Source organism: Pseudomonas sp. B20, from assembly GCF_020515755.1.
Taxonomy (GTDB): Bacteria; Pseudomonadota; Gammaproteobacteria; order Pseudomonadales; family Pseudomonadaceae; genus Aquipseudomonas; species Aquipseudomonas syringae.
The window spans coordinates 1-57,671 of the sequence record NZ_JAHPJG010000024.1 but is presented as its reverse complement, the minus strand read 5'-3'; the positions used below and the strand labels follow the sequence as shown (position 1 = coordinate 57,671).

Sequence of the window (57,671 nt, the reverse complement as noted above, 5' to 3'; positions counted from 1 at the left end):
CCCTGGCGCAACTGGGGCGACGGATTGCCGGTGGGCGAGGGCACTACAGCCTGATCGGCACGCCAGAGCAGGTTGCCGATGAGTTGCAACGCTGGTTCGAGCAAGGCGCGGCGGATGGCTTCAATGTGCTGGTGCCGCACCTGCCGGGCGGTCTCGAAGATGTCGCGCAGCTGCTGGTGCCGGAGCTGCAGCGGCGCGGGCTGTTTCGCACCGAGTATGAAGGCACGACCTTGCGCGAAAACCTGGGCTTGCAACGGCCTGCTTACAGATTTTGATCGTTGCCGCATGCAAGTCCTGATGAGCGCAGCAAGCGGGCTTCGGCCAGAATCAAAGACAGATTTGTGTACGGCTGTGATTTTCGGACATAGACCACTGAATTAAAGGATTACCCATGAAACCATTCACGTTTATCGCCGCCATTCTGGCCTTTAGCGGCCTGTTCGGTACAGCTGCTGCCGACGAGCCCGACACCCTTCGTATCGGCTATCAGAAGGGTTCTGATCACGCTGGTGCTGGCCAAGGAACACGGCTTGCTGGAAAAGCGTTTTCCCCAGAAGAAAATCAAATGGGTTGAGTTTCCGGCCGGGCCGCAGATGCTGGAGGCGCTGAACATTGGCAGTCTGGACATTGCCTCCACCGGCGACATTCCGCCGATTTTCGCCCAGGTCGCAGGTGCCGACCTGGTCTACATCGGTGCCGAGCCACCCAAGCCGCAGGTGGAAACCCTGTTGGTGCGCAACGAAAGCCCGGTGCACAGCGTCGCAGAATTGAAAGGCCGCAAGGTCGCTCTGCAGAAAGGCTCCAGCTCGCATAACGTGGTGCTGCGTTTGCTCAACAAAGCAGGCCTGACCTTCAAGGATATTCAGCCAATCTACCTGACCCCTGCCGATGCCCGCGCGGCCTTTGAAAACGGCAGTGTCGATGCCTGGGCGATCTGGGACCCTTACTACTCCATCGCCATGAGCGAAGGCCACACTCGTCTGCTGGCCAACGGCGAGGGGCTTGGATTGTCCGGGCCGTTCTATACCGCACGGCGAGCGTTTGCCGAGGAAAATGCAGCGCTCGTGCAGCAGGTGCTCGACGAACTGACGGTGGCCGACGGGCTGTCGCGCTCGCAGCGTGCCGAGAGTATTCAGATACTGGCGCGCAGCATGGGCTTGTCCGAAGCGGTCATGACTCAGTATCTTGACCATCGGCCTGTATCACCCAGCCTGCCGATCACGCCGGAGATCGTACGCGCGCAGCAGGCGACCGCTGATCTGTTTTACGACAACCACTTGATACCCAAGCGGGTCGACATTCAGCAGGTTGTCTGGCAAAAGCCATGATTCCGGCGTTGCGAACAGGCGTCGCCTGTTCGCAAACGCAATCAAGACGCCTCGAATATCCCCCAGACAAGAGAGGATTCAATGACCTACATCGCTGCCGAAAATCGTTACGAAGACATGCCTTATCGCCGTACCGGCCGCAGCGGGCTGGTGCTTCCGGCGCTGTCTTTGGGCTTGTGGCACAACTTCGGTGACAGCACGCCGATCGACACCCAGCGCGCCATGCTGCGCACGGCGTTCGATCTGGGCATCAATCATTTCGACCTGGCCAACAACTATGGCCCGCCGTACGGCAGCGCCGAGATCAACTTCGGCCGTCTGCTGCGCGAAGACTTCAAGCACTACCGTGATGAATTGATCATCTCCAGCAAGGCTGGCTGGGACATGTGGCCAGGGCCGTACGGGCAGGGCGGTGGTTCACGTAAATACGTGCTCGCCAGCCTCGACCAGAGCCTGCAACGCATGGGCCTCGATTACGTCGACATCTTCTATTCCCACCGTTTCGACCCGGACACTCCGCTGGAGGAAACCGCCAGCGCCCTGGCCACCGCGGTTCAGCAGGGCAAGGCGCTGTATATCGGGATCTCGTCGTACTCCGGGGCCAAGACCCGCGAAATAGCCGCGTTGCTCAAAGAGTGGAAAGTGCCGTTGCTGATTCACCAGCCGGCCTACAACCTGCTTAACCGCTGGGTCGAGAAAGACTTGCTCGACGCTACCGAAGAGCTGGGCGCTGGCGTGATCGCGTTTACTGCGTTGGCCCAAGGGCTGCTGTCGGACAAATATCTGAACGGCGTGCCCAAGGATGCGCGGGTCAATCGTCCGGGGGGCGGCTCGCTGCAGGCTTCGCACCTGTCCGAGCAGAACATCGCCCACGTGCGTGCGCTCAACGAAATCGCCCAGCGTCGCGGTCAGAGCCTGGCACAAATGGCCCTGGCCTGGACGTTGCGCGATCCGCGCGTGACCTCAGCGTTGATCGGTGCGAGCCGTCCCGAGCAGATCATCGAAAACGTCGGCGCGCTGAAGAACCTCGCGTTCAGCAGTGAAGAACTGACCGAGATCGACAGCTTTGCGGTGGAAGGCGGGATCAACCTGTGGGAAAAGCCGTCGCTGGCTGAGTAAGCACAGCCGTTTCCGGGTAATAACTCAGACCTTGCGTGGGCCGCCATCGGACGTTGAAAAATGCGTCTGGCGGCTCACTCGCCTGCGCGGGCAGCAACGCCGGGTTGTTCAGTGGCTTCCACTGGATAACAAAGAAGGAGGTCTGGCTCATGATTTTTTCCTTCTGCCCTCGGCAATGATCAGCGGATCGGCTGAGTATTGCCAAGGAATCTCGTCCAGTGTCCAGAGATGAAACGCTGCGGGCGGGGCAAAATCCGGGTCTGGCGGCGCTTTGGTGTGATACTCGCAATAGTGCGTCTGAAAGTCGATGGCGGCTTGCACGAGCAGTGGTTCACTGAAGCGCCTGCCCCAGAACGCCGCCGTAACGGGTAATTGCTTTGGGACGCCGTTCGCGCCATGGCCGATGGGCAGTGTCAGCATTGGCCAGGCCAGCGCGTTGGGCATATCGAAGTACATGCGCTGTACCGGTAGTGTCTTCACCAGTGCGCCTGCCCGCTCGCCGACGTGAGCACCGAGCGGCAGCACCATCATGAAGTCAATCTGATAGTCATTCAGGGCCTTTTCAAAATGCCCCTGCTGTAGACGGCGTCTGTTCTCTGCTTCGAGTCTGATCCCCACTGGAATCAGTGAGGCAACCTGATCGAATAACTCCGGGTATCTTCGTAGCAAATAGTCTCTGTCGTCTTGATTCTCCAACACGTCTGCAAAGTCACGTACGGCCGACCAGTGCCGGGTTTCCAGTTGGTTGGCGTAACTGGTCACGGCTTGGGCGTTGACTCTCATCAGAATGCTGCCATCACTGTCCAGCACGTCATGAATGGGTTCTGGCGAGGAGTAAGGAATGTTTTCAAGAATTTCAGCATCCAGCCAAGGAAAGTCGATGACCCGTGCACCCAGCGTCTCAAGCTGATCCTTGAACCTGATAAACGCTGCGCTGTAGTCCTCGTCGTAAGACTGCGCAGGGGGTTGACCGGACGACGACATCCAGTCCGTCTGCGGAATGCCTATGGTCAGCCCTTGCAGAGGAAGAGAACCGGGGGTCGGTGTAATGGAAAGCTGCTCGCCTACCGATGGGGCCGACAGGCTTTGCGGGTCGTTTTCTCCATCAGGACCGGCGATTATGGACAGTATCAGCGACGCATCGCGGATCGAACGGGCCATGGGGCCGACCACATCCCAGCCGCTTCGCAGGGGCATTACGCCGGCGCCAGACACCAATCCCAGCGATGGTTTTATTGCGCTGGCGCCATTCGCAGCCGCAGGAATGATAATCGAGCCGGCCGTCTCTTCGCCCAGCGCTGCGGCGCACAGCCGTGCAATCGGGGCGACCCCCGAGCCCTGACTGGACCCGCCCGGCGTACGTGTCGGGTCCCACGCGTTCCCGGCAAACTGGCCGACCGTGTGGGTCGAGAGTTCGGAGCAGATGGTATGACCGATAATAAGAGCGCCCTGATCCCTCAGCCGGGCTACGCATGTCGCATCACGCAATGCCAGGTTGCCGGAAAAGGCCTGAGTGCCGTTTTTGCTTTCAAGGCCCTGAATGGCGAAAGAGTCTTTTATACCGAAGGGAATTCCGCACAACGGAGGCGCCGGGCCGCGTTGATCGTCTGGAGTCGTCAGCCATTGATCGGCGAGTCTTGCCTGCTCCAACAGTGTCGAGAAATCTTCCAGCCGCACAAAAGCGTTGTATTTACCGTTATCGCCGTAGGTTTCTTGCGGGCCGTTGAACCGGGTGATGCGGCTCCAGTATTCGACTAGCACCTGTTCGGCGGTCAGTCTTTGCGGGTTGCCTTCGCGCAGCAGTGCGGCGAGTTCGACGATGTCGTAGTCAACAATCCGCTCGCGTCGTTCAATGCCTGCACCACGCGGCAGTGCCGCAAGCAAACGTAAATTGTTGGCGTGCTGTCGGGCATCAGGTTCGCCGAGTAATGCACTTTCCATATTGATCAGCTCCTTATGACTCCTTGAGTGGAGTCAAAAGAAGCTAATCATTAACGGGCGTTGCGGGTAACTGTCAGAAATGGCAGTGAACGTCTTGAGGACGGCTCAGCCTTCGTCAGCCTCGTCGTCATCCCCGCCATCGATCTTCATGCCCAGTTCCTTGATCTTGCGGGTCAGGGTATTGCGGCCCCAGCCCAGCAGCACGGCGGCATCGCGGCGGCGGCCGGCGGTGTGCTTGAGGGCGGTTTCGATCATGATCCGCTCGAAGGTCGGCACGGCGCTGTCCAGCAGGCTGGACTGACCGCGAGACAAGGCCTGATCGGCCCACTGGCGCAGCGCCTGTTCCCAGTTGGTGACCGGCGCGGCGTCCTGCGGCAGGCTCAGCAGTTCCGGCGGCAGGTCGCTGATGTGCACTTCACGACCCGACGCCATGACCGTGATCCAGCGGCAGGTGTTTTCCAGCTGACGCACGTTGCCAGGCCACGGCAGATGCTTGAGGTACTCTTCGGTCTCTGCCTTGAGCAACTTGGGCTCGACCGCCAGTTCCTGAGCCGCGCGGCTGAGGAAGTGCTTGGCCAGGGTCGGGATATCTTCGCGACGGTCTGACATGCGCGGAATGTGGATGCGGATCACGTTCAGGCGGTGAAACAAGTCCTCGCGGAACTTGCCGGCCTGTACCAGGGTTTCCAGATTCTGGTGGGTGGCAGCAATGATGCGCACATCGACCTTGACCGGCGTGTGACCGCCGACCCGGTAGAATTCGCCATCCGCCAGGACACGCAACAGACGGGTCTGGGTGTCGGCGGGCATGTCACCGATTTCATCGAGAAACAGCGTGCCGCCGTCGGCCTGTTCGAAGCGCCCACGACGCAGGTTGGCCGCGCCGGTGAAGGCGCCTTTCTCATGCCCGAACAGCTCGGACTCCATCAGGTCCTTGGGGATCGCCGCCATGTTCAGCGCAATGAATGGCGAGGCCGAACGCGGGCTGTGGCGATGCAGTGCGTGAGCGACCAGTTCCTTACCGGTACCCGACTCACCGTTGATCAACACCGTGATGTTGGAGTGACTCAGACGGCCGATGGCGCGAAACACTTCCTGCATCGCTGGCGCTTCGCCAATGATTTCAGGGGTGCGGGTCAGCGTCGGTGCAACGTCCAGGCCCTGTTGCTCCTGAGCGTGCTGATTGGCGCGCTTGACCAGCGACACGGCTTCATCGACGTCGAACGGCTTTGGCAGGTACTCGAACGCGCCGCCCTGATAGGACGCCACGGCGCTGTCCAGGTCCGAGTGGGCGGTCATGATGATCACCGGCAGACGCGGATGCTGCTCGCGAATCCGCGCCAGCAGGTCCAGACCGCTGGCACCCGGCATGCGGATGTCGGAAATGATCACGTCCGGTTGCTGACGGGCCAGACGGCTCATCACCCCGTCGGCGCTGTCGAAGCTTTGCGTGGTCATGCCTTCCTGTTGCAAGGCTTTTTCCAATACCCAGCGGATAGAACGATCGTCGTCTACGATCCAGACAGTTTCACTACGGCTCATGTCGAAGCTGCTCCTTGTTCCAGCGGCAGGAAGATCGAGAACGTGGTGTGGCCGGGATGGCTGTCACACTCGATCAGACCCTGGTGCTGGCTGATGATGTTCTGGGTAATGGCAAGACCTAATCCCGTACCGTCCGGGCGGCCACTGACCATGGGGTAGAAAATGGTTTCCTGAAGCTCGGCCGGAATACCGGGGCCGTTGTCGATGATTTCGATCTTGCTCACCAGTCGATGGCGAACGTGGCCGATGGTGAACTGGCGCATGGCGCGGGTACGCAGGGTGATCCGGCCAAGGCGCAATTCGTTCTGGCCGCTGATGGCCTGCATGGCATTGCGCACGATATTGAGCACGGCCTGGATCATTTGCTCGCGGTCGATCAACACGTCGGGGATGCTTGGGTCGTAGTCGCGCACCAAGGTGATGCAGCCCTGGCTTTCGGCCTCAACCAGGCTGCACACGCGCTCGAGCACTTCGTGCACGTTGGTCATCGCCAGCGATGGCAGCTTGTTGGAGCCGAGCATGCGGTCGACCAGATTACGCAGGCGGTCGGCCTCTTCGATGATGACGTTGGTGTAGTCCTTGAGGCTTTCTTCAGGCAGCTCGCGGGCCAGCAGTTGTGCGGCCCCGCGAATGCCGCCCAGCGGATTCTTGATTTCGTGAGCCAGGCCACGCACCAGCATCTTGGTGGTTTCCTGCTTGGACAGCTGGGCCTCTTCCTTGGTGATGCGCAACAGCCGGTCACGCGGGTGTACTTCAAGCAACAGCAGGGTATCGCCCTTGCTGAGGATAGGCGTCACCGCATAGTCGACAGTCAGGGTCTGACCGGTCAGTGCGGTGAGCATCGCTTCGCGTTTGGTAAAAGGATGAGCCTGTTCGACAGCCTGACGCAGCGAACTCAATGCTTCGGCCGACTCGGTGAACAGCTCGCTGATGAATTGCCCATGGCTGCGCTGCCCGCTGATGGCCAGCAGCATTTCCGCCGCCGGGTTCATGTACTCAAGTCGCAGGTCAGCGTTGAGCAGAATGGTGGCAGTGGTCAGGTTATCCAGTAACAGTCTGTGCAGCGCATCGCTGATAGTCATGAATCGTGTTGACCTCTTTTGGCACATTGCAGTCGCGCAATGCGGGTGCTGGTTGGTCTGCACCAGCAGGAGCAAGGCCACCAATACGGTGCTATGTCAGTGAAGTTGCAAAAAACAAACCAAGGCTCCGAAAAGAAGCGCTTTATCTGCAAAATCGGGCCGTTTTTGTAAAGAGTGCCCGCATACGGCGCTACCCGGCCAGGCTTCCTGAACCAGATTGGGCTGTATTGTTGCGCAGGCAGACATTGAGCGCACCAAAAAGGTGCTGACGATTTGGCGAGGTCAGAAGAAGGGCAGGATGCTGCTTTTTGGTTCGGGCTTGTCCTTGAGCGGACACTCCGGCCGCACACCGTAGTCATCATCCTTGCAGGGATGAGTCACGCGCTTTTGCGCCAGGGAAATGCGCTGTACGTGAAACGGCTGGTTCGGGGTTTTTTCCAGAACACGGCCGAGCTCGTCGAAAATCTCTACCGACAGTTGATGCGTGCCGCGATCCACGTTGCTCAACGGGAACACCGGGCTGCGGCCGGCCTGGCCGACGGCAACGTTATCCAGCATCAGCCGGTAGCTGTGCCCCGCTTGTAACACCGGTTCGCTGGTGACGGTAACGATCAGGTCGCCACTGGGATTGACCAGGGTAGCGTCCGGTTCGGGCACCAGGATTCTCAGCAACTGGTAATGAAACATCGGTTGTACTGCAGGTTTGGCAGGGTGGGCTTTCAAGGTGCGGGTCGGCGGTGTGCCGGTCATGTTGTTGCTGGGCGCGATGTCGACGCGGGTGGCGTTCTTGCGCGGCTGGTCGGTAAACACCCGATTACCCTGCGCGTCGATATAGGTGTAGACGTCGGCCACTGCGGGCAGCGTCAAGAGCAGCAACAGGCAGGTCAGCAGACCGCGCATCGTGTATCTGCTCATGGCTTGCCGAAGTGTACGCGCTGTACGGTCAGGGTGATGGTTTCGCTCTGTTGAATGATCCGCTCGCCGTCTTTCACGACCACCGCGAAACTGTGTTCACCGCGATCTACGTTGACCACCTGAAAGCGCGGCAGGTTGGAGGGTTGCCCGTACAGGTTGCCGTCCAGCAGCAGTTGCAGGCTGTGAGTCGGCTGCAGGCGTGGCTGGATCTTCACGCCGATGATGAACGTGCCATTGTTGGCGCGTAACGCTTCGTCGGTGGGCAGGTCGGTGAGTTCCAGTACGTCATAGGCCGTTTGTGGCTGCGATTGTGGCGCGACAGGGGCTGGTTGCGGCTCGCGGTTGAGGGCTGGCCTGGAAGGCGTCTGCGTTTCGATGCTGTTGAGGGGGGGAAGCTCGACCACTTCGGTCTTGGTCCCGTTGGGCGGCTGGTTGCTGAACGCGGTATTACCGTTCGCATCGGTGTACTTATAGATCTGCGCCAGCGCGGGCAGGCTGATCAACAGCAGCAGGCAAATCAGACTTTGACGCATGAGACTCTCGACAGCAGGGCAAGATTGGCCGTCAGCATAGAACACATCGTCCTATGCTGCGCTATCTGCCTGATGTGTCAGAGTTTCGCAGGGCAAAGGTCGGCTGTGGCCAGTACCAGCGCCTGATCGTGAATCGGGTCGGTCTGATAACGCTTCAGCGCCGCATCCAGTTGCATCTGGCAGGTTTCCGCCTTGCGCAGTGGCTGGAAGTCCGCGTAGGCCTGGAGCAACTGGGTCTGCAGGCGATCCAGTTTCGGACGGATGTCATCGACCAGGCTGAGCCTGACCGTGTCGGGCGCCTTGCCTGCCGCATGCCATTGGGCGAGCAGGGCGTTCTGCACCTGTTTATTGGCTTCGATCTGGGCGCGGAACAGGCGTTGAACGTCATCGGGGTTGAGCTTGAACTCGGCAGCACGGGCCTGGGCGGCGCTGATCACTTGCAGCTCGCGCGGCGGGTCCTCGACGGCCTTGCCGCTGTCCCACTTGCTCAGGGCAACCTGATCGGCGATGGTCAGGCGCTCGCTGATCGCTTGCAGCAGAGGTTCAAGTGCAGAAGGCTTCTGCTCGGCAGTGAAGGCGAAGCAGGTAGACATGAACGTCATTGTCAGCAGGGAAGTGGCCAGAATAAGGCGCATGGCAGTTCCATCTCAGTTCGGTTGGGAGATGCAGATTTAACTCCAGGCGACCGGGCAGAGCCAGCGTTGCGGGGTGAACAAATGTTCACGCGGTAAAATCCGGGCAAAAAAAAAGACCTCCCGAAGGAGGTCTCCTGTTACGCCAACAATGCTGGCGTGGCTGGATCAGCAGCTGTAGTACAGCTCGTATTCCAGTGGGTGTACGAAGGTGCGAACCTTGATTTCTTCTTCGCTTTTCAGCTCGATGTAGGCATCGATGAAGTCGTCGCTGAAGACGCCGCCCTTGGTCAGGAACGCGCGGCCCTTGTCCAGTTCTTCCAGGGCTTCTTTCAGGCTGCCGCAAACTTGCGGGATCTCTTTGGCCTCTTCAGGCGGCAGGTCATACAGGTTTTTGTCAGCTGCGTCGCCAGGGTGGATCTTGTTCTGGATGCCGTCCAGGCCAGCCATCAACAGAGCAGCGAATGCCAGGTACGGGTTGGCTGCCGGATCCGGGAAGCGTGCTTCGATACGACGGCCGCGTGGGCTGTTGACGTAAGGAATACGGATCGATGCGGAGCGGTTACGCGCCGAGTAGGCCAGCATGACCGGAGCTTCGAAACCCGGGACCAGACGCTTGTAGGAGTTGGTCGACGGGTTGGTGAAGCCGTTCAGAGCCTTGCCGTGCTTGATGATGCCGCCGATGAAGTACAGGGCGGTATCGGACAGACCGGCATAGCCTTCGCCTGCGAAGGTGTTCTTGCCATCCTTGGAGATGGACATGTGTACGTGCATACCCGAGCCGTTGTCACCGTACAGTGGCTTGGGCATGAAAGTAGCGGTACGGCCGTAAGCGTCGGCAACGTTGTGTACGCAGTACTTGAGGGTCTGAACTTCGTCAGCCTTCTTGACCAGCGTGTTGAATTTCACGCCGATTTCGTTCTGGCCGGCAGTCGCCACTTCGTGGTGGTGAACTTCAACGGTCTGGCCCATTTCTTCCAGAGCGTTGCACATGGCGGTACGGATTTCGTGGTCGTGGTCGACCGGTGGCAGCGGGAAGTAACCCCCTTTGACGCCCGGACGGTGGCCTTTGTTGCCGCCATCGACGTCGCCGTCGGTCATCCAGGAAGCCTGTTCGGAGAAGATCTTGAACATGGAGCCGGAGATGTCGGACTTGAACTTCACTTCGTCGAAGATGAAGAACTCTGGCTCCGGACCTACGAATACGGTGTCGCCGATACCGGTCGACTTCAGGTATTCCTCGGCGCGGTGGGCAATGGCGCGCGGGTCGCGGTCGTAGCCTTGCATGGTCGAAGGTTCGATCACGTCGCACACCAGAACCAGGGTCGGCTCTTCGGTGAACGGGTCGAGCAGGGCGGTTTCGTCATCCGGCAGAAGAATCATGTCGGACGCTTCGATGCCTTTCCAGCCGGCGATGGAGGAACCGTCGAACATTTTGCCGACTTCGAAGAAATCGTCTTCCAGTGCATCGCGCGCAGGCATGGTGACGTGCTGCTGCTTGCCCTTGGTGTCTGTGAAGCGCAGATCAATCCATTTAACGTCATGATCTTTGATGAGTTGAACCGACTTCGACATGGTGTCCTCCGGGTGGCTAGAGACCGACTTGATAGAGTTATGGTCCCTTGAATTTGGGTGATGCCGGCGCAGATACTCTGCCAAGGCAACCTGCCTCACAAGGGAGCAATTTGCATGCCAGTGCCCCGTGTTGGGTTTTTTGCCTCAAACGCAGGTTTTCAGGGGGCGAAAACGCACCGCGCGGGAAAAACACGCACCTTTATGGCGCTGCAATTTGGTGCGCCGACTCTTTTTGGTGCGTCGTTGATTGCGTGTACGATAACTGGTTAAACCTTGAGCAATTTCCGCTATAATCCGCGCCCCCCTTTTTTGGTCGGCACCTCACGCTCCGTTTCCATGAAACTAATCGTTAAAGTTTTCCCAGAAATCACCATTAAAAGCCCGCCGGTGCGCAAGAAGTTCATCCGGCAACTGGGCAAGAACATTCGTACCGTGCTCCGTGAACTGGACGCGGACATTGTCGTGGGTGGCGTATGGGACAACCTTGAGGTCGAAACCCGGCTGACCGACGCCAAAGTGCTGCAGGGCATCAGGGAACGGCTGAGCTGCATGCCGGGCATCGCCAACTTTCTGCAGGTCGCCGAGTACCCGCTGGGCGATCTGGACGACGTGGTTGCCAAGTGCAAACTGCACTACGCCGACCTGTTGCCTGGCAAGATGTTTTCAGTGCGTTGCAAACGCGCCGGTCGACACGACTTCAGCTCCATGGACGTCGAGAAATACGTCGGCAGCAAGCTGCGCATGCAGTGCGGCGCGGCCGGAATCGAGCTGAAAAAGCCCGATCTGGTCGTGCGCATGGAAATTCGCGACCAACGGTTGTTTGTGGTTCATGACCAGCATCAGGGCATGGGTGGTTACCCACTGGGTGCGCTGGAGCAGACCCTGGTATTGATGTCCGGCGGGTTCGATTCGACCGTTGCGGCCTACCAGATCATGCGCCGCGGGCTGATGGCGCACTTCTGCTTCTTCAATCTGGGCGGACGAGCCCATGAACTGGGCGTGATGGAAGTCGCGCACTTCATCTGGAAGAAGTACGGCAGTTCACAGCGCGTGCTGTTCGTCAGCGTACCGTTCGAGGAAGTTCTCGGAGAAATTCTGCAGAAAGTCGATAACAGTCATATGGGTGTAGTTTTGAAGCGTATGATGTTACGCGCTGCATCCGCCGTGGCTGATCGTCTTGAAATCGATGTGCTGGTCACCGGCGAAGCGATTTCACAGGTTGCCAGCCAGACGCTGCCCAACCTGTCGCTGATTGACGCGGCGACCGACAAGCTGGTCCTGCGGCCGCTGGTTGCCACCCATAAGCAGGACATCGTGGACCTGGCGACTGAAATCGGCACCGCTGATTTTGCCCGGCACATGCCAGAGTATTGCGGGGTGATTTCGGTCAACCCGAAGACCAACGCCAAGCGAAATCGCGTTGAGTACGAAGAAAAACAGTTCGACATGGCGATTCTCGAGCAGGCGCTCGAACGCGCGAAGCTGGTTTCGATCGATCGGGTCATCGACGATCTGAGCCGCAATGTCGATATAGAAGAAGTCAGCCAGGCGCTGGCCGGTCAGGTGATCCTCGACATCCGTCACCCGGATGCCCAGGAAGACCAGCCGCTGCAAGTCCCTGGCGTGGAGATACAGACGTTGCCGTTCTACGCATTGAACAGCCGTTTCAAGGCACTGGATGACACGCGCCAGTACCTGCTGTATTGCGACAAAGGCGTCATGAGTCGCCTGCATGCCCACCATTTGCTCAGTGAGGGACATGCCAATGTGCGCGTATATCGACCGAGCTAAGTGCCCGGGGCTGTTTGCCTGTGGCTTGCTTCACCGGCCCCCCGACACCTGTCGTCATGCCGTTACGGCTTTTGCCGACTCAAAATAGTAATCGCTGTCCTTAACCAGTCAGCAGACCGAATCCTCTGATCGAGATACACAAGTGATCGAAAATCTACGTAACATCGCCATCATTGCTCACGTTGACCATGGTAAGACCACCCTGGTAGACAAACTCCTGCGTCAATCCGGCACTCTGGAGCGCGGCGAGCTCAACGATGAGCGCGTGATGGACTCCAACGACCAGGAAAAAGAGCGCGGTATTACCATTCTCGCGAAGAACACCGCGATCAACTGGAATGGCTACCACATCAACATCGTGGACACCCCGGGCCACGCCGACTTCGGTGGTGAAGTAGAGCGCGTGATGTCGATGGTCGACTCCGTACTGCTGCTGGTCGATGCCCAGGACGGCCCTATGCCGCAAACCCGTTTCGTGACCAAGAAGGCTTTCGAAGCCGGCCTGCGTCCAATCGTGGTCATCAACAAGGTTGACCGTCCAGGCGCGCGTCCGGACTGGGTTCTGGACCAGATCTTCGACCTGTTCGACAACCTGGGTGCTACCGAAGAGCAGCTGGACTTCAAAGTCGTCTACGCCTCGGCCCTGAACGGCATTGCCGGTCTGGAACACACCGATATGGCTGAAGACATGACCCCGCTGTACCAGGCGATTGTCGATCACGTCCCTGCGCCAAAGGTTGACCGTGACGGTCCGTTCCAGATGCAGATTTCCGCACTGGACTACAACAGCTTCCTGGGCGTCATCGGTGTTGGCCGTATCGCTCGTGGTCGCGTCAAGCCGAACACTCCGGTGGTTGCCATCGACGTCAACGGCAAGAAGCGTAACGGCCGTATCCTGAAACTGATGGGTCACCACGGTCTGCACCGCATCGACGTTGAAGAGGCAGCTGCCGGCGACATCGTCTGCATCAGCGGCTTCGACCAGCTGTTCATCTCCGACACTCTGTGCGACCCACTGAACGTCGAAGCGATGAAGCCGCTGACCGTCGACGAACCTACCGTTTCGATGACCTTCCAGGTTAACGATTCGCCGTTCTGCGGTAAGGAAGGCAAGTTCGTCACCAGCCGTAACATCAAGGAACGTCTGGACAAGGAACTGCTGTACAACGTTGCCCTGCGCGTTGAAGAAGGCGACACCGCCGACAAGTTCAAGGTCTCCGGCCGTGGTGAGCTGCACCTCTCGGTACTGATCGAAACCATGCGTCGCGAAGGCTTCGAAATGGGTGTTGGTCGTCCTGAAGTGATCATCCGCATGGTTGACGGCGTCAAGCACGAACCGTACGAAAACGTGACCATCGACCTGCCTGAAGAAGCGCAGGGCGCGATCATGGAGCAAATGGGTAACCGTAAAGGCGACCTGACCAACATGGTTCCGGATGGCAAGGGCCGTGTGCGCCTCGAGTACAACATCCCGGCACGTGGCCTGATCGGTTTCCGTAACGAGTTCCTGACCCTGACTTCCGGCGCAGGCATCCTGACCAGCATCTTCGACCGTTACGACGTGATGAAGTCTGGCGACATGTCCGGCCGTCAGAACGGCGTTCTGGTTTCGGTTGCTACCGGCAAGGCGCTGACCTACTCCCTGGAAACACTGCAAGCCCGTGGCAAGCTGTTCCTGGGTCATGGCGAAGACGTGTACGAAGGTCAGATCGTCGGTATCAACAGCCGCGACAACGACCTGGGTGTAAACCCAACCAAAGGCAAGAAGCTCGACAACATGCGTGCTTCCGGTAAAGACGAAACCATCGCTCTGGTTCCGCCAATCCGTTTCACTCTGGAACAAGCGCTGGAATTCGTACAAGAAGACGAACTCTGCGAAGTGACTCCAAAGTCGATCCGCCTGCGTAAGAAAATCCTTGGCGAAAGCGAGCGTACTCGTGCTGCCAAGAAGTCGGGCAACTGATTAATCAGTTAGTCGGCTAGACACAAAAAAACCCGGTCGCGAGACCGGGTTTTTTTATGCCCGCTATTTGCCTCTGGTATCAGCCAGCCTTGAGGCAACCTACTTCGAACGGCCGCCCACTGGCGCCAGCAGCAACTCGATACGCTGCTTGCGAATCCCGTCGGCAGCCGCTTCGGCCAAGGCCGCGTCGGTGATGATGGTGTCGAACTGCTCGAGCCCGGCGACCTTGTACATGCCGAAGGTGCCGTATTTGGAGCTGGTGGCGATCAGCACGGTTTGCGAGGCGGATTGCATGGCGGCCTGCTTGACCTCGACCTTCAGCGCTGACGGTGTGGTGGTGCCGCGTTGCAGGTCCCACGAGCTGGTGGACATGAAGGCCACATCGGTCGCCAGCTGACGCAAGGTTGCCGCTGCCAGGCCGCCGACGCTGGAGCGGTTCGGATGATCGAGCAGCCCACCGGTGTGAATCACATCCACATGCGCAGCATCGGCCAGCGCGTTGACCACGCCGAAATCATTGGTGACCACGGTCATGCCCGACAGCGCGATGATGTGCGGGACGATTTCGAGTGTGCTGGTGCCTGCGTCCAGATAGATCGTCATGTCCGGGTGCAACAACCCCGCTGCGAGCCGCGCCATGCCCTGCTTGTGCGGCAACTCTACCACCGCCTTGGACTGGTGGCTGGGTTCGCTGTGGACCTGGCTGGCGATACGCACGCCTCCGGTGACCGAGTAGGCACGACCTTCCTGCTCCAGCAGGGCGATGTCGCGGCGGATGGTCATGTGCGAGCAATCGAACATCTCCATCAACTGATGCACGCTGAGCACCTGATGCTTGCGTAACTGACGCAGCATCAGCTCCCGGCGCTGATCAGGGATCATAGGTGTACCGCCGGAAATGGCGATCTCCTCTTCAGTGGACATTCGTACTCCTGTACATCAATGAGCCGCCTCAGGCAGCAGACGGTCCGCGCATCTTAGCCAATCGCTTCGGCAATGGAAGCGGTTGCAGGCTTTTTTGCGCGGTTCGGCTCATCTTTACCGCCGTCGCACGTCAACTCATCCAGTTGCCACCGTCGACGTTATAGGTCTGGGCGACCACGTACTCGCTGTCCGCTGAAGCCAGGAAAATGGCCATGCCGGTCAAATCGTCCGCCGTGCCCATGCGCCCGAAAGGCACTTGTTCGCCCACCAGCTTTTTCTTCTCGCCCAGCGGCCGGTTTTCGTGGCGGGCGAACAACGCATCGACGCCGTCCCAGTGTTCGCCATCGACCACACCCGGCGCGATGGCGTTGACATTGATGCCGTGCCTGATGAGGTCCAGCCCGGCCGATTGGGTCAGGCTGATCACCGCAGCCTTGGTCGCGCAATACACCGCCACCAGCGCCTCGCCCCGGCGCCCGGCCTGGCTGGCCATGTTGATGATCTTGCCGCCGTGTCCCTGGTCGATCATTTGCCTGGCTGCTGCCTGCAAGGTGAACAGCGTGCCGCCGACATTGATCGAAAACAGCCGCTCGTAGCTGTCGCGGGTGATGTCGACGATCGGCGCCAGGTCGAACAGCGCGGCGTTGTTGATCAGGATATCCAGCTTGCCGACCTGGGCGACTACTGCGGCGATGGCCTGGTTGATGGACGACTGATCCGTGACGTCCATCCGCACCGCATACGCGTTGGGTCCCAGTTCGGTCGCTGTGGCCTGTGCGCGTTGCAGGTCGATATCGGCAATCGCCACACGAGCGCCTTCGTGAATGTACGCCTGCGCAAACGCCCGGCCGATGCCTCGCGCCGATCCGGTGATCAGCGCGCTTTTACCTTCAAGTCGTTTCATGGGTTCATCGTCCGTTCAATACAGTTGAGGGCTGGCGCTCTACTTCGGGTAGCCGGCACGTTTCATCTCGCGCTCGGTCACCGCCTGCGCGGCTGTGAGCGCCTGTTCAGTGGTGGTTTGCCCGGTCACCGCAGCAGAGAACAGCTTGCCGACCGAGGTGCCGATGGCCTGAAACTCGGGAATGGTCACGTACTGGATACCAACGTAGGGCACGGGTTTGGCCGACGGGTGCGCGGGGTCGGCGTGTTGCATCATCTGCAACGTTACTTTGGCGAACGGCGCAGCTTTCAGGTAAGCCTCGCTGTAGGTGGAGGTGCGGGTGCCAGGCGGTACGTTGCTGATGCCGTCTGTCTCGGCGACCAGTTGGATATACGCCTTGGACGTCGCCCAGGCAATGAACGCCTTGGCCGCATCCTTGTGCTTCGAGGTGGTCGGTATCGCCAGCGACCAGGCGTAGAGCCATGACGAGCCCTTGTCAGTCACTTCAACCGGCGCAGGTGCAAAGCCGACGCTGTCGACGACCTTGCTCTGCGCCTTGTCGGTGGTGAACGAGCCGGCCACGCTGGCATCCACCCACAATGCGCATTTGCCGCTGTTGAACAGCGCGAGGGTTTCGTTGAAACCGTTGCTCGATACGCCCGGCGGGCCATAGTTTTTCAGGGTGTTGACGTAGAAGTTCGCAGCCTTGCTCCATTCCGGGCTGGTCAATTGCGGTTTCCATTGCTCATCGAACCAGCGCGCGCCGAATGCGTTGGCCATGGTGCTGAGCAGGGCGATGTTCTCGCCCCAACCGGCCTTGCCGCGCAGGCACATGCCGTAAACGCCCTTGTCGGGCTGATGCAGCTTCGCGGCGAATTCGCCCAGCTGCGTCCAGGTCGGGTGTTCGGGCATGCTCAAGCCTGCTTGCTTGAACAAGTCGGTGCGGTAATAAGTGATGGTGCTTTCGCCGTAAAAGGGCAGGGCATAGAGCGTGTCCTTGACTGACAAGCCTTGGCGCACCGAGGGAAAGATGTCCTCCAGATCGTAGTCAGGCGCAAGGCCGGTGATTGGCTCCAGCCACTGTTTGGCGCCCCATAGCGGGGTCTCGTAGGTGCCGATGGTCAACACGTCGAACTGGCCACCCTGCGTGGCGATATCGGTGGTCAGGCGCTGACGCAGGACGTTTTCTTCGAGCACTACCCAGTTGAGTTTGATGTCGGGATGCTGCTGCTCAAAGGTTTTCGACAGGCGCTGCATGCGGATCATGTCGCCGTTGTTCACCGTGGCGATGGTCACGATTTCGGCGGCCTGGACAGTCAGGTTGAAAAGGGCGGCGGACACGCCTGCGGACAGGAAAAGCTTTTTCCGAATGTTCATCGTAGTGCTCTCCACCCCGCGCCTTGTCTGGCGGGAGTCATTGTTTTTGTTGTTGGCCACGGTTGAGTCACCCTGGTGGACGGCTCGATTACAGCAGCCCTCAGGAGGCTGAACAAACGCAGCGCGGATCATCGACTGATACTTTTTTAACCGAGCATGCTCCGGCTGTCCGAAAGCAAAAAAGTATCAGTGCCGGTTTGATCGCGAGCTAGCCTTGGCCAGGCGCGAGGGCGTATGTTCAAGCGTCCACAGCGCATTCATAACGATAAAAAGGGGCATCCCGTGCCTGACAGCCGAGCCGCCTTGCTCGAGCAGCGCCCTGCCGAGCTTGAGGTTATTCTCCCGCAGCCCGACCACTGCTTTCGCTGGTACGAGCACGACTATCCCTACGCACTGGCGCGCTGGAACCATCATCCGGAATTCGAAATTCATCTGATCCGCCAGGGCAGCGGCAAGCTGGTGGCCGGGGATTACATCGGTGAGTTCACGGCGGGGCATGTGGCCCTGATCGGTCCGGATCTGCCGCATGACTGGATCGGCGATCTGGCCCCCGGTGAGCATTTGCCCGGGCGGGACGTGGTGCTGCAGTTCGACGGTGCAGCGTTGCTCGCCTTGCGCGGCACGCTGCCGGAAATGGGTGACTTGCAGCGGCTGTTCGAGCAGGCGCGACGCGGCCTGGAGTTCACCGGTGCGACAGCGGTGCAGGCTGCACGCTTGCTTGAAGAGATTGGCCCGGCTCAGGGGCTGGAGCGGCTGATTCTGTTCCTGCAACTGGTCAACACGCTGATGAAAGCGCCTGCGCATGAGGTTCGCCTGCTGGCCAGCACCTGGTATGCACCGACCCTGGATGCGCGCAGCTCCGAACGGATCAACAAGGCGTTCGACTATCTGCTGACCGAATTGACCAGCGATATTCGCCTGTCCGTTATCGCGCAGCGACTGGACATGAGCGATCCGGGGTTTTCACGCTTCTTCAAGCGCACCACGGGCCATTGTTTTATCGATCTGATGCGCAAACTGCGGGTCCAGCGGGCTTGCCGGCTGCTGCTGCACAGCGAGATGTCGGTGTCGGACATCTGCTTTGAAGTCGGCTATGCCAACCTGTCCAACTTCAACCGGCACTTCCGCGTGGAGATGCAGCAGACGCCCAGTGAATACCGGCGCGCCGCCGCATCGGTCTGATCAATGCTCTGCCGGCTCTTTCGCCTGCGGGGCGCGGGTAACGGCATTCACCAGCTTGCCGATGGTCAGGCCCTGCAGAAGGATCGACAGCAACACCACGATGTAGGTGATGCTCAGCAGCAGATCGCGTTCCGGCCCGGTCGGCAGGGCCAGCGCCAAGGCAACCGAGACACCGCCGCGCAAACCACCCCAGGTGAGGATGCGGATCGTGCCGTGCGGCACCTTGCGCCAGCGACGCAGGAGCAGGATGGCAGGGGCGACGGTGACGAAGCGCGACAGCAGAATCGCCACCGCCAGCAGGCTGGCCGCAATCAGGTGCTGCCACGAGAACGGCAACAGCAACAGCTCCATGCCGATCAGCGCGAACAGCAGCGCGTTGAGCATGTCATCCAGCAATTCCCAGAAACCGTCCATGTAACGACGGGTCATGTCGTTCATCGCCAGATTACGTCCCAGGTTGCCAATGATCAGCCCGGCCACGACCATCGCGATAGGGCCGGACACATGCAGTTCAGACGCCATCGCCGAGCCGCCGATCACCAGCGCCAGCGTGAGCATGACCTCGATCTGATACTGCTCGATGCTCTTGATCATCAGGTACACGGCGTAACCGATCAGGCCGCCGAACAGCACACCGCCCACCGCTTCGTGGACGAACAGCAGAGCGGTTTCGCCTACTGTCGGCGTTTCACCCAGCTGCGCGATGCCCAGCAGCACGGTGAACACCACCACCGCGGTGCCGTCGTTGAACAGGCTTTCGCCGACGATCGTGGTCTTCAGCGGTTTCGAGGCGTTGGCCGTACGCAACACACCGAGCACCGCAATCGGGTCAGTGGGCGAGATCAGCGCACCAAACAGCAGGCAGTACAACGGGCTGACGTGCCAGCCGAACAGGGCAAAGATCCAGTAGGCCAGTGCGCCGATCACGGTGGTTGCAATCAGCACCCCGAAAGTCGCCAACAGGCCGATGGGCCAGCGGTAGCTCCTCAAATCGCCAAGGTTGACGTGCAGCGCCCCGGCGAACAGCAGAAAGGACAGCATCCAGTTCATCAGCAGGTCGCCGAAGTCGATCTGGCCGATCAATTGTTGAACGCGATCTTCCAGGCCGGGATAGCCCAGAAAGCTCAGACCCTGCAGCAGCAAAGAGAACATCAGCGCGGTGACCATCACGCCAATGGTGGGCGGCAGACCGATAAAACGGTAGTTCACGTAGGTCAGCAGCGCAGTGAGGCAGATAAAACCAGCAGCGAGTTCAAGCATCGGTCATTCCAGAATCCGTAAGTGCAGTGTCTCGATCACCGTAACCGAGCCTGTGTTTGATGGAACGGATCTACGTCCAGACACATCTCGACACGCCACAGTGGGGTTTGCGTTGACCACGCAAAGACGGTGATGTTGCAAAAAATGCCGGAATCACCAAACGAAGCTGGATTTGAGATGGGGGAGGGAGGGCATTGCAGACGCAAAAAAGTCAGCCCGAATGACGATCCGGGCTGACGGGGGATGTAACGCTGAGTGGCCTTCCTGGCAGGGTTAGAATCATTGGCTGTTTCTGCATCCGCTGAGGACCTGGTACTGAACCGTATTCAGCTTGCCTTTGGAGTCTTCGTACGTCATCAGCTTTGGCATCACGCTACAGGTTTGCAGATCCGGGGATTTGCGGACCAGCTTGGCAATGTCCAGCTTCATGCCGTAGGTGTACTCCTTGATCTCCGGCATCGGCTTGTTATGGAGGGCGGCATACTTCTGCACGCTGGCCTGGTGTTCCTTGATCACCGTAGTGGCCTTGACCTCGTCAGAGGTATAGGCGAAAGCACTGACTGGCGAAAGGATAACCAGAGCAAGTAACAACGATTTGGCTGTGCGCATTTTCTTTTGTCTCCGTTTGAATGTGGCTTAACCCTAACCAGTGCGCACTAACCGGAAGGTTGCTGAAACATTACAAATCGGTCATCTCGAAGATGTCAGCTTCCTAACAGTATTGTCATTGTTCGCTCACCTTCCTGTTAGCTCCCCCTCCGTAAGCTTGTTTCATCCCTGACGAGCGCCGAGCGCTGCGCAGGTCCGACATTCAACCGAGAAAGGTAATGATGATGAAACTGGTCAAATCGATGGTCTTCGCCTTAGCTGCCTTGTCCGCCACTGCAGCCTTTGCCGATGACGGTAACGAGTACGCAAGCCCCGCTGCCGACAAGATGCGCCTGGCGCAAGAGATGCGTTTCAAGGAACAGAACAGCAGCAAAGCCGAGCGGTACGTCAATGCCGACGAGAAAGCCGAGGCTGAACGGTCGACCAAGTCCGAAGGCTGATGCCTTTGCTACCCGACCCGCTGCACCCCCATTCGCCCTTTGTAGCAGCTCCCTGCTCCTTTGGTCGGGGCGAATCTTTAAGCGTCCTTCGGGGCGCTTTTTTTATTCCCGTATCCACACAAATCGTTATCACGCCCGTGCTCTAGCGCTCAGCGTTATACATAAGTCCCGTGGGAGCGAGCTTGCTCGCGAAGAGGCCGGTACAGCCGCGAGAAGCAGGGCGCTTGAACCAGGGAATGCAGTTTTGGACGCTCTGCGCCCTATCTTGAATGTTGGCTTGTGTTGGTCAAAGCGTGAGTCATTTTTATTGAATAGACACACGCTGCAGCGCACTTCCTTTCATATTTGTAATCCCGCCGTCACCTCGACGTTATCTTCGCCACTTCAAGATGGTGCCCCGCTGGCAGCTCTCGTACTTATAAAAAGAGCCAGGTCGACACGTTTAAAACAATCTGCCGATCCATCGGAGCATATATGACCCAACTCAGAACATTGTCCCTTGCCCTGTGCTCGACACTGGCAGGTGTAACGCCGATTACAGCACTCGCCGAAGAACAGAAAGAAGGCTTCATCGAAGGCAGCACGCTGACGGTGCTCAATCGTAACTTCTACATGAACCGCGACCATCGCAATGGCGAGTCCAGCCCGACCGGCAATGGCTATTCCGAAGCATGGGCGCAGGGCATCATCGGGCGATTCCAGTCAGGTTTCACTCAAGGCACATTCGGCGTCGGCGTCGATGCATTTGCCATGATCGGCATCAAGCTCGACACGGGGGATGGCAGAAACGGTGGGCGCAGCGCTTTTGATGTACTGCCGGTCGATGAGCAAGGCAACGCCCGGGACGAGTACACCAAAGTCGGCGGCTCGCTGAAGGCCAGGGCTTTCGACACCGTCGTGAACGTCGGCGATGTGTTCCCGTCGACGCCGGTGGTTGCCTTCGGCGACTCCCGCCTGCTGCCGGAGAGCTTCCGCGGCGTTACCGCCGTCAACAACAGCATCAGCGGCCTGACCCTGCAAGGCGGTCGCCTGCACTCCATGAGCCAGCCCGTCTCCAGCAACCTGCGCGACGGTTTCGCCACCTTCTACGGCGGCGCGGTCGACGCACCATGGGTCGCCTACTTCGGCGGCGACTACCAGGCCACCGACGCGCTGAGCCTTGGCCTGTACACCAGCCGACTCAAAGATGTCTGGGATCAGAAATACGCCTCGGCGTCTTATGTGCTGCCACTTTCCGATGACCTCGCACTGACCGGTAGCCTGAACTATTACAACGCCACCGACGAAGGCAAAAAGCTGCTCGGCGAATTCGACAACGACATCTGGAGCGCAAAACTCGCCCTGCAATACGGCGCACACACCCTGTCGCTTTCGCACCAGCGCAACGAAGGTGATGATGATTTCGACTACCTCAGGCAGTCCGACTCCATCTACCTGGCCAACTCCATCCAGTACAGCGACTTCAACTCACCCAAGGAGCGCTCGTGGATGGTCACCTACAACCTCGACATGTCCACCTTCGGCGTCCCCGGCCTGTCGTTCATGACCCGCTACGGCAAAGGCACCGACGCCGACTACTCCAACGCCAACAGCACCTACATGCGCCGCGACGCACAAGGCAACCCGCTGACCGATCAAAAACGCTGGGAGCGCGATATCGAAGCGAAATACATTGTGCAGACCGGATCGCTCAAAGACCTGTCGCTGCGCGTACGCCAGGCAACGACCCGGGCCACGGCGTTCGAATCGGATCTGGATGAGGTGAGGGTGATTGTGGAGTATCCGTTGAGTGTGCTTTGAGGGGGATGATTGAGTGAGGCGTCCTTTGGGGCGCTTCACAATTAGAAGGGCAGGCGAGGGGACGACCGATGGCAAGGGCATTCGCTCTGCTTTAGACCGGACTCCTTTAAGCAATAGCTCTGATTCACCCTAGTCGTCTGGAGATAGCTCCAATGCCAGTTATCTCCTGGCTTAGGCTAGCCTGTACGCGTGCCTAGAGCCAGGCCGACTAGACAATCCTTGTCGAAATACTACGCCTTAAACCTCAGGCTCTGCTCGACCTCGTTCACCTGTACCTTTCCTTACCTGCCTCAGGCAGTACCGCATTGATAAGTTGGTGGTCAGCATTTCTCTTGTAGGTGATTACAGATAATAGCGTTATTCAAGCTGGAAAAATTAAATGTGATAGTTGATATATTTTTGTAGTTGTTTTTGAGCAAAGTCCATTTGCTCAACTAGAGGGTTTTCATAATCGCTGTAGATTTCTAGGTATTCTCTTGGTGAGCTTTTAATTAGGTTTTCTGTTAAGCAATCTTTTAATAGATCTCTTAGAGTGTTCTCATAGCTTCTTATTATTGCGTGCAGATAAGATTCTCCGCGCATCAGTTCGACATTTCTCAAGTCGACCAATATGCTTTTTATTAATAGCTCTAGCTCGTTCTTGCTCATTTCTTCCCTCCTAGGGAGTTCTAATTGTTTTAATACCCACGATCCAAGATTCTGGCCAGTTTTGTGGCATCAGAATTTGATCAGCCCCACCTTTAAATATCGTACCTGACTTAGTTACTTGCGGCGCTACTGAGCCGATATTTAAAATTGTGCCTTTAGGTATCAGTATTTTTGCCTCGAACTGTCGCGTATTTTTCCATTCTGGTAATAACGCAGCGTCCAGCTTTGCCTGTATTCGGCTTGATGCCGGAGATGTGGAAACAAAGCCTCCGCTTGCTTTTGCATTTCCACCAAATACACGGTACACATAGATATCTTGTGTGGTGACTACAGTCTTATATTTACCATTTGTAAACGATTCTGCAACCCAGCTAGGCAAATTTGCCTTTTCGACTGAAGAGTATTTTCCTTTGAGACTTTCACAGCTCAAACCAAAGGGATCGACCCAGCTGGTAGAGCTTGGGGCATAGCTATAAAGATTCAGACCCCCACTCAACCCAATCGGATCCTGCGTAATAAACCGTCCAATCTCCGGATCGTAATACCGAAACGTGTTGTAGTGAAGCCCCGTCTCGACATCGAAATACTGCCCCTGAAACCTGAGGTTCTGCTCGACCTCGTTCACCACCAGCTTCTCAATCGCCCCCCACGGCCGATACTTGGCCTGCCAGACGATCTGCCCTTCGGCGTCGGTCATCTCCAGTGGCGTACCAATCTGGTCGGTGTGGAAGTAGTAGACCTTGTTCTCTACCTCGCCCTCTTTCTCATCAACACGGGCCAAAGGCGCATAGCTGCCGGGTTCGTACAGATACAAGCTGCTCTGCCCCGGGCTTTCTTCACGCAGCAAGCGAAGGCCTTGCCAGAGAAATAGTCGATGGTCGGTCTTACCCTTGATCTCCCACTGTTTGGCAACACGCCTGCCCAGGCTGTCGTATTGATAGCTGCTGGTGCTTTCCACCTGACTGTTGGCCATGGTCTCGGTTTTGACCAGGCGGTTTTCGCAGTCGTAGGTGAAGGTCTGCCAGCGGACGATGCCGACGATTTTCTCAACCAGGTTGCCCCACGCGTCGTACTTGTATTCGTGGTTGCTCCATTGCTTGAGGCGGTTGTCTTTGACGCGGTCGAAGCGGCTGGTGTTGAAGTTCAGGCGGTTGCCAGCGGCGTCGTAGCGGAACTCTTCACCGTCGAAACGTTTTTCGGGGTTGTGTTCGAGCAGGCGGCCGTTGGCTTCGTATTCGTAGGTGACTTCGCCACGCAGTTTGTCGAGGGTGCGGCTCAGTTCGCCGGCCGGGTCGTATTCGTAGCGGCGATGGAGCGGGTTGTAGGCGTGCTCGACGTAGCGCTCTGGCTTTATGAGCGGGTTCTGAATCTGCGACAGTTTTTCAGCGGGCAGGGTGGTTGCATACCGCCAGGTCTTGCGTCTCATGATCGCTGATCAACTGGCTATCGAGGTTCAGTTGGTGCAAGTGACCGCTGCCGTAGTAAAAATCATCCGGATGATTGATGCTAAGCAATTGCCGCCGGTTTTGCATTCCAGCGTGGTGATGTGTAGTTTGTTTTTAAAGAACTGACTTTTAGTATTAGGGATCAATATTTAAACTTTCAATATCAACAATCAGCATAGGCTCAATTGATGTTGCCTCGTTGGAAGTTGCTACAGTTTAGCATGCAGTTGAGGTGGCGCATTTTTACATGCTAATAAGTGACGGCCATTTTTATTGCCTTACCATTAACTATAACTTTTCCCCAGTCACCTGATAGGGTGTAGCCGTCGTCGCTGCTCGAAAAACTGTCTATATTCCCATAATCAGTTTCACCAGAAGAATCTGAGAACGCTATGAACCTTCTGTCGATCCATTCAAAAGAGTCTACATTTAGAAAGCATAGCGAAATCTTTCGGTAGCAATACTGCTCGCTAGTTACAGGCTTTTCATACATCGGGTGACTTTCTAAAACAACGGCTTCCAATTTGAAGGTCAATGATCGAATACCTTCTTCAATTGCTAAGACGTAGCTATCCTCGAAGTAAAAATTCGAAAGCTCCGGAATTTCGTGGTAATTCATACAGTTCCTTATATATCAAAGTCAATCGGGGTGTGATTATTTGGGCTTTTTCTAGTTACAGGATTGCCAAAAGCATCTGTTCTTTGGCCCGTTGCGTTTTTAAATTCAACATGCGGATCGGCACTTCCTGGAGCTCGTGAGCTACCTTGTTTTATTGTTACACGAGGAATACCATTTTCATCAATATATTTGAGAGGTCCTCCGTCGGTTTTAGAAGGTTTCCAACCCTGAGCTTCTGCATACTTTTTTAGTTCACTTGCTTTAGGCATTCGCCCTGCATCAAAAATCTCATCAATTCCCTTTGCACCACTTGCAGAGCTTTTGCATAAACCGAACGGATCAACCCACCCATAAGGATTAGGCGCATATTGATAGAGATTATCCCCACCCGACAACCCAATCGGATCCTGCGTAATAAACCGTCCAATCTCCGGATCGTAATACCGAAACGTGTTGTAGTGAAGCCCTGTCTCCACATCGAAATACTGCCCCTGAAACCTGAGGTTCTGCTCGACCTCGTTCACCACCAGCTTCTCAACCGCCCCCCACGGCCGATACTTGGCCTGCCAGACGATCTGCCCTTCGGCGTCGGTCATCTCCAGCGGCGTACCGATCTGGTCGGTGTGGAAGTAATAAATCCTGTTCTCCACCTCACCTTCGCGCTGATCAACACGGGCCAAAGGCGCATAACTGCCGGGCTCGTACAGATACAAGCTGCTCTGTCCCGGGCTTTCTTCACGCAGCAATCGAAGGCCTTGCCAGAGAAATAGTCGATGGTCGGCCTTGCCCTTAATGTCGGACTGTTTGCCAACGCGCCTGCCCAGGCTGTCGTACTGATAGCTGCTGGTGCTTTCCACCTGACTGTTGGCCATGGTCTCGGTTTTGACCAGGCGGTTTTCGCAGTCGTAGGTGAAGGTCTGCCAACGCACGATGCCGACGATTTTCTCGACCAGGTTGCCCCACGCGTCGTATTTGTATTCGTGGTTGCTCCACTTTTTGAGGCGGTTGTCTTTGACGCGGTCGAAGCGGCTGGTGTTGAAGTTGAGGCGGTTGCCGGCAGCGTCGTAGCGAAACTCTTCGCCGTCGAAGCGTTTTTCGGGGTTGTGTTCAAGCAGGCGGCCGTTGGCTTCGTACTCGTACGTGACTTCGCCACGTAATTTGTCGAGGGTGCGGCTCAGTTCGCCGGCCGGGTCGTATTCGTAGCGGCGATGGAGCGGGTTGTAGGCGTGCTCGACCTAGCGCTCTGGCTTTATGAGCGGGTTCTGGATCTGTGACAGTTTTTCAGCGGGCAGGGTGGTTGCGTACTGCCAGGTCTTGCGCCCCAGAGCGTCATAGCCGAAGCAACTGGTGAGCTTGCCTTGGGTGCGATAGATCTCGCGGTGCAGGTCGTCGCGCTCCATGTCGCTGATCAACTGGCCATCGAGGTTCAGTTGATGCAGGTGACCGCTGCCGTAATACAAATGGTTCAGGTGCTGGCCGGTGGGAAGGGTCAGCGTGGTCAGGTTGCTGAGTGGATCGTAGTCGTAGGTCAGCGCGCCCTGAGGCGACGATTCCTGCGTCAGGCGGCCCAGAATGTCGTAGGCAAATTCCAGTTTTTCAGCCGTGACACCGAGTTTTCTGCCGCCGTCGGTTGGCGTGCGCTGGATGGACAGCAGGCGGTCGCCGTCGTCGTACTTTTGGAATAGCAGTTCAATTAGAAAACAATTGAGTCCAAAATAAACTGTAGTTTCACAGGGTCCGCAGCATTCCCAAAATAATATTCGTTCCCTCCATCACCGAGCAGTTCAGGGGGTGTCGACTTCCAATACAGCACGTAATATTTTTCGTCCAACAAATCCTCTAATGCGCCTGCATCATCATATGTTGAGATTCTAATGTAAGGCCCATATTCCGAATGAATAGACACTAACACTCTCTCTCCGACTTTTGAATCAATCATAGCCTACCTACCACTTAATGCTGTTAAACCAGTCCAGCTCCTGCTGATTAGGAGCTCGTTTGATGCCTTTAGTATCTAGAGCGTCTTCATATCTAATTGGGCGTGTTGCTCCAGGTACATAAGGGTTGGCTTCCGTTTCTTTAACTCGGGTACTAGTCATATCGAATTCCGTGCCATCTTTATAGGTTATTTTTACTCCCGGCTCACCAGCCTTACCACCCAGTCGAGTGGTGTTCTTTGTGGTTCTGGTAGTAATCGTTCCAATTTCTTTTGCACCACCCGAAGAGCTTTTGCATAGACCTAACGGATCAACCCACCCATAAGGATTAGGCGCATATTGATACAGATTATCCCCACCACTCAACCCAATCGGATCCTGCGTGATAAACCGTCCAATCTCCGGATCGTAATACCGAAACGTGTTGTAGTGACGCCCCGTCTCGACATCGAAATACTGACCCTGAAACCTCAGGTTCTGTTCGACCTCGTTCACCACCAGCTTCTCAATCGCACCCCACGGCCGATATTTGGCCTGCCAGACGATCTGCCCTTTGGCGTCGGTCATCTCCAGCGGCGTACCGATCTGGTCGGTGTGGAAGTAGTAGACCTTGTTCTCTGCCTCGCCCTCTTTCTCATCAACACGTGCGAGCGGCGCATAGCTGCCGGGTTCGTAGAGGTACAGGCTGCTCTGCTCAGGACTTTCTTCACGCAACATCCGCAATCCCTGCCAGAGAAAGCGTTTCTGGCCGGTCTGCCCCTTGATCTCCCACTGTTTGGCAACGCGTCTCCCCAGGCTGTCGTACTGGTAGCTGCTGGTGCTTTCCACCTGACTGTTGACCATGGTCTCGGTTTTGACCAGGCGGTTTTCGCTGTCGTAGGTGAAGGTTTGCCAACGCACGATGCCGACGATTTTCTCGACCAGGTTGCCCCACGCGTCGTATTTGTATTCGTGGTTGCTCCATTTTTTGAGGCGGTTGTCTTTGACGCGGTCGAAGCGGCTGGTGTTGAAGTTGAGGCGGTTGCCGGCAGCGTCGTAGCGGAACTCTTCGCCGTCGAAGCGTTTTTCGGGGTTGTGTTCAAGCAGGCGGCCGTTGGCTTCGTATTCGTAGGTGACTTCGCCACGCAGTTTGTCGAGGGTGCGGCTCAGCTCGCCGGCCGGGTCGTATTCGTAGCGGCGGTGGAGCGGGTTGTAGGCGTGCTCGACGTAGCGTTCTGGCTTTATGAGCGGGTTCTGTATCTGTGACAGTTTTTCAGCGGGCAGGGTGGTTGCGTACTGCCAGGTCTTGCGCCCCAGAGCGTCATAGCCGAAGCAACTGGTGAGTTTGCCCTGCGTGCGATAGATCTCGCGGTGCAGGTCGTCGCGCTCCATGTCGCTGATCAACTGGCCATCGAGGTTCAACTGGTGCAGGTGACCGCTGCCGTAATACAAATGGTTGAGGTGCTGACCGGTGGGAAGGGTCAGCGTGGTCAGGTTGCTGAGTGGATCGTAGTCGTAGGTCAGGGCGCCCTGGGGCGAAGTCTCCTGCGTCAGGCGGCCCAGAATGTCGTAGGCGAATTCCAGTTTTTCAGCCGTGACACCGAGTTTTCTGCCGCCGTCAGTGGGTGTGCGCTGAATGGACAGCAGGCGGTCGCTGTCGTCGTAGGTGAAATCCTGACGGGCGTCGTCGTTGAGTCTGGCCAGCAAGCGGCCAATCGGGTCGCGCTCGAAATGCGTGCTGCGTTGTGGTCGCTCACCTTTCTCGCTGTAGCCGATTTCCTCGACCTGAGTCAGATGTCCGCCGAGGTTGTAGCTGAAACGGCGGGTCAGTTGGTCGATGCGCTTTTCTTCGATCAACCGGTCGGAGTCGTCGTAGGCGAACGTGTAGGTGGCGTCGTTTTCATTAGTCAGCGCGGCAAGGCGCAGGGCTTTGTCGTACTGATAGCCCACGATAAAACCCTTGGGGTCCTGACGCCTGATCGGCAGGCCACGGGCGTTGCGCGCCAGGTGCGTGGTCTGGTCCTTGCCGTTGGTGTGCGTCAGAACCTGGCCGTGGGCGTTGTAGGTGAAGCTCTCGCGGGTGCCGTCCGGATGGTTGATGCTCAGCAGTTCGCCGCCGGGTTTGCGTTCCAGTGTGGTGGTGTTGTTCAGGGCGTCAGTGACGGCGACCAGTTGATCGCGTTCGTCGTAACGGTACCAGGTGCTCTTGCCCGAGCAGTCCTGGAAGCGCTCGACCTGCGCCAGGTTGTTCCACCACAGGTATTTGGATTTGTAGGTCGCATTGATGATGGTGTGCGGCAGGCCATCTTCGCTGTTGAGGTATTCGGTCTTGTGCCCAGTGGGTTGCTGTGACGGGTCATCACACCGTCGGTTTAGGTGGGGGCGGGGGATGGAATCGCCATTATGTTTGTGCAACAAGAAGGAGGCTCAATCAATGTTGGCGGCCTCTCTTCTAGATTAGTTTTTAAAGAGCTCCGAGCAGAATCTGAGCAAACCCTCACTCCAAAAAAATCGACTAATAAGTTTAAGAGTTTTCTCTAGTTTTTGAACTGGAAATAGCGCAAAAAATCTTGCAGGTTAAAATTAAAAAGCTATTCGTAAAGCCCCGCATGTTGTGCTTTTTTAATGAAAATGTTCGGCTGACGCATTTCGGCACGCATGGAATCATTGACATGTGACGGATCGGCTCATGAGAGGCAGGCGTCTAAAAGTTTAAGGTCAAAAATCTTGTTTTTGATGATGTGCTTATTAGATTTTATTTTTTCAAGCATGTCGTTTTTTACAATCAACGGATTGCAGCTTACGGCACAATTAATAAATGCGGCAGGGTATGAGTAGTCTCTTGGCGAGTAGGTGACGTCATCAATAGTTCGTTCGCTAGGCAGTATGCAACCGACGACCAAAGGGATATAATACTCTTCAAATGCACGCCGAATATGCTTGCAAACTTCACTTGCATGATCAGGGCTAGGCACCACTATAGTGCCGTAAATGCTGGGGCTGAACTTCTTGTCTTGTCGGCCGTCAGTTATAAATGAAAAGCATGAATTGCTGCCTAGATTGCTTTTATAAGGCATGTCCATTTTAGACATACAATTAAAAATTGGCCCGCCAAAAACCCGTCCACTTAGCATGAATTCGTGCGATTTAACCAGATGTTGGAAGTTGAGCGTGGAGACTATTTCTTTATCTATACGAAACCTTAAGCATCTTTTGACGGCCGTGACGGCAAGCTCCTCGCATTTTATAGTTTTAAGCTCTTTTTGTAATTCGCTCTCAAAATAGATAAGGTCTTCTTTTTTCATAAAACACCGATATTTTAGTATGTGGAAAGTTGCATCGTGTATAGTTCCTTTCCCTCCCAGTATTTGTCCCGGTTCACCTTTGGTATCAACCCGAAAGGTACCTGTAGTTCCTTTGAACGGCGTAATAGTTCCTCCGCCTAGATGCTGTGTTTTGATACACGCCAGTAGCTTTTTGGTTTTTTTTCAGGCCGCCCGAGCGGTGTTTGACCTCAAAAACGTGGTAATTACCATTTACGTCCTGAGCAGGCCTCGCTCGATCAAAGCCTTCTTGAACGCCGCAGAGGCTTCCTCAATGGCTTCAGCAGTCATCGGACCGCCGCCGAATTGATCAAGCAGCTCCGTTAGGATTTTCGGTAGATCGCGTAACGCAGGTTTCTTTTTGGTTGGCATACATGTACCTCTTACTCATGTTATGCCCGAACACAAAATTTCTGACACCCTCGGCCTCGAGCTTTAGTGTCAGATAAGTTGAAAGTTCTAAAAATTACCAGGCTTCATGAGTCTCGGCTCTATAATTATTTTCAATACGCTCAACAAGCAATGGTGCACTAATAATGCCTCTTGTAGAATATTTCAGTTCCTCTGAGCTAATCTCTCTTGCCAATCGAACTGCTTCGCCTCCATTCCACAGCCAAATAGAGCCTCCTTCTCCGCCGTTCCTGGAGCGAAATGTAGGAAATTCTTGTAAGTTTTCAGAGATCGGGAGATTTCCTACTACAGATAGTAGGCCTTGGTTTACCGCACTTTGAACAACAAAAAATGCAGAAAACTGTGGCTCTTTCTCAAGCATCTTCGAGAAATCTTTTGGCTGTTCCTTGTGAAATCCAGGGAAAACGCGAATTAAAAACCCGAACTCCGGATGTTTGTGAGTAACCTGCGCATATGCGACACCTTGCGATGTTAATACTTGCAAAATGTCGCCCAGCTTTACTTTCTTAGCCATTTAAAATCCTTCATATCCAGCTTTCTTCAATAGATCGGCGCCGCGTATCAAACCCTTTTCATACTTGGTCGGGTTTTTGATAGACGATATAGAGTTTATTTTATTGATTAATGTTCCTCCATCTTTGCCAAGTCCATGAAAATTAATCAGAGTTTGTTCAACTGCTCGAGCATCAGCACGTGAAAGGTTCTGCAACCCCTCTATCCTATCAATTGTAATACCTTTTTCTCTCAGATGAGCTCGACCACGGTTAACAATGTTATCGGTTATTCCAACGTAGCGAGTCACACCGTTAACGGTACAGTTATAAACACAGGTCTTTCCTCCTATAGAGGCAACATCACCTGCGCTGCTAGCACCACCCGAAGAGCTCTTACACAGACCCCAAGGATCAACCCACCCATTAGGATTCGGCGCATATTGATACAGGTTATCCCCACCACTCAACCCAATCGGATCCTGCGTGATAAACCGTCCAATCCCCGGATCGTAATACCGAAACGTGTTGTAGTGAAGCCCCGTCTCGACATCGAAATACTGACCCTGAAACCTCAGGTTCTGCTCGACCTCGTTCACCACCAGCTTCTCAATCGCCCCCCACGGCCGATATTTGGCTTGCCAGACGATCTGCCCCTCGGCGTCGGTCATCTCCAGCGGCGTACCGATCTGGTCGGTGTGGAAGTAGTAGACCTTGTTCTCTGCCTCGCCCTCGTTCTCATCAACACGGGCCAGCGGCGCATAACTGCCGGGCTCGTACAGATACAAGCTGCTTTGTTCCGGGCTTTCTTCACGCAGCAAGCGAAGGCCTTGCCAGAGAAATAGTCGATGGCCGGTCCGCCCCTTGATCTCCCACTGTTTGCCAACACGCCTACCCAGGCTGTCGTACTGGTAGCTGCTGGTGCTTTCCACCTGACTGTTGGCCATGGTCTCGGTTTTGACCAGGCGGTTTTCGCTGTCGTAGGTGAAGGTCTGCCAGCGGACGATGCCGACGATTTTCTCGACCAGGTTGCCCCACGCGTCGTACTTGTATTCGTGGTTGCTCCACTTTTTGAGACGGTTGTCTTTGACGCGGTCGAAGCGGCCTGTGTTGAAGTTCAGGCGGTTGCCGGCAGCGTCGTAGCGGAACTCTTCGCCGTCGAAGCGTTTTTCGGGGTTGTGTTCGAGCAGGCGGCCGTTGGCTTCGTATTCGTAGGTGACTTCGCCACGCAGTTTGTCGAGGGTGCGGCTCAGTTCGCCGGCCGGGTCGTATTCGTAGCGGCGGTGGAGCGGGTTGTAGGCGTGCTCGACGTAGCGTTCTGGCTTTATAAGCGGGTTCTGGATCTGCGAGAGTTTTTCCGCGGGCAGGGTGGTTGCGTACTGCCAGGTCTTGCGCCCAAGAGCGTCATAGCCGAAGCAACTGGTGAGTTTGCCCTGCGTGCGATAGATCTCGCGGTGCAGGTCGTCGCGCTCCATGTCGCTGATCAGTTGGCCATCGAGGTTCAGTTGATGCAGGTGACCGCTGCCGTAGTACAGGTGATTCAGGTGCTGGCCGGTGGGAAGGGTCAGTGTGGTCAGGTTGCTGAGTGGATCGTAGTCGTAGGCCAGCGTGCCCTGAGGCGACGATTCCTGCGTCAGGCGGCCCAGAATGTCGTAGGCGAATTCCAGTTTTTCAGCCGTGACACCGAGTTTTCTGCCGCCGTCAGTGGGCGTGCGCTGAATGGACAGCAGGCGATCGCTGTCGTCGTAGGTGAAATCCTGACGAGCGTCGTCGTTGAGTCTGGCCAGCAAGCGGCCAATCGGGTCGCGCTCGAAATGCGTGCTGCGCTGTGGTCGCTCACCTTTCTCGCTGTAGCCGATTTCCTCGACCTGAGTCAGATGTCCGCCGAGGTTGTAGCTGAAACGGCGGGTCAGTTGGTCGATGCGCTTTTCTTCGATCAGCCGGTCGGAGTCGTCGTAGGCGAAGGTGTAGGTGGCGTCGTTTTCATTAGTCAGCGCGTCAAGGCGCAGGGCTTTGTCGTACTGGAAGCCCACGATCAAACCCTTGGGGTCCTGGCGTCTGATCGGCAGGCCACGGGCGTTGCGTGCCAGATGGGTGGTCTGGTCTTTGCCGTTGGTGTGCGTCAGCACCTGGCCGTGGGCGTTGTAGGTGAAGCTCTCGCGGGTGCCGTCCGGATGGTTGATGCTCAGCACTTCGCCGCCGGGTTTGCGTTCCAGTGTGGTGGTGTTGTTCAGGGCATCAGTGACGGCGACCAGTTGATCGCGCTCGTCGTAACGGTACCAGGTGCTCTTGCCCGAGCAGTCCTGGAAGCGCTCGACCTGCGCCAGGTTGTTCCACCACAGGTATTTGGATTTATAGGTCGCATCGATGATGGTGTGCGGCAGGCCATCTTCGCTGTTGAGGTATTCGGTCTTTTGACCCAGCGCATCGATCTCGGCAACCAGATTGCCTTTCGAATCGTAGCGGGCCTTCCAGATGCTGCCGTCGGGGTAGGTGATCTGTTTGACCAGTGTGGTCTTGTAGTGATGCTGATAGCGCGTGGTTCGGCCCAGCGGGTCGGTTTCTGCGGTCAGGCGTGACAGATCGTCGTACTCGAAGCCCAGCTGATTGCCGTCAGGCAGCGTCAGGCCGGTGATATTGCCGGTGTTGTCCAGCGCGATACGGTACTGCTCACCGCCGAAATCAGTGCTGGCGATGACGCGACGGTCCTTGTTGTAGGTCACCTCGGCACGACGCCCCAACACATCGGTTACGCGCGTCTGGCGCGCCTCGAAATCATAATCGAAATGAAAGTGCTCGCCGTCGCTGGTCCAGTGCTCGACCACGCGCGGCTTGCCGTCGAGAACCTCCCAACGGTATTCGCAACTGAGCCCCAGCGCATTGGCGTGGCGGGTCATCAGGCCATCGGTGTAGCTGAAGTTGCGCACCGAGTCGCCATTGCGGTTGTACACACTGTTCAACTGGCCATTGTTGTCGTAGCCATAGCGCACCAGCGTCTCGACGGCCTGGTCGCCGACGATCCGCTTGACGGTGCTCAGACGGTTGGTCACCTCGTCGTAGTGCAGGTGCACGCGATGCCCGCCGGTGGAGCAAATGTCGGTCAGAACGCCGTCTTCGCTGCGTACAAAATGCAGAAAATGACCGAGGGCGTTTTCGACGCGTTGCAGGGGAACAGGCTGGTTGTCGTCGGGCACTTCACCGAAGTAGTAAAAGACGTTATCCAGTGTTTGCAGCAGGTAATGACCACCCTCGGTACGCACCAGGTACAGCTGTTCCTGTGCGTTGTAGATGCGCTGGTTGTAGTCCAGTGTCACGAATGGCACGCTGCGGCCCTGATTGTCGCTGAGGTACAGAAAGCTGCCCTTGCGCCGCAGGCTTTGCTCCCAGGGCAACACCCAGCCTTTGCCCAGCGCGCTGTCGACATCAAGGTCGCTGGCGTAGAAGCGTGTCCACTCGATCGGCATCAGGCCGGGCAGGCTGAAATCGGACTCGTCGATCAGCAGTTTGCGTCCGGTGGTGGTGTCGACCGGGTTGCCGTGCAGGCCGCCCAGCACTTTTTCGGCCACGGGGGCGACGCCGAAGCGAAAAATGGCGTCCCCGAGAAAGACACCGCCCATGAACTGCAGCGCGCAAGGGCCTGCCGCTTTCAGACCGGCCTGCATGCCCAGTTTGGCAATGCTGAGCACGGCCTTGGCGCCGCCGGCCACGACCAACAGAATGTCCACGGTGTAGCGGGCCATCGCTGAGACTTCGTCGTCCACCGGCAGGTAGCGTTGGGTACCGCCGCCGATGAAGACGTTGGGCGAGCCGGTGCCGATCTTCGCGCCGCAGGTCAGCTTGTCGCCCTTGCGCGCAGCGGGCTGGCCGTTGATGAAGACGTTGCTGGAGCCTTCGGCCACCTTGACGATCGGCGAGTGCTTGTCACACACGGCGGTGCTTTCGATGGCAAAGGCAGCAGGACGGCCATTGATGAACACGTTGGGCGAGGCAGATTCGATCTGCCCCGCGGGAGAGCTAAAGGCGCTGCCGATACTCTCCCCGATACTGGCGATAGCATTACCGGCCAGGCCGACTGCCATGGCCAGTAAAAAACCGCCGAACCCGCACGTGGCGACGGTGAGCGAGACATACGCCACTGCCGCGATGCCCACAATCGCTCCGAGCACAAAGCCCGCCATTGCCCCGGTGTGTTCGATATCATCCAGTAACCGCGCTGCCTCGAACATCGCCGTTACTCCTGCGGGCTGCGAGTAGTGGAGGTGCGATCACCTGGCGTGACGCTGATGTTCTGCAACGAATAGTCCATTAAAGCGTGTCCTGTCAGCGATGAAATAGAGTTCAGGGGGCGGTCAGGCCTTCAAGCATGCTGTCGAAATCCAGCAACCAGGTTTTCAGCGCGGGCTTTTCGGAGTCAATCACGCAGCCCACGCTCAGCCATTGGCGTTCGTTTTGATCGGCACACGGCACGATGGCACCGATAAGGCGTCCATGCCGTTCTTCGAGGCCTGCACGAAAATGAAAGTCCAGTGCCAGCGCTGCATTACCCGCTAACAGCGTTTCATAGTGGCGAATGATCTGGACTTCGCCATGCAGTGGCTGCAGCGCCTTGACGGCTTCGGCGAATGCTTCGGCAAGCGTGGCCTCTTCAGGTACATCACGACGCTGTATGGAGACGACGACAGGCTCTCCACCCACTTGAACGGTGGCTTCAATCGCGTTGCACTGGAAACCTTCCGGAAAGCAGAAGTGGAACCCGCCGAAATTGAAACTGCAGGGCGCGTTGAGCAACGGCTTTGGAACAGGAATGAGCGCTTCGACACGTTCAAGTGCCTGCTGCGCGGCAGCACGTTCGGCTGCCTCACGCGCCAAGGCTTCGTCAGCCAGTCGGCGCTCGGAGATGCGGTCGTAAATACTGGTGCGCGTCATCTGGCCGGAACCTTGTTCGTCAACATCTACATGTCCTTATGCACGGCGGCCCCAATGACTGCCATTTGCAAGTTGACGATAAGCACTTGCGCGGGTGGTTTGTATGCCCTGCGGTTACCTGCTTGCCTGGAAATGTCTGAAAACACCGTGGGAAGAAGGCTACGGACACAGTCTACTGTCGAAGGCTGAATCGTTTGACCTTTTCTCAAATGAAAGTTCAGTGCGGGCAGGGCAAAGCTCCAGAAGGCTCTTTACCGAGCGTTCTGGAGCTTGAACGGTTGCTTTGAAGCCTATTTCAACGCCTCAACCGCCTCCTCATCCTCCCGCCGATGCGCCCACTGATACAACGCTGGCAACACCAGCAACGTCAGCGCTGTCGACGACAGAATCCCGCCGATCACCACCGTCGCCAGCGGTCGCTGCACTTCCGCGCCAGTCCCGGTGGCGAGGGCCATGGGGATGAAGCCCAGGGAGGCGACCAGCGCGGTCATCAGCACCGGGCGCAGGCGGGTGAGGGCGCCTTCGTTGATGGCGTTGTGCAGCGAGTGGCCTTGTTCGCGCAGGCTGCGGATGAAGGCGATCATCACCAGGCCGTTCAGCACCGCCACACCCGACAGGGCGATGAAGCCCACGCCTGCGGAGATCGACAGCGGAATGTCGCGCAGCCACAGGGCCATGACGCCGCCGGTCAGGGCGAACGGGATGCCGGTGAAGACCAGCAGGCCGTCCTTGAGGTTGTTGAACATCATGAACAGCAGCGCCAGTACCAGCAGCAGCGCCACCGGCACAACGATCTGCAGACGTTTGGCGGCCGATTGCAATTGTTCGAATTGCCCGCCCCAACTGGTCCAGTAGCCGGCCGGGATCTGCACGCCGTTGTCGATGGTGGTGCCCGCTTCTTCGACAAACGAGCCGAGATCCCGACCGCGCACGTTGGCGCTGACGATGACCACACGTTTGCCGTTCTCGCGGCTGATCTGGTTCGGCCCGAGTACCAGGTCGAGGCTGGCGACCTGGGACAGCGAGATAAAGCTGATCTGCTGATTGCCAGCGCTTGCAGGCACCGGAATGAGCAGGCTGGAGAGCCCGTCCACGTCGGTTCGCAGTTGCTCGGAGAGGCGCACCACCATGTCGAAGCGGCGGTCGCCCTCATACAGCGTGCCCGCCTGACGACCGCCCAGCGCAATGGCGATGGCGTCCTGCACGTCGGCCACGTTGAGGCCGTAACGCGCGGCCTTGTCGCGGTCGATGTTGATGGTCAGCACCGGCAGCCCGGTGGTCTGCTCGACTTTGACCTCCGAAGCACCCGGCACTTTTTGCAGGGTGGCGGCGATTTTTGCGGCGGTCTGGTTCAGCACGTTCATGTCGTCGCCGAAGACCTTTACCGCGACATCGCTGCGCACGCCGGAAACCAGTTCGTTGAAGCGCAACTGGATCGGCTGGGACAGTTCGTAATTGCTGCCCGGCACACTGGCGGCGGCCTTTTGCAGGTCGGCGATCAGCGTTTCACGGGACTTGTCCGGGTCAGGCCATTCGCTTTGCGGTTTGAGCATCACGTAGCTGTCGGAGATGTTGGGCGGCATCGGGTCGGCGGCGATCTCGGCGGTGCCGGTGCGGGCGAACACGCGCTGCACTTCCGGGACCTTGTCGATGATGGCTTTTTCCAGACGCTGCTGCATGTCCACCGACTGGGTCAGGCTGGTGCCCGGCACCCGCAGCGCCTGCAGGGCGAAGTCGCCTTCGCTCAGGCTGGGGATGAACTCGCTGCCCATGCGGCTGGCGGTGAACCCCGACAGCACGATCAGCACCAAGGCCATGCCGAACGCTATCGAGCGATGCCCCAGTACCCAGCTCAGGATCGGCGCGTAGCGCTGGCGGGCGGTGCGCATCACAAAGCCTTCTTCTTCCTTGACCTTGCCGGTCACGAACATGGCGATGGCGGCAGGCACGAAGGTCACCGAAAGAATCATGGCGCCGAGCAGGGCGATGACCACGGTGAAGGCCATCGGGTGGAACATTTTGCCTTCCACACCGGTGAGGGCGAAGATCGGCAGGTACACGACCATGATGATCAGCTGACCGAAAATCAGCGGCCGACGGGCTTCTCTGGCGGCGGCGAAGACCTCATGGAAACGCTCGCTGCGGGTCAGCATGCGGCCGTGCTTTTGCTGGGCATGCGCCAGCCTGCGAATGGCGTTTTCGACGATCACCACCGCGCCATCGACAATGATGCCGAAGTCCAGCGCGCCCAGGCTCATAAGGTTGGCGCTGACCTTGTTGGTGAACATGCCGGTGAAGGTGAACAGCATGGCCAGCGGAATCACCATGGCGGTGATCAGCGCAGCACGGATGTTGCCGAGGAACAGAAACAGAATCACGATGACCAGAATCGCGCCTTCGATCAGGTTCTTCTTGACCGTCGCGATGGCTTTTTCCACTAGTGTGGTGCGGTCATAAACCGTTACAGCTTCCACACCCTGCGGCAATGTTCGGTTGATCTCGGCGAGTTTGGCGGCCACCGCCTGCGAGACGGTCCGGCTGTTTTCACCGATCAGCATGAACACCGTGCCGAGCACCACTTCACGGCCATTTTCGGTGGCTGCGCCGGAGCGCATTTCCTTGCCGATGCCGACCTCGGCCACGCTGCTGATTCTGATCGGCGTGCCCTGCACATTGGCGATGACAATGTTGGCGATGTCGTCCACGGTGCCCAGCTGACCCGGTGCGCGAATCAGTAACTGCTCGCCGCCGCGTTCTATATAGCCTGCGCCGACGTTGGCGTTGTTGCGCTCCAGCGCTGCCACCAGATCGTTGAGCGTCAGCTTGTAGGCGGCCAGTTTTTTCGGATCAGGCGCAATCTGGTACTGCCTGGCGAAACCGCCGATGGTGTTGATCTCGGCCACGCCCGGCACGTTGCGCAGTTGCGGCTTGATGATCCAGTCCTGAATTACCCGCAGGTCGGTCGGCGTGTACGGCGTGCCGTCTTCTTTCAGCGCGCCCTCGCGTGCCTCGACTGTCCACAGGAATATCTCGCCGAGACCGGTGGAGATCGGCCCCATCACCGCATCGACGCCTTCCGGCAGCTGGTCCTTGGCGATCTGCAGGCGCTCGTTTACCAGTTGGCGGGCGAAGAACAGGTCGGTGCCGTCCTCGAAAATCACCGTGACCTGCGACAGGCCCGAGCGCGACAGCGAGCGCGTCTGCTGCAAACCGGGCAGCCCCGCCATGTTGGTCTCGATGGCGAAGGTGATGCGCTGCTCGGTTTCCAGCGGCGAGAAGCCGGGTGCGGACGTGTTGATCTGCACCTGTACGTTGGTGATGTCGGGGACCGCATCGATGGGCAGTTTCTGGTAACTGGCGATGCCCAGCCCAGCCATGAGCAGCACAGCAAGCATCACGACGATGCGCTGTTCAATCGCGAATTGAATCAACCGTTCAAACATGTGGGTGTACTCGTGGGACGCAGATCAATGGGCGTGCTCGGCGGAGCCTTTGCCCAGCTCCGACTTGAGGATGAAACTGCCGGCGGTGGCCACTTGTGCGCCGGCCGCCAGGCCCTTGACGATTTCCACGTAGCCACCATCGCGGCGGCCAAGTGTCACCGGCGTCAGTTGAAACCCTTCATCGTTGCGCACGAAGACCGAGGGCTTGTCCTCGACCGACTGGATCGCCGATTCGGGAAGACTGACCGCCACACTGGACTGCTCGGCGGCGACTTCCACCGAAACGAACAGGCCGGGACGCCATGCGCCCTGCGGGTTGGCCAGCGTCACGCGCACGGCCGCAGCGCGGGTCTGCTCGCCCAGCAGGCTGCCGACGTAGCCGACCCGTCCTTCGACCCGGGCATTCAGGTCGGGCGCACTGACGATGACCGGACGACCGACCACCACCTTGTCCAGATCCCTGGGCGCCACGCCGAAGGTGGCCCAGACACGCGACAGGTCGGAAAGGGTGAAGGCGTTGCTCGCCTCGCTGACCATCTCGCCGATGCCCAGGTGCTTTTCCACGACCACGGCGTCAAACGGTGCGATCAGCTCGTAGCGGCTTCCCGCTGAAGGGTGGGTGCTGGCACCGATGGCGCTGATCTTCTGCCGTGCATTGGCGAGGTTGATGTCGGCCTCCTGGAAGTCCTGACGCGCCTGCAAGTAATCCTGCTCGGCCGAGATTTTGTCTTCCCAGAGTTTCTTTTCGCGTTGCAAGGTCAGACGCGCCAGTTCCTGACGTCGTTGTGCAGCGTTCAATTCGCTGCGTTGATCGGAAATCTGCTGGCTGGCAATCACCGCCAGCACCTGGCCCTTTTTCACCGATTGACCCAGATCGACCTTCACGGCTTCGACCACGCCGCTGACCCGAGGTACGACATGCGCAGTGCGGTCTTCATCGAAGCGGATTTCACCGGGGAAGGTCACGGTCGTGCTCATCTGCCGGGGTTCTGCGCTGGCCAGCTCGATGCCTGCCGCCTTGATCTGCTCGGCAGTCAGCTCGATGTGTCCTTCTTCCTCTTCGTGAGAAGCTTCCGAGGCTGCGGCGTCCGGTTTTTTCGCCTCGTCGGCGTGGCTTGGCTCTTCAGCATGGCCCTGCCCGGATTCATGCGCGTGCTCATCGGCTGACGGTTCTGGTCCGGCTGCGAACGGCAGCCTCTGCGGGTTCAGGGTCAGACTGCCCAGACCAATGATGACCACCACCGCCAGCGCGATGGCAATGCTTCGTTTGTTGTTCATGAAGGCTCCCGGCGATCAGGTGCGTGCAGCACTTTTGGATACGCTCGATACAGGCGGAAAAGGAAAGTCAGGGGGTGAGGCTGAAGCGGTTGAGGTCACCGTGGATTCGCTCGATGGCGACTCTGGCCTCGGTGGCGGTGGCCAGCGATTCGAGGTACTGGCTGCGCGCCGAAATCAGCGTCCGTTGCGCGTCCAGCACTTCTAGAAAACCGAACTTGCCCATCTCGAAACCGCGCGTCGCCGTGTCGACGGCACGTTGCGCGGCGGGCAGGATCACGCGGTCGAAGGACTCGACTTCCTGCGCGGCGGTGTTCCATTGATCGAGGGCGGACTGCGTCTGGGTGCGCAGCTTCAGTTCCACGGCGTTGCGCAGGTCACGCGACTGGTCGGCACGGCGTGATGCCGCAAGCACGTTGCCTTGGTTTCGATCGAACAGCGGCAGTGGCATCGACAGGCCCACGACGTTGACCCGCTCGCGCTCTTCACGGCTGTACTGGCTGCCGACGCTGACAGTCAGGTCCGGGATGCGCTTGGCGCGCTCCGACCCCAGCGCGGCTTCGCGCTGCTCGATCTGGGTCTGGGCCAGGCGCAGCTCGGCGGACTGATTGAGGGCGGTCAGTAGCTTTGCGCCCGGTGGCAGCTTGCCCGGCGACAGGTCGTTGTAGTCCAGACGTTCGAAAGAGGCGACCGGCGAACCGGTGGTGCGCGCCAGCTCGCGGTTGCTGTTGATTTTCAGGGTCTCGGCGCGGCGGACCAGCAGGTCGGTTTCGGCCAACTGCACCTGGGCGCGTGTGGCTTCCACCGGCGATACCTTGCCCGCCCGGACTCGCCCTTCGGCAACCTCAAGGCCGCGCTCGGCCAGTGTCCTGGATTGACGGGCCAGCTCCAGACCTGCCTGTGCCCGCGCCGCTGCGTAGAACGCCTGAACCACCTCGGCACGCAGCTCGTTGCCGCGACGCTCCAGCTCCAGACGCGCAGCGTCCTGACCCTTGCTGGCGGCCTCGATCCGCGCCCCGCGTTTGCCGCCCAGTTCCAGGGCCTGGCTGAGCATCACGGTGGTGGTGCTGGTCTCGCGGCGGGTGTCTTCCACTTCCCATGACACCGTCGGGTTGGGGATCAGTCCGGCCTGCTGTCGATCGCCTTCGGCGACGCCGATCTCCCACTGGGCTGCGGCCAGTTCCGGGTTACGGGCGAAGGCTGCCTCCAGGGCCTGAGCCAGGCTGATGCCTTGAGCTGCGGCAATGCCAGGGGCAACAAGCGGTAACAACACCAGGCAAAGTGCGGCGACTCTCATAGCGCACTCCCTGCCAATCGATCTGTACGCTGAGCGCGCACGTTATTCTCCAGTCGCATGACTCACCCCATCGAAAGCAAAAAACAAACAGGCACCAGGGCGCTGAAGTTGGCTGAGGGGACTGTATGCAACCGGAGTTATCAGAGGGATTGCTGCAAAATTACGATTTTGTTATCCAGCGGGATGGGCGTTTCTTTTCAGTACACTGCACGGCATCGTCATCCACCGTTCATCAAACAGGAAGCCTGGTTATGCGAATCCTTGTCGTCGAGGACGAGCCGAAAACTGCCGAATACATGCATCAGGGGCTGACCGAAAGCGGCTATATCGTCGATATCGCGGCAACCGGCCTCGATGGGCTCTATCTCGCGCAGCATCAGGCTTACGATGTGGTGATACTGGACGTGAACCTGCCGGAGATGGACGGCTGGGAGGTGTTGAGCCGCCTGAGGAAGACCGTCAGTACCCGCATCATGATGGTCACTGCACGCGGGCGTCTCGAAGAGAAGGTCAAGGGCTTGGAAATGGGCGCCGATGATTATCTGGTCAAGCCATTCGAGTTTCCGGAGTTGCTGGCACGGGTCCGCACGCTGATGCGCCGCAGCGAGCAGACCAGCACTTCCAAGGTGTTGCAGGTCGGCGATCTGGAGCTGGATCAGGGGCGCCACAGGGCATTCCGCGGCAGCCAGCGCATCGACCTGACGACCAAGGAATTCGCCCTGCTGCACCTGTTGATGCGGCACAGCGGCGAAGTCATGTCGCGCACCCAGATCATCTCTCTGGTCTGGGACATGAACTTCGATTGCGACACCAATGTGGTGGAGGTGTCGATCCGCCGTCTGCGCGCGAAGATCGACGATCCGTTCGAGACCAAGCTGATTCATACGCTGCGTGGCGTCGGTTACGTACTGGAAGTGCGTGAATGAAGCTGACCCGTCTCTCGACACGTCTCGGATTGACGGTCGCGGCACTTATCGGGTGTCTGGTGCTGGTCATGGAAATGCTCGCCTACGCAGCCATTTCCCGTCAGCTCGATATACGTGCCGAAGACGGTTTGAACGAGAAGTTCAGGCAGATCGAACACAGCATGAGCGAGGGGTTCCTGGGCGTTGTCGACATCGTCCAGTACCCGCACACGCTGCGTGACCAGATCGTCGGGCATGACAGCTTCTCGCTGACCATTCTCGACGTGGGCAACCCTCGGCAAGAATTGATGAGCGTCGGTAACCAGGAGGGACGAAGTCTGCCGGTTCCCGATACCGACTCGTTGCCGCAAGGCTTTCAGGAACTGAAATCCGCCCAGGGCCACAAGATTCTGCTGGGTTACAGGACCGTACGCCTCAAGACCGGCCAGGACGTGCTGGTCAGGCTGTCCATGGACAGGGAAAGCGACACCGTGCTGCTGCACGCTTACGTCAGATCGACCTGTTTGGCCTTGCCGGTGATTCTGCTGCTGGTCGGCTTTGGCGTCTGGTGGGTGGTGCGTCGCGGGCTCAGGCCGCTGGGGGCGTTCAGGAAAGTCACCGCGCTGATCTCGGCCCGCGACCTGTCTCATCGCATGAAAGTGAAGGGCCTGCCTGACGAGTTGCGCGACCTGGCACATGCCGTCAACTTCATGCTGCACAGGCTGGACGGTGATGTGCAGCAACTGGCGCAGTTCTCGGACGACCTCGCGCATGAGCTGCGCTCACCAATGAACAATCTGATGGGCAGGGCGCAGGTCACGCTGTCCAGACCGCGCCCGTCGGAGGAGTACAAGCAGGCACTGGAATCCTGCACCGAAGAGCTGGAGCGCATGTCGCGCATGATCAGTCAGATGCTGTTTCTGGCCAGCGTCAGCCAGCCCGCAGCGCCGTTGCCGGTCGAGGTCATCGACCTTCGTGAGGAGGCAGACAAGGTCGCCGAACTGTTTTCCTCCTCGGCGGAGGATCGCGACATCACCTTGCAGGTTCAGGGGCATGCCAAGGCGACCGGGGACCGGCTGATGATTCAGCGAGCGATTTCCAATCTGCTGTCCAACGCCATTCGTCACGGTCTGTCGGGCAGCGTGATTACCCTCACGCTTGCCACACATGAGGATGAAGTGTCACTGGCGGTGCGCAATGCGGGGGATGGCATCGATGCCGAGCACCTGCCGCGCCTGTTCGATCGTTTCTATCGGGTGCATGTCAGCCGCGCGCGACAGCAGGGCGGGACCGGGCTTGGGCTGGCGATTGTGCGTTCCATCATGAGCCTGCACGAGGGGCAGGTTACGGTGCAGAGCGAGCCAGGCCAATTCACCACGTTCAGCCTGATCTTTCCTAAACTGGTGTAATGCGTCAGGTTGGTGGTCGTTCTTCAAGAACCTTTCGCTGACCCCCCGCTCATAGTGTGTGAGCGGGTATTGCCCGGATGCTTCCGATGAAGCTGAACCTATAAGGATGGACGTATGACAGTTGCTTTCTGGTGCGTGCTGGTCGCGATCCTGCTGCCGATTATCTGTGCCGGTATCGCCAAGTTCGGCAGCGGCAAATTTGGCAGCGGGCATAATCATGACCCGCGGGCCTTTCTCGACAAGCTGGAGGGGTTCCCGCGCCGCGCGCACGCTGCCCAGCTGAACAGCTTTGAAGTGACCCCGGCGTTTGCCGCAGCGGTGATCATTGCGCACATTGCCGGCAACGCGCAGTTGGTGACGATTGATGTGCTGGCGGTGTTGTTTATCACCAGCCGCCTGCTCTACATCATTTTCTACCTGGCCGATCTGGCCGCACTGCGCTCGCTTGTCTGGCTGGTGGGCATGGGCCTGATCATCGCGCTGTTCGGGGTATCGGCTTTCCCGGCCGTGTCCTGACAGTCTGTTCGCGACGCTGCCGATCATGGGCAGCGTCGCGACCTGATCAATCGTCTGACTGGACTTTCTCGAGTTCGGTCTGGGCTTGCTGCAATTCCTTGCGCGAATCGGCGAGCTTGTCCTTGCGCTTGTTGATCTTCTCCGGATCGCCCTTTTCCATGGCCTTGTTCAGGTCGGTCTGACGGCGGCTGACTTCCTGCTTGGCGTCGAGCACCTTCTGCTTGCGCTGTTTGATCAATGACGTTTCGGTGCAGTTGGCATTGACCTCGGCGAGTGCCTTTTCAAGGCCGGCCTGTTCCGCCTTGTCACCCTCGGTCTTGGCATCCTGAATCTTGCTGCTGATTTCCTGGCTTTTGATCTGGCATTCGGACGGCATGGGGGAGGGCGCCTGTGCGTCTGCGAACACGGTTGTAGCGAGCAGCGTGCAGCTGGTGAAAAGAATCAGTGGCGATAAAAACTGCATATGAACTCCGTTTGAATACGGACAGAAAAATGAACGTCCGCTACTTAAAACCTGAAATGCTCTGTGCCTGCAATTGCTGGCTCAGTGCCTGTACCTGTGGGTCCTGAAAAAAAGCCCTGAGTCTGGCCGCACGACCAGGACCAATGCCTGGCTCTGCTTGCCATTGCTCAACGCTGCGGTCAGCCAGTTCGTGCCAGTTGTCGGGCAGTCTGGCGCCTCCCGTGGGCGGCAGCCCGATGGCCTTGAGCCATGTCTGAAACGGCCGTTCGCGTGCGGTTTGCAGGCTGTCGAGCAGTTTAGCGCTACTGCGTTCAGCGAAGCCGGGAATGTTAACAAGCTCAGCATGATTCAGGGTCATCCAATCGAGTAAGCCCATGACTTGGCCGCTCTCGATAAGCGTGTTCCAGGTCCCCGGACCAACGCCGGGCAGTGCCAAGCCTTTCTTGCTGCTGAGCCATGCCAGTCTGGCGCGGAACTGGCTTTCACAGCCCGGTGTGGCTTGCCAGCAGCTGAGTTCATGAAAGTCGTCGGCTCGTGGAATGATCATGTCGGCTCGTTCGGCAGCACGGGACACCACGCCATCGAGTCGTGGAATCGTCAGCCCGGCCAGGCTCACGGCGATCTGATCGCCAGGCCTGATATCCAGTGTTTGCCAGCGCTGCAGCGAGCCTGTGCTGATGCGGCTGACGGTACGGTCGTCAAGGCGTACCGGGGTCAGCTCCAGCACCGGCGTAATCCTGCCACTGCGGCCGATCTTGAAGTTGACCTTGCGCACCTCGGCCAGCGCCTGGGCGTAGGGATGTTTCCAGGCGGCAATCCAGTAAGGCGCACTGGCTTGCCAGCGCTGCGCGGGTGGGCGTTGACCCTGGCGCATGATCACGCCATCCGTGGCGAACGGCAGGGGATTGCGATACCAATGCTCGCGCCAGCGTGCGGCCTGGGCGTAGTTTTCCAGTGGATGCGTATAGGCCGCGCTGTCCTCAAAGCCCATGGCTTGCAGGCCTGCGAGACGTTGCGCCATAGCGGCAGGCCCGTTAGGCCAGTCCCAGACGAACAGCCCGATGGCGTCGGCCTGCTGCGGGCTGATCGTCTGCCGCGCCAGTAATCCTGCGACCTTGCTGCGCGCGTTGACGCTGCCGGACGCGGCCTGAATGTGGTCGTCCAGCCGCCAGTACAGCTCGCCTTGCAGGATTGGGGATTCAGCCTGGGGCAATTTTTGCGGAATGGCCTTGATCAGTCGCGCCTGCGAGGTCCAGTCCTGCCCCTTGCGCCCGTCACCACGACTGATCGCCTGCACAAGCTGGCCTTGTTCATAGACCAGCGTGACGGCTACGCCATCGACCTTGGGTTGAATCCACAGATCGTTGCGGCCCTTGAGCCAGTCCTTGACGCTGCCTTCGTCGGCCAGCTTGTTGACGCCCGTGTGCGGAACGGGATGAGGTAACGGGCCAACGGCTGTCTTTAGCGGATCGGACTCGGGGGTGGAAACGGCAAAGCACGAGCGCCACAGGCTCAGCTTCTGCCGCGCCTGATCGTAGAGCTCGTCCGGGATTTGCGAAATGCCCTGCCGGTGGTAGCTGTCGTCCCACTCAGCAATCCGCTGTTGCAAGGCCGTAACCTCGCTGTGCGCCTTGGCTGCAGGCCAGTCAGGGCATTGGCTGGCATGGCCGAGGCCGGGCAGAAGGAACAGAAGAGCACACGTCATCAGTCGAACGGTGGGCAGCATCGAAGCATCCTTGCTTTAGGAATGGACCCGATGAGGCTAGTCGTTGTCGCGTGGTGAAGGGGTAGGGCTTGGTTACCGGGTTTTGCCATTGCGCAGGTAGGCATGTCCACGCAGAGTGCTCAGTGACTCCACCTGCCCCTTCGTGAGCAAGCTCACAAAGACTAGGTACGCATGACTCTTGCCAACACAGCCCGGCCGCATTTCACGGCGCAGCTGTGTCTTGACCATTCATTAAAAAAAGCCAGACTGAGTAGCTGATTCAACTCAGGGACTGGAGCCAATGGACATCTCGACTCTTGCTGTATTCATTCCGGCCTGCTTTGCGCTGAACATGGCGCCCGGTCCGAACAATCTTCTGTCGATCAGTAACGCTACACGCTATGGCTTCGCCAGCTCGTGCGTCGGCGGAGCGGGGCGCTTGCTGGCGTTTGTCATCATGATCGCCTTGGCTGGCGCAGGACTGACTGCTGTGTTGCACACGTCAGAGTGGTTGTTTCATGTGATCAAGGTCGTCGGCGCGGCGTATCTGCTTTATCTCGCGGTGCAGCTATGGCGCGCCGACCCGGCTATACAGAACCAAGCAGAGGTTGCACCAGCCAACGCTGGCAGCCTTGCGCGTCAAGAGTTTCTGGTGGCTATTGGTAATCCGAAAGCGATCCTGCTGTTTACGGCTTTTCTTCCGCAGTTTGTGGATCAGCAAAGTGAGGTGTCAGGTCAGTTCGCGGTGCTGGGCGGTCTGTTTCTGGTGCTGGAGTGCGTAGCGATCGCGTTGTACGCCGCGATGGGGATCCATGCTCGTCGCCTGTTGGCCAAACCCAGTGGCAAGCGGTTGTTCAACAGGATATGCGCGGGGTTGTTGGCGGGCGCTGCATCGGTACTGCTGGTGTCGCGGCGGGCTTGAAGTGTGACCGCGGAATGACTGCCGCGCAGACGAAAAAAAGCCCCGAAACGACCAGGTCGTCCGGGGCTTTTTTCTGGGGTTTTACAGGCCGGCAGCTGCGCGCAGGGCGTCGGCGCGGTCGGTTTTTTCCCAGGTGAAGGCGGTGAAGGTGTCATCGCCAACGGTCATTTCGACCGGGATACGGCCGAAGTGGCCGTAGGCTGCAGTGGCCTGGTACATCGGGTGCAGCAGGTCGAGCATGGTGGTGATTGCGTAAGGACGCAGGTCGAAGTTGTCGCGGACCAGCTTGATGATCTTGTCATCGGACAGCTTGCCGGTGCCGAACGTGTTCAGCGAGATCGAAGTCGGTTGAGCGACGCCGATGGCGTAGGACACCTGGATCTCGCAACGCTCGGCCAGGCCGGCAGCGACGATGTTCTTGGCGACGTAACGACCGGCGTAGGCGGCCGAACGGTCAACCTTCGATGGGTCCTTGCCGGAGAATGCACCACCACCGTGACGGGCCATGCCGCCGTAGGTGTCGACGATGATCTTGCGGCCGGTCAGACCGCAGTCGCCTACCGGGCCACCGATGATGAAGTTGCCGGTCGGGTTGATGTGGAACTGGGTGTCCTTGTGCAGCAGGTGCGCAGGGATGACGTGCTTGACGATCAGCTCCATCACGCCTTCGCGCAGGTCCTTGTACGACACATCCGGGTTGTGCTGGGTCGACAGGACGATGGCGTCGACGCCGACCACCTTGCCGTTTTCGTAACGGCAGGTAACCTGGGATTTGGCATCCGGGCGCAGCCACGGCAGCAGGCCTGATTTACGCGCTTCGGCCTGACGCTGCACCAGCTGGTGGGAGAAGGTGATCGGCGCGGGCATCAGCACGTCGGTCTCGTTGCTGGCATAGCCGAACATCAGGCCCTGGTCGCCAGCACCCTGATCTTCAGGTTTGCTGCGGTCAACGCCCTGGGCGATGTCTACCGACTGCTTGCCGATGATGTTCATCACGCCGCAGGTGGCGCCGTCGAAACCGACGTCGGAGCTGTTGTAGCCGATGTCGAGGATGACGTTACGCACGATGTCTTCCAGATCGACCCAGGCCGAAGTCGACACTTCGCCAGCGATGATCGCCACACCGGTCTTGACCAGTGTTTCGCACGCTACACGGGCGTATTTGTCTTCAGCGATGATGGCGTCCAGAACCGCGTCGGAAATCTGGTCGGCGATCTTGTCCGGATGCCCTTCGGACACGGACTCGGAGGTGAAAAGTGAGTATTCGCTCATCTCTACGGGTTTCCTTCATTTTACCGATGGTGAGTGTCGCCAGCCGGTCGCTGAAAATGGCGAACCTGGATCTGGAAACCATTACGTAAGCCTACATAGAGGCTTTCCCCGGGAACTAGCCCCGCAGCGATGGCCCAACGGGCCAGGTCTTCCTGCTCGAAACCTAACCAGAGATCGCCACAGGCCTCCCTGGCCCAACTCTGGTCATGACTACACAATTCTGTTACCAGCAGGCTACCGCCGGGTTTTACATGTTCGGCCAGTTGCTTCAAGGCTTCGGCCGGTACCGCGAAATGATGCAGCACCATGTTGAGGACGACGCAATCGGCGCTGACTTTAGCGTCGGTCAGTGCATCGGCCAGCCTCAGCTCAACGTTAGCCAGTGCCTTGCGCTCGCAGACGCCACGCGCCAGATCGAGCATGACCGGGCTGTTGTCCATCGCAATGACCTGACCGAAGCGTCGCGCCAGCTCAGGGAGGAAGCCGCCGTCACCGGGGCCTACTTCCAGAGCGGTTGCCTGGGCGCCGAAGCTCAGTTTGTCGAGCAAGGTCAGCAGGCTTTCGCTGTACTGCGCCAAACCGGCGATCAGGTCCTGCTGGGCACGAAACTTTTCTGCGGTACGGGCGAAAAAATCCTGGCTGGCCAATGCCCGTTGCCGATGCACCAGGCCGATACGGCTCTGTACGTCGTCCGGCAAGTCCAGCGTGTCCACTTCATCGAGCAGCGCCGCATGCAGCCTGCCACCCGGCAAGTCGGTGTGGGGCAGGGCGCGCCGGTAGAAAATCGCGTTGCCTTCACGCCGTGTCGCTACCAGGTCAGCCTGCGCCAGCACCTTGAGGTGGTGGCTCATGCCGGACTGGCCGATGGCGAAAATCTGCGCCAGTTCCAGGACGCCGAACGAGTCGTTGGTCAGCACACGCAGCACGTTCAGCCGCAAGGGATCGCCGCCGGCCTTGCACAATGCAGAGAGGTCGTCGCATGCATCGTGTCGAATGGCAGGTACACGCAGGTTCATAGCTGCGCAGTCTAGAGAGCGATCCGGAGTGTCGCAAGGGCAATATCAAAAAGTTTTGATATTGCTGGATGGGTGGCGCCGGTCAGGCGTTGTGAACTTGTCGTGCAGACGGGTGATCCAGTCTTTGCGTACCAAATAATGTCCGCAACCCCGGAAAAAAGCCTATGGTCGTCTATCTGTGATTGCCCCCGGCCTGTCCGTGAGGGAAAATAGCCTTCTTTTTCTCAATCCTATTTCTTAATTCCCAGGAGATCAGCGATGCCAAGCCGTCGTGAGCGTGCCAACGCTATTCGTGCCCTCAGCATGGATGCCGTGCAAAAAGCCAACAGCGGCCATCCGGGTGCCCCCATGGGCATGGCGGATATCGCCGAGGTTCTTTGGCGCGATTATATGAAACACAACCCGGCAAACCCTTCGTTCGCCGACCGTGACCGTTTCATCATGTCCAACGGCCACGGCTCGATGCTGGTCTATTCGCTGCTGCACCTGACCGGCTACGACCTGTCCATCGACGACCTGAAAAACTTCCGTCAATTGCACAGCCGTACTCCCGGCCACCCGGAATACGGTTACACGCCTGGCGTCGAGACCACCACCGGTCCGCTGGGTCAGGGCTTTGCCAACGCCGTCGGTTTCGCTGCTGCCGAGAAAACGCTTGCCGCGCAGTTCAACCGTCCAGGCCACTCCATCGTCGATCACCATACCTACGTGTTCATGGGCGATGGCTGCATGATGGAAGGTATTTCCCACGAAGCGGCCTCGCTGGCCGGTACGTTGCAACTGAACAAGCTGATCGCGTTCTACGACGACAACGGCATCTCCATCGATGGCGAAGTGGAAGGCTGGTTCACCGACGATACGCCGAAGCGTTTCGAGTCCTACGGCTGGTTGGTGATCCGCAATGTCGACGGTCACGACCCTGAAGAAATCAAGACGGCCATCGAAACCGCTCGCAAGAGCGATCAGCCAACGCTGATCTGCTGCAAGACCACCATCGGTTTCGGTTCGCCGAACAAGCAGGGCAAGGAAGAGTCCCACGGTGCGCCGCTGGGTGCTGACGAAATCGCCCTGACCCGTGCTGCACTGAAGTGGAACTACGGTCCTTTCGAAATCCCGGCTGACATCTATGCCGAGTGGAACGGGAAGGAAAAAGGCCTGGCTGCCGAAGCCGAGTGGGATCAGCGTTTTGCTGATTATTCCGCCGCCTTCCCGGAGCTGGCCAACGACTTCATTCGTCGCATGAGTGGGCAATTGCCTGCTGATTTCGCCGAAAAATCAGCGGCTTATGTCGCCGAAGTCAACGCCAAGGGCGAAACCATTGCCAGCCGCAAGGCCAGTCAGAACGCGCTGAGCGCACTGGGCCCGTTGCTGCCGGAAATTCTCGGCGGTTCGGCTGACCTTGCCGGGTCCAACCTGACCATCTGGAAAGGCTGCAAGAGCATCACCGGCGAAGACCCTAACGGCAACTACCTGCATTACGGCGTTCGCGAATTCGGCATGGCCGCCATGATGAACGGTATCGCTCTGCACGGTGGCTTCGTGCCTTACGGCGCAACCTTCCTGATCTTCATGGAATATGCGCGCAACGCGGTGCGTATGGCCTCGTTGATGAAGAAGCGCGTGATCTACGTATTCACCCACGACTCCATCGGTCTGGGCGAAGACGGCCCGACTCACCAGCCGATCGAGCAATTGACCAGCCTGCGTACCACGCCGAACCTGGACACCTGGCGTCCGGCAGATGCCGTTGAATCGGCTGTGGCCTGGAAATACTCGCTGGAGCGTAACGACGGCCCGTCCGCGCTGATCTTCTCTCGTCAGAACCTGACTCACCAAGCGCGTGAACAGCAGCAAATAGATGCCATCGCTCGTGGTGGTTATGTATTGCGCGACTGCGCTGCAGAACCCGAGCTGATCCTGATCGCGACCGGTTCGGAAGTCGGTCTGGCCGTTGAAGCCTACGAAAAGCTGACCGCTCAGGGTCGCAACGTGCGTGTGGTGTCCATGCCATGCACCAGTGTGTTCGAAGCTCAGGGCGCAGACTACAAGCAAGACGTTCTGCCGCTTCAGGTCAGCGCACGTATCGCCATCGAAGCGGCCCATGCTGACTACTGGTACAAATACGTGGGCCTGGAAGGTCGCGTGATCGGCATGACCACCTTCGGCGAGTCGGCGCCTGCGCCGCTGCTGTTCGAAGAGTTCGGCTTCACGCTGGAAAACGTCCTGAGCATTGCTGAAGAGCTGCTGGAAGACTGATCAGCTATGTGATGTTGATGTTGTGGGAGCGGACCGGGCGACGCTTCGCTCCCACATGATTGTTATTCCCTGGCGAAAATTTCATGCCCCAGCCCCGCCCCTACAAAGTTGCTCTGAACGGTTACGGCCGTATTGGTCGTTGTGTCGTTCGCGCGCTGTGCGAGCGAGGGGCCAAGGCCGGGTTTGAAGTGGTTGCCATCAACGATCTGGCCGACATGGCCAGTCTCGAATACCTCACGCGCTTTGACTCCACACACGGCCGGTTTCCCGGCGAAGTGCGGGTTGAAGGGCAATACCTGCACATCAATGACCACCGGATCAAGGTGCTGCGCAGTGCGACGCCGGAAGGCATCGACTGGGCCGGTCTGGAAGTCGATCTGGTGCTTGAGTGCTCCGGCGTCTACAACACTCGCGAGGACGGCCAGCGTTTTCTGGAGGCCGGTGCGCCGCGGGTGCTGTTTTCCCAGCCGATGGCCAGCGAACGGGATGTCGATGCCACCGTGGTGTTCGGCATCAACCAGCACAAGCTGACTGGCCGCGAGCTGCTGGTCTCGGCCGCGTCGTGCACCACCAACTGCAGTGTGCCGCTGCTGCGCTTGCTGGATCAGGCCATCGGCCTGGAATACATGACCATTACCACCATCCACTCGGCGATGAACGATCAACCGGTGATCGACGCTTATCATCACGAGGATCTGCGCCGTACCCGCTCGGCCTTCCAGTCGATCATTCCGGTGTCCACCGGTCTGGCGCGAGGAATCGAGCGGCTGCTTCCGGAACTTGCCGGCCGAATTCAGGCCAAAGCTGTTCGCGTGCCGACGGTGAATGTGTCCTGTCTGGACATTACCTTGCAGATGTCGCGAGACACCGATGCCGTGGAGATCAACCGTATCCTGCGTGAGGCCGCCACCAGCGGCCCGCTCAAGGGGCTGCTGGCTTACACGGAACTGCCGCACGCCAGTTGCGATTTCAACCATGACCCGCATTCGGCCATTGTCGATGCGAGTCAGACCCGCGTTTCCGGACCCCGGCTGGTCAATCTGCTGGCCTGGTTCGACAACGAGTGGGGCTTTGCCAATCGAATGCTCGACGTCGCCGATCACTTTCTGCGCGTCGCTGACCAATAACAGTAAAAAAACAGGAATGCTCATGACCGTCTTGAAGATGACCGACCTCGATCTGCAAGGTAAACGTGTACTGATCCGCGAAGACCTCAACGTCCCGGTAAAGGACGGCGTGGTCAGCAGTGATGCACGTATCCTCGCTTCGCTGCCGACCATCAGGCTGGCGTTGGAGAAGGGCGCGGCCGTCATGGTCTGCTCGCACCTTGGCCGCCCGACAGAAGGTGAGTTTTCTGCCGAGAACAGCCTCAAGCCGGTTGCCGACTACCTGAGCAAGGCGCTGGGTCGTGACGTTCCGCTGGTTGCCGATTACCTGGACGGCGTCGACGTTAAGGCCGGTGATGTCGTCCTGTTCGAGAACGTTCGCTTCAACAAGGGCGAGAAAAAGAACACTGACGAGCTGGCGCAGCAATACGCAGCGCTGTGCGACGTGTTCGTGATGGATGCCTTTGGCACCGCGCACCGTGCCGAGGGTTCTACTCACGGCGTGGCCAAATTCGCCAAGGTGGCCGCTGCAGGTCCGTTGCTGGCTGCCGAGCTCGAAGCGCTAGGCAAGGCCCTGGGTGCTCCGGCCCAGCCGATGACCGCCATCGTTGCCGGCTCCAAGGTTTCCACCAAGCTGGACGTGCTCAACAGCCTGAGCGGCATCTGCAATCAGTTGATCGTCGGCGGCGGCATTGCCAACACCTTCCTGGCTGCGGCCGGTCACAAGGTCGGTAAATCGCTGTACGAACCTGATCTGCTCGACACTGCGCGCGCCATCGCCGCCAAAGTCAGCGTGCCGTTGCCGACTGACGTGGTGGTTGCCAAGGAGTTCGCCGAGAGCGCTGCCGCTACCGTCAAGCTGATCGCCGACGTCGCCGATGACGACATGATTCTTGATATTGGCCCGCAAACTGCTGCGCATTTCGCCGAATTACTGAAATCTTCAGGGACTATCCTGTGGAACGGTCCGGTCGGCGTGTTTGAGTTCGATCAGTTCGGTGAAGGCACCAAGACGCTGGCCAAGGCCATCGCTGAAAGCCCGGCGTTCTCCATCGCGGGCGGCGGCGATACGCTGGCAGCCATCGACAAGTACGGTGTTGCGCAACAGATTTCCTATATTTCGACCGGTGGCGGTGCGTTCCTCGAGTTCGTGGAAGGCAAGGTTCTGCCAGCGGTGGAAATGCTCGAACAACGCGCCAAGGCTTGAGTGAAAGCTTTGGACAAGGAGTGGTCAATGGTCAGGGCGTTACCGTGGTTTCTCATCGCAGGTTTGTTGGCCGGTTGCGCGGGCAAGCCTGCGGCTGAAGAGGTGGAGAGCGACTCCCCGACCCAACCGCTCCAGCTAAGCTGCTATCAGGCGGGCTGGCAGGCAGAAACGGTGCCGGTGGTCTACAAACGCGGCGGTCCGGAGGTGTGGGATCGTTATGAATTCATGCCGCGGACCGGCAATGTAGGCTGTCTGTGAGCCAGGTCTGAAACCCGTTGGCAACATTGACGGGCTTCAGCGGTCTTTAAAGGGTGGATATTTTTCCGCGAAAGGAGTTTCGCCATGAAGATCGCTGCCCTGGCTCTGATGAGTTGCATTGTACTGGCTGGTTGTACCGGTTCTGGCTCGCGTGCCAAGACCTGTCAGATATTCAGCCCGGCTGCCGTGAATGTGCCGACGACTGAAAACAGTCAACGGGTCGAGGCACATGTCACCGGTGAGCCGGCCGATGACCGAAATCAGCAACAGAACTGCCCCTGACAGTTGAAACGACCGGCACGTGCCGCGTTTCGCAGGGCAGCCAGGAGACGTAATGAAAGGCGTGATTGCCCTTGGGGTTTTGGCAGTGCTTGGCGGTTGTTCGAGCATGAGTTCACCGCAGCAGAATGACCCCTGGAATCGCTGGGTATGCGACAGCAATGCAGAGGTCAACTGGCGCTACATCGACTCGGCCAGGAAGGAAGTCGATGTGCGTCTGAATCAGAGCGATCAGGTGTTCAGGCTCAAGGCCGAACCCGGCGCTGCCAGCGGTACGCTGTACAGCAACAATGTGTTGGCATTCGTCAACAAGGGTAGCGAGGGCCTGATCTACTGGGACGCTACCAACGATCTGATCGGTCGCGGCTGCAAGGCCAGATAAGTCGGATCTCGGGCACACACGCACGGCCTCGCGGCTGAGCTTATAACTTGAATGGCAGCCGCCACTACGGCAGGCTTGCTCGACTAACGACCCTACCGGGAGAGACACAGACAATGGCACTTATCAGCATGCGCCAGATGTTGGACCACGCAGCCGAATTCGGCTACGGCGTTCCAGCTTTCAACGTAAACAACCTGGAACAGATGCGCGCCATTATGGAAGCGGCCGACAAGACCGACTCCCCGGTGATCGTCCAGGCTTCTGCCGGTGCCCGCAAGTACGCCGGTGCGCCGTTTCTGCGTCACCTGATCCTCGCCGCGATCGAAGAGTTTCCACACATCCCGGTGGTCATGCACCAGGACCACGGCACCAGCCCTGACATCTGCCAGCGCTCGATCCAGCTGGGCTTCAGCTCGGTGATGATGGACGGCTCGCTGCGTGAAGACGGCAAGTCCCCGGCCGATTACGACTACAACGTCGACGTTACCCGCCGTGTTGTGTCCTTCGCTCACGCCTGCGGCGTTTCGGTGGAAGGCGAGCTGGGCGTGCTGGGTTCGCTGGAAACCGGCATGGCCGGTGAAGAAGACGGGGTTGGCGCGGAAGGCGTTCTGGATCACAGCCAGATGCTGACCGACCCGGAAGAAGCCGCCGACTTCGTCAAGCGTACTCAGGTCGATGCCCTGGCCATCGCCATCGGCACCAGCCACGGCGCTTACAAGTTCACCAAGCCGCCTACCGGCGACATCCTGGCGATCGAGCGTATCAAAGAGATCCACAAGCGCATCCCCAACACTCACCTGGTGATGCATGGTTCTTCGTCCGTTCCACAGGAATGGCTGAAGATCATCAACGAGTTCGGCGGCGACATCAAAGAAACCTACGGTGTGCCGGTCGAAGAAATCGTTGAAGGCATCAAGCACGGCGTGCGCAAGGTCAACATCGACACCGACCTGCGTCTGGCGTCGACCGGTGCCATCCGCGAGTTCATGGCCAAAAACCCGAGCGAGTTCGACCCGCGCAAGTACCTGGCCAAGACTGTTTCGGCCATGCGCGACGTCTGTATCGCCCGTTACGAAGCATTCGGCACCGCTGGCAACGCCTCGAAGATCAAGCCGATCTCCCTGGACGCCATGTTCGAACGCTACGCGCGTGGCGAACTGGATGCCAAGGTCAACTGAGTTGACTGAGCATTGAAGAAACCCGCAGAAATGCGGGTTTTTTTATGTCCGGCCAAAAGCACTTGCCGGGCGAATGAATGCTCCGCGCTCATGGTTAGACACAAGTA

The 57,671-nt window shown here is 58.3% G+C and carries 45 protein-coding genes and 5 pseudogenes (1 of these 50 running past the window's edge); 21 read left to right on the top strand and 29 right to left on the bottom strand.

Features of this window, described 5'->3' with window-relative positions:
• From LIX91_RS21585 to mgrA, 3 genes and pseudogenes are all read left to right on the top strand, one after another.
• Positions 1-275: the end of an LLM class flavin-dependent oxidoreductase gene (locus LIX91_RS21585; protein WP_226489112.1), read on the top strand. It extends 1,051 nt beyond the left edge of the window; the window shows 275 of its 1,326 coding nt (coding positions 1,052-1,326); the start codon falls outside the window, past its left edge; the stop codon is at positions 273-275.
• 116 nt (positions 276-391) lie between these two features.
• Positions 392-1,328 (top strand): annotated as a pseudogene (locus tag LIX91_RS21580) (sulfonate ABC transporter substrate-binding protein).
• 81 nt (positions 1,329-1,409) lie between these two features.
• Entirely contained in the window at positions 1,410-2,447 is a 1,038-nt protein-coding gene (mgrA, locus tag LIX91_RS21575) for an L-glyceraldehyde 3-phosphate reductase (protein WP_003420143.1), read from the top strand.
• A 147-nt stretch (positions 2,448-2,594) separates the two neighbouring features.
• On the opposite strand, the gene LIX91_RS21570 is transcribed toward mgrA, so the two are convergent.
• From LIX91_RS21570 to glnA, 7 genes are all read right to left on the bottom strand, one after another.
• Complete coding sequence (locus tag LIX91_RS21570) at positions 2,595-4,388, bottom strand: amidase (RefSeq protein WP_226489111.1); 1,794 nt, start codon at positions 4,386-4,388, stop codon at positions 2,595-2,597.
• Between the two features lie 105 nt (positions 4,389-4,493).
• Positions 4,494-5,930 (bottom strand): nitrogen regulation protein NR(I), encoded by a 1,437-nt coding sequence (gene ntrC / locus LIX91_RS21565; protein ID WP_003413458.1) that lies wholly within the window; start codon positions 5,928-5,930, stop codon positions 4,494-4,496.
• The gene (gene glnL, locus LIX91_RS21560; RefSeq protein ID WP_002555720.1) at positions 5,927-7,012 is read right to left on the bottom strand and encodes a nitrogen regulation protein NR(II); all 1,086 of its coding nucleotides are present in this window, start codon (positions 7,010-7,012) and stop codon (positions 5,927-5,929) included. Before glnL ends, ntrC begins: the two co-directional genes overlap by 4 nt.
• Before the next feature lie 282 nt (positions 7,013-7,294).
• Positions 7,295-7,912: a DUF4124 domain-containing protein gene (locus LIX91_RS21555; protein WP_410524762.1), complete on the bottom strand. Its 618-nt coding sequence runs from the start codon at positions 7,910-7,912 to the stop codon at positions 7,295-7,297.
• An 11-nt stretch (positions 7,913-7,923) separates the two neighbouring features.
• Positions 7,924-8,460, bottom strand: coding sequence for a DUF4124 domain-containing protein (locus LIX91_RS21550; RefSeq protein ID WP_226489109.1), 537 nt, complete (start codon positions 8,458-8,460; stop codon positions 7,924-7,926).
• 77 nt (positions 8,461-8,537) lie between these two features.
• Complete coding sequence (locus tag LIX91_RS21545; protein ID WP_003343819.1) at positions 8,538-9,095, bottom strand: chorismate mutase; 558 nt, start codon at positions 9,093-9,095, stop codon at positions 8,538-8,540.
• Positions 9,096-9,260: 165 nt separating this feature from the next.
• Complete coding sequence (glnA, locus tag LIX91_RS21540) at positions 9,261-10,667, bottom strand: glutamate--ammonia ligase (protein ID WP_003343817.1); 1,407 nt, start codon at positions 10,665-10,667, stop codon at positions 9,261-9,263.
• A gap of 336 nt (positions 10,668-11,003) precedes the next feature.
• On the opposite strand from glnA, the gene thiI reads away from it, so the two are divergent.
• Positions 11,004-12,458 (top strand): tRNA uracil 4-sulfurtransferase ThiI, encoded by a 1,455-nt coding sequence (gene thiI / locus LIX91_RS21535; protein WP_003413443.1) that lies wholly within the window; start codon positions 11,004-11,006, stop codon positions 12,456-12,458.
• A gap of 142 nt (positions 12,459-12,600) precedes the next feature.
• Positions 12,601-14,421, top strand: a complete 1,821-nt coding sequence (typA, locus tag LIX91_RS21530; RefSeq protein WP_003316380.1) for a translational GTPase TypA — start codon at positions 12,601-12,603, stop codon at positions 14,419-14,421.
• A 99-nt stretch (positions 14,422-14,520) separates the two neighbouring features.
• On the opposite strand, the gene LIX91_RS21525 is transcribed toward typA, so the two are convergent.
• The 3 genes from LIX91_RS21525 to LIX91_RS21515 all read right to left on the bottom strand — a co-directional run bounded on the left by LIX91_RS21525 (position 14,521) and on the right by LIX91_RS21515 (position 17,605).
• Entirely contained in the window at positions 14,521-15,345 is an 825-nt protein-coding gene (locus tag LIX91_RS21525; RefSeq protein ID WP_003316379.1) for a DeoR/GlpR family DNA-binding transcription regulator, read from the bottom strand.
• Positions 15,346-15,475: 130 nt separating this feature from the next.
• Positions 15,476-16,249, bottom strand: a complete 774-nt coding sequence (locus LIX91_RS21520; protein WP_226489108.1) for an L-iditol 2-dehydrogenase — start codon at positions 16,247-16,249, stop codon at positions 15,476-15,478.
• A 39-nt stretch (positions 16,250-16,288) separates the two neighbouring features.
• Positions 16,289-17,605 carry an ABC transporter substrate-binding protein gene (locus tag LIX91_RS21515; protein WP_226489107.1) on the bottom strand — a complete coding sequence of 439 codons (1,317 nt, stop codon included), beginning with the start codon at positions 17,603-17,605 and terminating at the stop codon, positions 16,289-16,291.
• Positions 17,606-17,887: 282 nt separating this feature from the next.
• On the opposite strand from LIX91_RS21515, the gene LIX91_RS21510 reads away from it, so the two are divergent.
• Positions 17,888-18,787: an AraC family transcriptional regulator gene (locus LIX91_RS21510; RefSeq protein ID WP_226489106.1), complete on the top strand. Its 900-nt coding sequence runs from the start codon at positions 17,888-17,890 to the stop codon at positions 18,785-18,787.
• Here LIX91_RS21510 and LIX91_RS21505 read toward each other — a convergent pair whose 3' ends face one another.
• Both LIX91_RS21505 and LIX91_RS21500 read right to left on the bottom strand, forming a co-directional pair.
• Positions 18,788-20,047 carry a cation:proton antiporter gene (locus LIX91_RS21505; RefSeq protein WP_003396859.1) on the bottom strand — a complete coding sequence of 420 codons (1,260 nt, stop codon included), beginning with the start codon at positions 20,045-20,047 and terminating at the stop codon, positions 18,788-18,790.
• A gap of 279 nt (positions 20,048-20,326) precedes the next feature.
• Positions 20,327-20,656, bottom strand: coding sequence for a DUF2790 domain-containing protein (locus tag LIX91_RS21500; protein ID WP_003420126.1), 330 nt, complete (start codon positions 20,654-20,656; stop codon positions 20,327-20,329).
• A 218-nt stretch (positions 20,657-20,874) separates the two neighbouring features.
• Here LIX91_RS21500 and LIX91_RS21495 point away from each other — a divergent pair, with 218 nt between their 5' ends.
• Together LIX91_RS21495 and LIX91_RS21490 are read left to right on the top strand one after the other, a co-directional pair.
• Positions 20,875-21,096: a hypothetical protein gene (locus LIX91_RS21495; RefSeq protein ID WP_032703409.1), complete on the top strand. Its 222-nt coding sequence runs from the start codon at positions 20,875-20,877 to the stop codon at positions 21,094-21,096.
• Between the two features lie 474 nt (positions 21,097-21,570).
• On the top strand, positions 21,571-22,896 hold the full coding sequence (locus LIX91_RS21490) for an OprD family porin (protein WP_226489105.1): 1,326 nt from the start codon (positions 21,571-21,573) through the stop codon (positions 22,894-22,896).
• Positions 22,897-23,271: 375 nt separating this feature from the next.
• Here LIX91_RS21490 and LIX91_RS21485 read toward each other — a convergent pair whose 3' ends face one another.
• On the bottom strand, positions 23,272-23,544 hold the full coding sequence (locus tag LIX91_RS21485) for a hypothetical protein (RefSeq protein ID WP_226489104.1): 273 nt from the start codon (positions 23,542-23,544) through the stop codon (positions 23,272-23,274).
• Positions 23,545-23,965: 421 nt separating this feature from the next.
• Positions 23,966-24,964: pseudogene (locus LIX91_RS21480) on the bottom strand (RHS repeat domain-containing protein); the annotation flags it as partial.
• A gap of 4 nt (positions 24,965-24,968) precedes the next feature.
• Between LIX91_RS21480 and LIX91_RS25940 the strand changes: the two are divergent.
• Positions 24,969-25,115 (top strand): hypothetical protein, encoded by a 147-nt coding sequence (locus LIX91_RS25940; RefSeq protein WP_003343797.1) that lies wholly within the window; start codon positions 24,969-24,971, stop codon positions 25,113-25,115.
• A 124-nt stretch (positions 25,116-25,239) separates the two neighbouring features.
• Here LIX91_RS25940 and LIX91_RS21475 read toward each other — a convergent pair whose 3' ends face one another.
• Together LIX91_RS21475 and LIX91_RS21470 are read right to left on the bottom strand one after the other, a co-directional pair.
• Complete coding sequence (locus tag LIX91_RS21475) at positions 25,240-25,608, bottom strand: hypothetical protein (RefSeq protein WP_226489103.1); 369 nt, start codon at positions 25,606-25,608, stop codon at positions 25,240-25,242.
• Positions 25,609-25,616: 8 nt separating this feature from the next.
• Positions 25,617-27,008, bottom strand: a pseudogene (locus LIX91_RS21470) (RHS repeat domain-containing protein).
• Between LIX91_RS21470 and LIX91_RS25935 the strand changes: the two are divergent.
• Positions 26,988-27,293 (top strand): hypothetical protein, encoded by a 306-nt coding sequence (locus tag LIX91_RS25935; RefSeq protein WP_410524760.1) that lies wholly within the window; start codon positions 26,988-26,990, stop codon positions 27,291-27,293. The pseudogene LIX91_RS21470 and the gene LIX91_RS25935 sit on opposite strands and share 21 nt — an antisense overlap.
• A 549-nt stretch (positions 27,294-27,842) precedes the next feature.
• Here LIX91_RS25935 and LIX91_RS21465 read toward each other — a convergent pair.
• The 9 genes and pseudogenes from LIX91_RS21465 to LIX91_RS21425 all read right to left on the bottom strand — a co-directional run.
• Positions 27,843-29,861 (bottom strand): annotated as a pseudogene (locus tag LIX91_RS21465) (RHS repeat-associated core domain-containing protein); the annotation flags it as partial.
• Between the two features lie 350 nt (positions 29,862-30,211).
• The gene (locus LIX91_RS21460; protein WP_226489102.1) at positions 30,212-30,829 is read right to left on the bottom strand and encodes a hypothetical protein; all 618 of its coding nucleotides are present in this window, start codon (positions 30,827-30,829) and stop codon (positions 30,212-30,214) included.
• Positions 30,830-31,072: 243 nt separating this feature from the next.
• Positions 31,073-31,219: pseudogene (locus tag LIX91_RS21455) on the bottom strand (IS256 family transposase); the annotation flags it as partial.
• 94 nt (positions 31,220-31,313) lie between these two features.
• A complete protein-coding gene (locus LIX91_RS21450; RefSeq protein WP_226489101.1) occupies positions 31,314-31,772 on the bottom strand; it encodes a hypothetical protein in 459 nt (152 codons plus the stop codon).
• Positions 31,773-35,975, bottom strand: a complete 4,203-nt coding sequence (locus LIX91_RS21445) for an RHS repeat-associated core domain-containing protein (RefSeq protein WP_226489100.1) — start codon at positions 35,973-35,975, stop codon at positions 31,773-31,775. It abuts the gene before it with no gap.
• 112 nt (positions 35,976-36,087) lie between these two features.
• Entirely contained in the window at positions 36,088-36,675 is a 588-nt protein-coding gene (locus LIX91_RS21440) for a hypothetical protein (protein ID WP_226489099.1), read from the bottom strand.
• 290 nt (positions 36,676-36,965) lie between these two features.
• Positions 36,966-40,118, bottom strand: a complete 3,153-nt coding sequence (locus LIX91_RS21435) for a CusA/CzcA family heavy metal efflux RND transporter (RefSeq protein ID WP_226489098.1) — start codon at positions 40,116-40,118, stop codon at positions 36,966-36,968.
• Between the two features lie 24 nt (positions 40,119-40,142).
• Positions 40,143-41,396 (bottom strand): efflux RND transporter periplasmic adaptor subunit, encoded by a 1,254-nt coding sequence (locus tag LIX91_RS21430; protein WP_103696692.1) that lies wholly within the window; start codon positions 41,394-41,396, stop codon positions 40,143-40,145.
• Between the two features lie 67 nt (positions 41,397-41,463).
• Positions 41,464-42,690 carry a TolC family protein gene (locus tag LIX91_RS21425; RefSeq protein WP_003413430.1) on the bottom strand — a complete coding sequence of 409 codons (1,227 nt, stop codon included), beginning with the start codon at positions 42,688-42,690 and terminating at the stop codon, positions 41,464-41,466.
• 251 nt (positions 42,691-42,941) lie between these two features.
• Between LIX91_RS21425 and LIX91_RS21420 the strand changes: the two genes are divergently transcribed.
• The 3 genes from LIX91_RS21420 to LIX91_RS21410 all read left to right on the top strand — a co-directional run bounded on the left by LIX91_RS21420 (position 42,942) and on the right by LIX91_RS21410 (position 45,520).
• The gene (locus tag LIX91_RS21420) at positions 42,942-43,616 is read left to right on the top strand and encodes a heavy metal response regulator transcription factor (RefSeq protein WP_003420115.1); all 675 of its coding nucleotides are present in this window, start codon (positions 42,942-42,944) and stop codon (positions 43,614-43,616) included.
• Positions 43,613-45,004 (top strand): heavy metal sensor histidine kinase, encoded by a 1,392-nt coding sequence (locus tag LIX91_RS21415; protein WP_226489097.1) that lies wholly within the window; start codon positions 43,613-43,615, stop codon positions 45,002-45,004. Before LIX91_RS21420 ends, LIX91_RS21415 begins: the two co-directional genes overlap by 4 nt.
• A gap of 114 nt (positions 45,005-45,118) precedes the next feature.
• Positions 45,119-45,520 carry an MAPEG family protein gene (locus LIX91_RS21410; protein WP_003405186.1) on the top strand — a complete coding sequence of 134 codons (402 nt, stop codon included), beginning with the start codon at positions 45,119-45,121 and terminating at the stop codon, positions 45,518-45,520.
• 46 nt (positions 45,521-45,566) lie between these two features.
• On the opposite strand, the gene LIX91_RS21405 is transcribed toward LIX91_RS21410, so the two are convergent.
• On the bottom strand, positions 45,567-45,983 hold the full coding sequence (locus tag LIX91_RS21405; RefSeq protein WP_226489096.1) for a DUF1090 domain-containing protein: 417 nt from the start codon (positions 45,981-45,983) through the stop codon (positions 45,567-45,569).
• A 40-nt stretch (positions 45,984-46,023) separates the two neighbouring features.
• On the bottom strand, positions 46,024-47,709 hold the full coding sequence (ligB, locus tag LIX91_RS21400; RefSeq protein ID WP_226489095.1) for an NAD-dependent DNA ligase LigB: 1,686 nt from the start codon (positions 47,707-47,709) through the stop codon (positions 46,024-46,026).
• A 280-nt stretch (positions 47,710-47,989) separates the two neighbouring features.
• Here ligB and LIX91_RS21395 point away from each other — a divergent pair, with 280 nt between their 5' ends.
• Complete coding sequence (locus LIX91_RS21395) at positions 47,990-48,610, top strand: LysE family translocator (RefSeq protein WP_226489094.1); 621 nt, start codon at positions 47,990-47,992, stop codon at positions 48,608-48,610.
• Positions 48,611-48,691: 81 nt separating this feature from the next.
• On the opposite strand, the gene metK is transcribed toward LIX91_RS21395, so the two are convergent.
• Together metK and LIX91_RS21385 are read right to left on the bottom strand one after the other, a co-directional pair.
• Positions 48,692-49,882, bottom strand: a complete 1,191-nt coding sequence (gene metK / locus LIX91_RS21390) for a methionine adenosyltransferase (protein WP_003372639.1) — start codon at positions 49,880-49,882, stop codon at positions 48,692-48,694.
• Between the two features lie 20 nt (positions 49,883-49,902).
• Positions 49,903-50,898 carry an ArsR/SmtB family transcription factor gene (locus tag LIX91_RS21385; RefSeq protein ID WP_074956175.1) on the bottom strand — a complete coding sequence of 332 codons (996 nt, stop codon included), beginning with the start codon at positions 50,896-50,898 and terminating at the stop codon, positions 49,903-49,905.
• A gap of 258 nt (positions 50,899-51,156) precedes the next feature.
• On the opposite strand from LIX91_RS21385, the gene tkt reads away from it, so the two are divergent.
• The 7 genes from tkt (at position 51,157) to fba (ending at position 57,564) form a co-directional block, all read left to right on the top strand.
• Positions 51,157-53,154, top strand: coding sequence for a transketolase (gene tkt, locus LIX91_RS21380; protein WP_226489093.1), 1,998 nt, complete (start codon positions 51,157-51,159; stop codon positions 53,152-53,154).
• An 83-nt stretch (positions 53,155-53,237) separates the two neighbouring features.
• Positions 53,238-54,281 carry an erythrose-4-phosphate dehydrogenase gene (gene epd, locus LIX91_RS21375; RefSeq protein WP_003411999.1) on the top strand — a complete coding sequence of 348 codons (1,044 nt, stop codon included), beginning with the start codon at positions 53,238-53,240 and terminating at the stop codon, positions 54,279-54,281.
• 22 nt (positions 54,282-54,303) lie between these two features.
• Positions 54,304-55,467, top strand: a complete 1,164-nt coding sequence (locus LIX91_RS21370; protein ID WP_003420098.1) for a phosphoglycerate kinase — start codon at positions 54,304-54,306, stop codon at positions 55,465-55,467.
• Positions 55,468-55,494: 27 nt separating this feature from the next.
• Complete coding sequence (locus LIX91_RS21365; protein WP_003316354.1) at positions 55,495-55,725, top strand: lipoprotein; 231 nt, start codon at positions 55,495-55,497, stop codon at positions 55,723-55,725.
• Between the two features lie 84 nt (positions 55,726-55,809).
• Positions 55,810-56,007, top strand: a complete 198-nt coding sequence (locus LIX91_RS21360) for a hypothetical protein (RefSeq protein WP_032703402.1) — start codon at positions 55,810-55,812, stop codon at positions 56,005-56,007.
• 52 nt (positions 56,008-56,059) lie between these two features.
• Positions 56,060-56,386 (top strand): MliC family protein, encoded by a 327-nt coding sequence (locus LIX91_RS21355; protein WP_003420097.1) that lies wholly within the window; start codon positions 56,060-56,062, stop codon positions 56,384-56,386.
• Positions 56,387-56,499: 113 nt separating this feature from the next.
• A complete protein-coding gene (gene fba, locus LIX91_RS21350) occupies positions 56,500-57,564 on the top strand; it encodes a class II fructose-bisphosphate aldolase (protein ID WP_003316351.1) in 1,065 nt (354 codons plus the stop codon).
• Positions 57,565-57,671: the final 107 nt, after the last annotated feature.

Excerpts from the sequence above, each read along its gene's own strand:
- mgrA (WP_003420143.1), top strand. The coding sequence starts at position 1,410 with ATGACCTACATCGCTGCCGAAAATCGTTACGAAGACATGCCTTATCGC.
- LIX91_RS21570 (WP_226489111.1), bottom strand. The coding sequence starts at position 4,388 with ATGGAAAGTGCATTACTCGGCGAACCTGATGCCCGACAGCACGCCAAC.
- ntrC (WP_003413458.1), bottom strand. The coding sequence starts at position 5,930 with ATGAGCCGTAGTGAAACTGTCTGGATCGTAGACGACGATCGTTCTATC.
- glnL (WP_002555720.1), bottom strand. The coding sequence starts at position 7,012 with ATGACTATCAGCGATGCGCTGCACAGACTGTTACTGGATAACCTGACC.
- LIX91_RS21555 (WP_410524762.1), bottom strand. The coding sequence starts at position 7,912 with ATGCGCGGTCTGCTGACCTGCCTGTTGCTGCTCTTGACGCTGCCCGCA.
- LIX91_RS21550 (WP_226489109.1), bottom strand. The coding sequence starts at position 8,460 with ATGCGTCAAAGTCTGATTTGCCTGCTGCTGTTGATCAGCCTGCCCGCG.
- LIX91_RS21545 (WP_003343819.1), bottom strand. The coding sequence starts at position 9,095 with ATGCGCCTTATTCTGGCCACTTCCCTGCTGACAATGACGTTCATGTCT.
- glnA (WP_003343817.1), bottom strand. The coding sequence starts at position 10,667 with ATGTCGAAGTCGGTTCAACTCATCAAAGATCATGACGTTAAATGGATT.
- thiI (WP_003413443.1), top strand. The coding sequence starts at position 11,004 with ATGAAACTAATCGTTAAAGTTTTCCCAGAAATCACCATTAAAAGCCCG.
- LIX91_RS21525 (WP_003316379.1), bottom strand. The coding sequence starts at position 15,345 with ATGTCCACTGAAGAGGAGATCGCCATTTCCGGCGGTACACCTATGATC.
- LIX91_RS21520 (WP_226489108.1), bottom strand. The coding sequence starts at position 16,249 with ATGAAACGACTTGAAGGTAAAAGCGCGCTGATCACCGGATCGGCGCGA.
- LIX91_RS21515 (WP_226489107.1), bottom strand. The coding sequence starts at position 17,605 with ATGAACATTCGGAAAAAGCTTTTCCTGTCCGCAGGCGTGTCCGCCGCC.
- LIX91_RS21505 (WP_003396859.1), bottom strand. The coding sequence starts at position 20,047 with ATGCTTGAACTCGCTGCTGGTTTTATCTGCCTCACTGCGCTGCTGACC.
- LIX91_RS21500 (WP_003420126.1), bottom strand. The coding sequence starts at position 20,656 with ATGCGCACAGCCAAATCGTTGTTACTTGCTCTGGTTATCCTTTCGCCA.
- LIX91_RS21495 (WP_032703409.1), top strand. The coding sequence starts at position 20,875 with ATGATGATGAAACTGGTCAAATCGATGGTCTTCGCCTTAGCTGCCTTG.
- LIX91_RS21490 (WP_226489105.1), top strand. The coding sequence starts at position 21,571 with ATGACCCAACTCAGAACATTGTCCCTTGCCCTGTGCTCGACACTGGCA.
- LIX91_RS21485 (WP_226489104.1), bottom strand. The coding sequence starts at position 23,544 with ATGAGCAAGAACGAGCTAGAGCTATTAATAAAAAGCATATTGGTCGAC.
- LIX91_RS25940 (WP_003343797.1), top strand. The coding sequence starts at position 24,969 with ATGATCGCTGATCAACTGGCTATCGAGGTTCAGTTGGTGCAAGTGACC.
- LIX91_RS21475 (WP_226489103.1), bottom strand. The coding sequence starts at position 25,608 with ATGAATTACCACGAAATTCCGGAGCTTTCGAATTTTTACTTCGAGGAT.
- LIX91_RS21460 (WP_226489102.1), bottom strand. The coding sequence starts at position 30,829 with ATGAAAAAAGAAGACCTTATCTATTTTGAGAGCGAATTACAAAAAGAG.
- LIX91_RS21450 (WP_226489101.1), bottom strand. The coding sequence starts at position 31,772 with ATGGCTAAGAAAGTAAAGCTGGGCGACATTTTGCAAGTATTAACATCG.
- LIX91_RS21445 (WP_226489100.1), bottom strand. The coding sequence starts at position 35,975 with ATGTTCGAGGCAGCGCGGTTACTGGATGATATCGAACACACCGGGGCA.
- LIX91_RS21440 (WP_226489099.1), bottom strand. The coding sequence starts at position 36,675 with ATGACGCGCACCAGTATTTACGACCGCATCTCCGAGCGCCGACTGGCT.
- LIX91_RS21435 (WP_226489098.1), bottom strand. The coding sequence starts at position 40,118 with ATGTTTGAACGGTTGATTCAATTCGCGATTGAACAGCGCATCGTCGTG.
- LIX91_RS21430 (WP_103696692.1), bottom strand. The coding sequence starts at position 41,396 with ATGAACAACAAACGAAGCATTGCCATCGCGCTGGCGGTGGTGGTCATC.
- LIX91_RS21425 (WP_003413430.1), bottom strand. The coding sequence starts at position 42,690 with ATGAGAGTCGCCGCACTTTGCCTGGTGTTGTTACCGCTTGTTGCCCCT.
- LIX91_RS21420 (WP_003420115.1), top strand. The coding sequence starts at position 42,942 with ATGCGAATCCTTGTCGTCGAGGACGAGCCGAAAACTGCCGAATACATG.
- LIX91_RS21415 (WP_226489097.1), top strand. The coding sequence starts at position 43,613 with ATGAAGCTGACCCGTCTCTCGACACGTCTCGGATTGACGGTCGCGGCA.
- LIX91_RS21410 (WP_003405186.1), top strand. The coding sequence starts at position 45,119 with ATGACAGTTGCTTTCTGGTGCGTGCTGGTCGCGATCCTGCTGCCGATT.
- LIX91_RS21405 (WP_226489096.1), bottom strand. The coding sequence starts at position 45,983 with ATGCAGTTTTTATCGCCACTGATTCTTTTCACCAGCTGCACGCTGCTC.
- ligB (WP_226489095.1), bottom strand. The coding sequence starts at position 47,709 with ATGCTGCCCACCGTTCGACTGATGACGTGTGCTCTTCTGTTCCTTCTG.
- LIX91_RS21395 (WP_226489094.1), top strand. The coding sequence starts at position 47,990 with ATGGACATCTCGACTCTTGCTGTATTCATTCCGGCCTGCTTTGCGCTG.
- metK (WP_003372639.1), bottom strand. The coding sequence starts at position 49,882 with ATGAGCGAATACTCACTTTTCACCTCCGAGTCCGTGTCCGAAGGGCAT.
- LIX91_RS21385 (WP_074956175.1), bottom strand. The coding sequence starts at position 50,898 with ATGAACCTGCGTGTACCTGCCATTCGACACGATGCATGCGACGACCTC.
- tkt (WP_226489093.1), top strand. The coding sequence starts at position 51,157 with ATGCCAAGCCGTCGTGAGCGTGCCAACGCTATTCGTGCCCTCAGCATG.
- epd (WP_003411999.1), top strand. The coding sequence starts at position 53,238 with ATGCCCCAGCCCCGCCCCTACAAAGTTGCTCTGAACGGTTACGGCCGT.
- LIX91_RS21370 (WP_003420098.1), top strand. The coding sequence starts at position 54,304 with ATGACCGTCTTGAAGATGACCGACCTCGATCTGCAAGGTAAACGTGTA.
- LIX91_RS21365 (WP_003316354.1), top strand. The coding sequence starts at position 55,495 with ATGGTCAGGGCGTTACCGTGGTTTCTCATCGCAGGTTTGTTGGCCGGT.
- LIX91_RS21360 (WP_032703402.1), top strand. The coding sequence starts at position 55,810 with ATGAAGATCGCTGCCCTGGCTCTGATGAGTTGCATTGTACTGGCTGGT.
- LIX91_RS21355 (WP_003420097.1), top strand. The coding sequence starts at position 56,060 with ATGAAAGGCGTGATTGCCCTTGGGGTTTTGGCAGTGCTTGGCGGTTGT.
- fba (WP_003316351.1), top strand. The coding sequence starts at position 56,500 with ATGGCACTTATCAGCATGCGCCAGATGTTGGACCACGCAGCCGAATTC.